57 protein-coding genes and 6 pseudogenes (2 of these 63 running past the window's edge) are annotated in these 57,671 nt (G+C 54.4%); 43 read left to right on the plus strand and 20 right to left on the minus strand.

What is annotated here, in order from left to right; genetic code table 11:
- The 5 genes and pseudogenes from rfbD to IFT84_RS11455 form a co-directional block, all read right to left on the minus strand.
- Positions 1 to 229: the start of a dTDP-4-dehydrorhamnose reductase gene (rfbD, locus tag IFT84_RS11435; protein ID WP_192119435.1), read on the minus strand. The gene continues 686 nt to the left of window position 1, outside the view; 229 of the gene's 915 nt are visible here — the first part of the coding sequence; its start codon is at positions 227 to 229; the stop codon falls past the left edge of the window.
- Complete coding sequence (gene rfbB, locus IFT84_RS11440; RefSeq protein WP_192119437.1) at positions 226 to 1,287, minus strand: dTDP-glucose 4,6-dehydratase; 1,062 nt, start codon at positions 1,285 to 1,287, stop codon at positions 226 to 228. The genes rfbD and rfbB overlap by 4 nt, the downstream gene beginning before the upstream one ends.
- 9 nt (positions 1,288 to 1,296) lie before the next feature.
- A complete protein-coding gene (gene rfbC, locus IFT84_RS11445; protein ID WP_192119439.1) occupies positions 1,297 to 1,860 on the minus strand; it encodes a dTDP-4-dehydrorhamnose 3,5-epimerase in 564 nt (187 codons plus the stop codon).
- 274 nt (positions 1,861 to 2,134) lie between these two features.
- Complete coding sequence (locus IFT84_RS11450) at positions 2,135 to 2,836, minus strand: glycosyltransferase (RefSeq protein WP_192119441.1); 702 nt, start codon at positions 2,834 to 2,836, stop codon at positions 2,135 to 2,137.
- A 284-nt stretch (positions 2,837 to 3,120) separates the two neighbouring features.
- A pseudogene (locus IFT84_RS11455) lies at positions 3,121 to 3,849 on the minus strand (IS6 family transposase); the annotation flags it as partial.
- Between the two features lie 382 nt (positions 3,850 to 4,231).
- On the opposite strand from IFT84_RS11455, the gene IFT84_RS11460 reads away from it, so the two are divergent.
- From IFT84_RS11460 to IFT84_RS11550, 19 genes are all read left to right on the plus strand, one after another.
- The gene (locus IFT84_RS11460) at positions 4,232 to 4,510 is read left to right on the plus strand and encodes an AbrB/MazE/SpoVT family DNA-binding domain-containing protein (protein ID WP_192119443.1); all 279 of its coding nucleotides are present in this window, start codon (positions 4,232 to 4,234) and stop codon (positions 4,508 to 4,510) included.
- On the plus strand, positions 4,507 to 4,899 hold the full coding sequence (locus IFT84_RS11465) for a PIN domain-containing protein (protein ID WP_192119445.1): 393 nt from the start codon (positions 4,507 to 4,509) through the stop codon (positions 4,897 to 4,899). Before IFT84_RS11460 ends, IFT84_RS11465 begins: the two co-directional genes overlap by 4 nt.
- Before the next feature lie 260 nt (positions 4,900 to 5,159).
- Positions 5,160 to 6,191, plus strand: a complete 1,032-nt coding sequence (locus tag IFT84_RS11470; protein ID WP_192119447.1) for a substrate-binding domain-containing protein — start codon at positions 5,160 to 5,162, stop codon at positions 6,189 to 6,191.
- Positions 6,192 to 6,420: 229 nt separating this feature from the next.
- On the plus strand, positions 6,421 to 7,365 hold the full coding sequence (locus tag IFT84_RS11475) for a sugar ABC transporter substrate-binding protein (RefSeq protein WP_192119449.1): 945 nt from the start codon (positions 6,421 to 6,423) through the stop codon (positions 7,363 to 7,365).
- 103 nt (positions 7,366 to 7,468) lie between these two features.
- Positions 7,469 to 9,007 carry a sugar ABC transporter ATP-binding protein gene (locus tag IFT84_RS11480; RefSeq protein ID WP_192119451.1) on the plus strand — a complete coding sequence of 513 codons (1,539 nt, stop codon included), beginning with the start codon at positions 7,469 to 7,471 and terminating at the stop codon, positions 9,005 to 9,007.
- A 23-nt stretch (positions 9,008 to 9,030) separates the two neighbouring features.
- Positions 9,031 to 10,041 (plus strand): ABC transporter permease, encoded by a 1,011-nt coding sequence (locus tag IFT84_RS11485; RefSeq protein ID WP_192119453.1) that lies wholly within the window; start codon positions 9,031 to 9,033, stop codon positions 10,039 to 10,041.
- 50 nt (positions 10,042 to 10,091) lie between these two features.
- Positions 10,092 to 11,264 (plus strand): Gfo/Idh/MocA family protein, encoded by a 1,173-nt coding sequence (locus IFT84_RS11490; protein ID WP_192119455.1) that lies wholly within the window; start codon positions 10,092 to 10,094, stop codon positions 11,262 to 11,264.
- Positions 11,265 to 11,377: 113 nt separating this feature from the next.
- Positions 11,378 to 12,304, plus strand: coding sequence for a substrate-binding domain-containing protein (locus IFT84_RS11495; protein ID WP_192119746.1), 927 nt, complete (start codon positions 11,378 to 11,380; stop codon positions 12,302 to 12,304).
- A 60-nt stretch (positions 12,305 to 12,364) separates the two neighbouring features.
- Positions 12,365 to 13,261, plus strand: a complete 897-nt coding sequence (locus IFT84_RS11500; RefSeq protein ID WP_192119457.1) for a sugar phosphate isomerase/epimerase family protein — start codon at positions 12,365 to 12,367, stop codon at positions 13,259 to 13,261.
- A gap of 9 nt (positions 13,262 to 13,270) precedes the next feature.
- A complete protein-coding gene (locus IFT84_RS11505; RefSeq protein WP_192119459.1) occupies positions 13,271 to 14,281 on the plus strand; it encodes a Gfo/Idh/MocA family protein in 1,011 nt (336 codons plus the stop codon).
- Between the two features lie 9 nt (positions 14,282 to 14,290).
- Positions 14,291 to 15,076, plus strand: coding sequence for a TIM barrel protein (locus IFT84_RS11510; RefSeq protein WP_192119461.1), 786 nt, complete (start codon positions 14,291 to 14,293; stop codon positions 15,074 to 15,076).
- Between the two features lie 108 nt (positions 15,077 to 15,184).
- The gene (locus IFT84_RS11515) at positions 15,185 to 17,107 is read left to right on the plus strand and encodes a bifunctional 5-dehydro-2-deoxygluconokinase/5-dehydro-2-deoxyphosphogluconate aldolase (RefSeq protein ID WP_192119463.1); all 1,923 of its coding nucleotides are present in this window, start codon (positions 15,185 to 15,187) and stop codon (positions 17,105 to 17,107) included.
- The gene (gene iolD / locus IFT84_RS11520; RefSeq protein WP_192119465.1) at positions 17,104 to 18,987 is read left to right on the plus strand and encodes a 3D-(3,5/4)-trihydroxycyclohexane-1,2-dione acylhydrolase (decyclizing); all 1,884 of its coding nucleotides are present in this window, start codon (positions 17,104 to 17,106) and stop codon (positions 18,985 to 18,987) included. Before IFT84_RS11515 ends, iolD begins: the two co-directional genes overlap by 4 nt.
- Before the next feature lie 19 nt (positions 18,988 to 19,006).
- On the plus strand, positions 19,007 to 19,930 hold the full coding sequence (gene iolE / locus IFT84_RS11525) for a myo-inosose-2 dehydratase (RefSeq protein ID WP_192119467.1): 924 nt from the start codon (positions 19,007 to 19,009) through the stop codon (positions 19,928 to 19,930).
- Positions 19,931 to 19,932: 2 nt separating this feature from the next.
- A complete protein-coding gene (gene iolB, locus IFT84_RS11530) occupies positions 19,933 to 20,739 on the plus strand; it encodes a 5-deoxy-glucuronate isomerase (protein WP_192119468.1) in 807 nt (268 codons plus the stop codon).
- A gap of 90 nt (positions 20,740 to 20,829) precedes the next feature.
- Positions 20,830 to 21,219 (plus strand): tautomerase family protein, encoded by a 390-nt coding sequence (locus IFT84_RS11535; RefSeq protein ID WP_192119470.1) that lies wholly within the window; start codon positions 20,830 to 20,832, stop codon positions 21,217 to 21,219.
- A 181-nt stretch (positions 21,220 to 21,400) separates the two neighbouring features.
- A complete protein-coding gene (locus tag IFT84_RS11540) occupies positions 21,401 to 21,979 on the plus strand; it encodes a recombinase family protein (RefSeq protein WP_192119472.1) in 579 nt (192 codons plus the stop codon).
- Entirely contained in the window at positions 21,963 to 22,403 is a 441-nt protein-coding gene (locus IFT84_RS11545; protein ID WP_192119474.1) for a hypothetical protein, read from the plus strand. The genes IFT84_RS11540 and IFT84_RS11545 overlap by 17 nt, the downstream gene beginning before the upstream one ends.
- Positions 22,404 to 22,817: 414 nt before the next feature.
- On the plus strand, positions 22,818 to 23,477 hold the full coding sequence (locus tag IFT84_RS11550) for a hypothetical protein (RefSeq protein WP_192119476.1): 660 nt from the start codon (positions 22,818 to 22,820) through the stop codon (positions 23,475 to 23,477).
- 319 nt (positions 23,478 to 23,796) lie between these two features.
- Here the strand turns inward: IFT84_RS11550 and IFT84_RS11555 are convergent, their stop codons facing one another.
- Together IFT84_RS11555 and IFT84_RS21785 are read right to left on the minus strand one after the other, a co-directional pair.
- Positions 23,797 to 24,567: a Fic family protein gene (locus IFT84_RS11555; protein ID WP_192119478.1), complete on the minus strand. Its 771-nt coding sequence runs from the start codon at positions 24,565 to 24,567 to the stop codon at positions 23,797 to 23,799.
- 315 nt (positions 24,568 to 24,882) lie between these two features.
- Positions 24,883 to 25,215: a plasmid mobilization protein gene (locus IFT84_RS21785; RefSeq protein WP_446737590.1), complete on the minus strand. Its 333-nt coding sequence runs from the start codon at positions 25,213 to 25,215 to the stop codon at positions 24,883 to 24,885.
- Between the two features lie 273 nt (positions 25,216 to 25,488).
- On the opposite strand from IFT84_RS21785, the gene IFT84_RS11560 reads away from it, so the two are divergent.
- Together IFT84_RS11560 and IFT84_RS11565 are read left to right on the plus strand one after the other, a co-directional pair.
- The gene (locus IFT84_RS11560; RefSeq protein WP_244651190.1) at positions 25,489 to 25,779 is read left to right on the plus strand and encodes a type II toxin-antitoxin system VapB family antitoxin; all 291 of its coding nucleotides are present in this window, start codon (positions 25,489 to 25,491) and stop codon (positions 25,777 to 25,779) included.
- Positions 25,780 to 26,203: 424 nt separating this feature from the next.
- Positions 26,204 to 26,489, plus strand: a pseudogene (locus IFT84_RS11565) (transposase); the annotation flags it as partial.
- A 647-nt stretch (positions 26,490 to 27,136) separates the two neighbouring features.
- Here the strand turns inward: IFT84_RS11565 and IFT84_RS11570 are convergent.
- Entirely contained in the window at positions 27,137 to 27,313 is a 177-nt protein-coding gene (locus IFT84_RS11570) for a hypothetical protein (RefSeq protein ID WP_192119480.1), read from the minus strand.
- 264 nt (positions 27,314 to 27,577) lie between these two features.
- Here IFT84_RS11570 and IFT84_RS11575 point away from each other — a divergent pair.
- Positions 27,578 to 28,719, plus strand: a pseudogene (locus tag IFT84_RS11575) (IS3 family transposase).
- 59 nt (positions 28,720 to 28,778) lie between these two features.
- Here the strand turns inward: IFT84_RS11575 and IFT84_RS11580 are convergent.
- The 8 genes from IFT84_RS11580 to IFT84_RS11615 all read right to left on the minus strand — a co-directional run bounded on the left by IFT84_RS11580 (position 28,779) and on the right by IFT84_RS11615 (position 35,490).
- A complete protein-coding gene (locus tag IFT84_RS11580) occupies positions 28,779 to 28,988 on the minus strand; it encodes a type II toxin-antitoxin system RelE/ParE family toxin (protein WP_192119482.1) in 210 nt (69 codons plus the stop codon).
- Positions 28,985 to 29,254 (minus strand): CopG family ribbon-helix-helix protein, encoded by a 270-nt coding sequence (locus IFT84_RS11585; protein ID WP_192119485.1) that lies wholly within the window; start codon positions 29,252 to 29,254, stop codon positions 28,985 to 28,987. The genes IFT84_RS11580 and IFT84_RS11585 overlap by 4 nt, the downstream gene beginning before the upstream one ends.
- 635 nt (positions 29,255 to 29,889) lie before the next feature.
- A complete protein-coding gene (locus IFT84_RS11590; protein WP_192119487.1) occupies positions 29,890 to 30,105 on the minus strand; it encodes a plasmid partition protein ParG in 216 nt (71 codons plus the stop codon).
- A 20-nt stretch (positions 30,106 to 30,125) separates the two neighbouring features.
- Positions 30,126 to 30,755 carry a ParA family partition ATPase gene (gene parA / locus IFT84_RS11595; RefSeq protein WP_192119489.1) on the minus strand — a complete coding sequence of 210 codons (630 nt, stop codon included), beginning with the start codon at positions 30,753 to 30,755 and terminating at the stop codon, positions 30,126 to 30,128.
- A gap of 224 nt (positions 30,756 to 30,979) precedes the next feature.
- On the minus strand, positions 30,980 to 31,747 hold the full coding sequence (locus tag IFT84_RS11600) for a helix-turn-helix domain-containing protein (protein WP_192119491.1): 768 nt from the start codon (positions 31,745 to 31,747) through the stop codon (positions 30,980 to 30,982).
- A gap of 188 nt (positions 31,748 to 31,935) precedes the next feature.
- Positions 31,936 to 32,151 carry a ribbon-helix-helix protein, CopG family gene (locus tag IFT84_RS11605; protein WP_192119493.1) on the minus strand — a complete coding sequence of 72 codons (216 nt, stop codon included), beginning with the start codon at positions 32,149 to 32,151 and terminating at the stop codon, positions 31,936 to 31,938.
- Positions 32,152 to 32,205: 54 nt separating this feature from the next.
- Positions 32,206 to 32,391 carry a hypothetical protein gene (locus IFT84_RS11610; protein ID WP_192119494.1) on the minus strand — a complete coding sequence of 62 codons (186 nt, stop codon included), beginning with the start codon at positions 32,389 to 32,391 and terminating at the stop codon, positions 32,206 to 32,208.
- Between the two features lie 201 nt (positions 32,392 to 32,592).
- Positions 32,593 to 35,490 carry a Tn3 family transposase gene (locus tag IFT84_RS11615; protein ID WP_192119495.1) on the minus strand — a complete coding sequence of 966 codons (2,898 nt, stop codon included), beginning with the start codon at positions 35,488 to 35,490 and terminating at the stop codon, positions 32,593 to 32,595.
- A 94-nt stretch (positions 35,491 to 35,584) separates the two neighbouring features.
- On the opposite strand from IFT84_RS11615, the gene IFT84_RS11620 reads away from it, so the two are divergent.
- The 7 genes from IFT84_RS11620 (at position 35,585) to IFT84_RS21460 (ending at position 39,695) form a co-directional block, all read left to right on the plus strand.
- On the plus strand, positions 35,585 to 36,226 hold the full coding sequence (locus IFT84_RS11620; protein WP_192119497.1) for a recombinase family protein: 642 nt from the start codon (positions 35,585 to 35,587) through the stop codon (positions 36,224 to 36,226).
- Positions 36,223 to 37,026 (plus strand): helix-turn-helix domain-containing protein, encoded by an 804-nt coding sequence (locus IFT84_RS11625; protein ID WP_192119498.1) that lies wholly within the window; start codon positions 36,223 to 36,225, stop codon positions 37,024 to 37,026. Before IFT84_RS11620 ends, IFT84_RS11625 begins: the two co-directional genes overlap by 4 nt.
- Before the next feature lie 69 nt (positions 37,027 to 37,095).
- Positions 37,096 to 37,497: a VOC family protein gene (locus IFT84_RS11630; RefSeq protein ID WP_192119500.1), complete on the plus strand. Its 402-nt coding sequence runs from the start codon at positions 37,096 to 37,098 to the stop codon at positions 37,495 to 37,497.
- 9 nt (positions 37,498 to 37,506) lie between these two features.
- On the plus strand, positions 37,507 to 37,911 hold the full coding sequence (locus IFT84_RS11635; protein ID WP_192119502.1) for a VOC family protein: 405 nt from the start codon (positions 37,507 to 37,509) through the stop codon (positions 37,909 to 37,911).
- Entirely contained in the window at positions 37,908 to 38,291 is a 384-nt protein-coding gene (locus tag IFT84_RS11640) for a DUF1801 domain-containing protein (RefSeq protein ID WP_192119504.1), read from the plus strand. The genes IFT84_RS11635 and IFT84_RS11640 overlap by 4 nt, the downstream gene beginning before the upstream one ends.
- Before the next feature lie 452 nt (positions 38,292 to 38,743).
- Entirely contained in the window at positions 38,744 to 39,136 is a 393-nt protein-coding gene (locus IFT84_RS21455) for a helix-turn-helix domain-containing protein (RefSeq protein WP_244651191.1), read from the plus strand.
- Positions 39,093 to 39,695, plus strand: a complete 603-nt coding sequence (locus tag IFT84_RS21460; RefSeq protein WP_244651192.1) for an IS630 family transposase — start codon at positions 39,093 to 39,095, stop codon at positions 39,693 to 39,695. The genes IFT84_RS21455 and IFT84_RS21460 overlap by 44 nt, the downstream gene beginning before the upstream one ends.
- A 178-nt stretch (positions 39,696 to 39,873) precedes the next feature.
- Here IFT84_RS21460 and IFT84_RS11650 read toward each other — a convergent pair whose 3' ends face one another.
- A complete protein-coding gene (locus tag IFT84_RS11650; RefSeq protein ID WP_192119506.1) occupies positions 39,874 to 40,572 on the minus strand; it encodes a recombinase family protein in 699 nt (232 codons plus the stop codon).
- Positions 40,573 to 40,612: 40 nt separating this feature from the next.
- Between IFT84_RS11650 and IFT84_RS11655 the strand changes: the two are divergent.
- Both IFT84_RS11655 and IFT84_RS11660 read left to right on the plus strand, forming a co-directional pair.
- Positions 40,613 to 43,586, plus strand: a pseudogene (locus IFT84_RS11655) (Tn3 family transposase).
- Positions 43,587 to 43,619: 33 nt separating this feature from the next.
- Entirely contained in the window at positions 43,620 to 44,405 is a 786-nt protein-coding gene (locus IFT84_RS11660) for a Tn3 family transposase (protein WP_446737591.1), read from the plus strand.
- 32 nt (positions 44,406 to 44,437) lie between these two features.
- On the opposite strand, the pseudogene IFT84_RS11665 reads toward IFT84_RS11660, so the two are convergent.
- The 3 genes and pseudogenes from IFT84_RS11665 to IFT84_RS21470 form a co-directional block, all read right to left on the minus strand.
- A pseudogene (locus tag IFT84_RS11665) lies at positions 44,438 to 45,066 on the minus strand (IS5 family transposase); the annotation flags it as partial.
- A 157-nt stretch (positions 45,067 to 45,223) separates the two neighbouring features.
- A complete protein-coding gene (locus IFT84_RS21465) occupies positions 45,224 to 45,718 on the minus strand; it encodes a transposase (RefSeq protein ID WP_342212864.1) in 495 nt (164 codons plus the stop codon).
- Positions 45,610 to 46,122 (minus strand): annotated as a pseudogene (locus IFT84_RS21470) (IS630 family transposase); the annotation flags it as partial. The gene IFT84_RS21465 and the pseudogene IFT84_RS21470, both read right to left, overlap by 109 nt.
- A 475-nt stretch (positions 46,123 to 46,597) precedes the next feature.
- Between IFT84_RS21470 and IFT84_RS11675 the strand changes: the two are divergent.
- The 12 genes in view from IFT84_RS11675 to IFT84_RS11730 are tightly spaced (at most 42 nt apart) and all read left to right on the plus strand, a layout consistent with a single transcriptional unit that may run on beyond the window.
- Positions 46,598 to 47,155, plus strand: coding sequence for an NUDIX hydrolase (locus IFT84_RS11675; RefSeq protein ID WP_192119508.1), 558 nt, complete (start codon positions 46,598 to 46,600; stop codon positions 47,153 to 47,155).
- Entirely contained in the window at positions 47,155 to 48,165 is a 1,011-nt protein-coding gene (locus IFT84_RS11680) for a Gfo/Idh/MocA family oxidoreductase (RefSeq protein WP_192119510.1), read from the plus strand. Before IFT84_RS11675 ends, IFT84_RS11680 begins: the two co-directional genes overlap by 1 nt.
- A 1-nt stretch (position 48,166) precedes the next feature.
- Positions 48,167 to 49,321, plus strand: coding sequence for a DegT/DnrJ/EryC1/StrS family aminotransferase (locus IFT84_RS11685; RefSeq protein ID WP_192119512.1), 1,155 nt, complete (start codon positions 48,167 to 48,169; stop codon positions 49,319 to 49,321).
- Positions 49,318 to 50,310, plus strand: a complete 993-nt coding sequence (locus IFT84_RS11690) for a DegT/DnrJ/EryC1/StrS family aminotransferase (protein ID WP_192119514.1) — start codon at positions 49,318 to 49,320, stop codon at positions 50,308 to 50,310. Before IFT84_RS11685 ends, IFT84_RS11690 begins: the two co-directional genes overlap by 4 nt.
- The gene (locus IFT84_RS11695) at positions 50,307 to 51,410 is read left to right on the plus strand and encodes a DegT/DnrJ/EryC1/StrS family aminotransferase (RefSeq protein WP_192119517.1); all 1,104 of its coding nucleotides are present in this window, start codon (positions 50,307 to 50,309) and stop codon (positions 51,408 to 51,410) included. Before IFT84_RS11690 ends, IFT84_RS11695 begins: the two co-directional genes overlap by 4 nt.
- Positions 51,410 to 52,774, plus strand: coding sequence for an FAD-dependent oxidoreductase (locus IFT84_RS11700; RefSeq protein ID WP_192119519.1), 1,365 nt, complete (start codon positions 51,410 to 51,412; stop codon positions 52,772 to 52,774). Before IFT84_RS11695 ends, IFT84_RS11700 begins: the two co-directional genes overlap by 1 nt.
- A complete protein-coding gene (locus IFT84_RS11705) occupies positions 52,771 to 53,466 on the plus strand; it encodes an HAD family hydrolase (RefSeq protein ID WP_244651194.1) in 696 nt (231 codons plus the stop codon). The genes IFT84_RS11700 and IFT84_RS11705 overlap by 4 nt, the downstream gene beginning before the upstream one ends.
- Positions 53,456 to 54,571: a fatty acid desaturase gene (locus IFT84_RS11710; RefSeq protein ID WP_192119522.1), complete on the plus strand. Its 1,116-nt coding sequence runs from the start codon at positions 53,456 to 53,458 to the stop codon at positions 54,569 to 54,571. The genes IFT84_RS11705 and IFT84_RS11710 overlap by 11 nt, the downstream gene beginning before the upstream one ends.
- 42 nt (positions 54,572 to 54,613) lie before the next feature.
- The gene (mtnP, locus tag IFT84_RS11715; RefSeq protein WP_192119525.1) at positions 54,614 to 55,510 is read left to right on the plus strand and encodes an S-methyl-5'-thioadenosine phosphorylase; all 897 of its coding nucleotides are present in this window, start codon (positions 54,614 to 54,616) and stop codon (positions 55,508 to 55,510) included.
- A gap of 40 nt (positions 55,511 to 55,550) precedes the next feature.
- Entirely contained in the window at positions 55,551 to 56,237 is a 687-nt protein-coding gene (locus IFT84_RS11720) for an HAD family hydrolase (RefSeq protein ID WP_192119527.1), read from the plus strand.
- Entirely contained in the window at positions 56,234 to 57,133 is a 900-nt protein-coding gene (locus IFT84_RS11725; protein ID WP_192119529.1) for a substrate-binding domain-containing protein, read from the plus strand. Before IFT84_RS11720 ends, IFT84_RS11725 begins: the two co-directional genes overlap by 4 nt.
- Positions 57,134 to 57,146: 13 nt before the next feature.
- Positions 57,147 to 57,671 carry the 5' portion of an NUDIX domain-containing protein gene (locus IFT84_RS11730; RefSeq protein ID WP_192119531.1) on the plus strand. 87 nt of this gene lie beyond the right edge of the window, so only the first 525 of its 612 coding nucleotides appear in the window; its start codon is at positions 57,147 to 57,149; the stop codon falls past the right edge of the window.

Raw genomic sequence — 57,671 nt, forward strand, 5'->3', positions numbered from 1 at the left:
TGCTTTCTGCTTGATCAACAGCCGTGTAGGCCGCCGCCGAGATAATCAAATCCGGCTTGATATCGTCTACTGTCGATTTGATAGTGTCAAGCTGCTCCAGATCGAGTACGGGACGCCCAACAGGGATCAGTTCTATTAGGTTATATTCAGGACGGCTGCACTGCTCGATGAGGGAGCGTACCACTTGGCCTTCGAGGCCCGTTACAAGATAACGTAATTTGGAAATCATTCGGTAGCTTCCGTCTTGATAATGCCAAGACGCTGACCGGCATAGCCCTGACGCAAGGGAGCCCACCACCATTCGTTTTCGATGTACCAGCGCACCGTTTTCTCGATCCCGGTGTCAAAATTTTCTTGCGCTTTCCAGCCTAGTTCCGTTTCCAACTTCGATGCATCAATGGCATAGCGAGCATCGTGACCGGGCCGATCTGTTACATGTTGTATCAAGGTCTCGTGGGGTTTGTCTGATGGACGCAAACTGTCCATCATTGTGCAGATACGCTTGACGACGTCAATGTTGCGCCGCTCGTTGCGTCCGCCAACATTGTACGTCTCGCCAATCCGTCCTCGCTCGACAATAATATCGAGCGCCCTAGCATGGTCTTCAACATACAGCCAGTCGCGGATATTTGCGCCACTGCCGTAGATCGGCAGGGGCTGAGTATGTAATGCGTTGAGAATAACCAACGGAATGAGCTTCTCTGGAAAATGGTAGGGCCCATAATTGTTTGAGCAATTGGAAACTACAACTGGCATCTCGTAGGTATGAGCCCAAGCCTTTGCGAGATGATCAGATGCGGCCTTTGAAGCGGAATAGGGTGAGCTGGGATCATACGGTGTCGCTTCCGTGAAGAGACCATCATCCTCCAAGGATCCATAGACTTCGTCTGTCGAAACATGAAGAAAGCGGAAGGTCTTCTGTTTATCCCCTGAAAGACCTTGCCAATAGGCTCGCCCAGCTTCTAGCATGGTGAAGGTACCAAGCACGTTGGTTTGGACGAAGTCCTTTGCGCCGGTGATCGAGCGGTCCACATGACTTTCTGCGGCTAGATGCATGACGCGATCGGGTTTAAAGCTGTTGAACGCTTCATGAATAGAGCTGATGTCGCAGATGTCGGCCTTCAGAAAGCGGTAATGGTTGCTCCCTTCGACCGAAGTGAGCGACGTCAAAGTTCCAGCATACGTCAGCTTGTCGATGTTGAGGACATCATAGCCCTTGTCTAAAATGAGATGTCGTACAAGCGCAGAACCAATAAAACCGGCGCCACCGGTAACAATAACACGCATGCGACACTCTTACTCCGCAACCACAAAAGATGAAGGCAAATCTACCAGCGTTGGATGACGTTTGTCCTTGTCGGACAATACGACTCTTTCGATAGACACTGGCCAGTCGATACCAATAGCCGGATCATTCCACAAAAGGCCACGATCATGCTCGGGACTGTAGTAATTGGTCACCTTGTAGCTGATGACCGTGTTAGGTACGAGAGTACAAAAGCCATGCGCAAAACCTGCTGGGACCCAAAGCTGCTCACCACTATCGGCGGTGAGTTCAGCTGATATATATTGACCATACGTCGGTGAACTCTGGCGAATATCCACAGCAACGTCAAAAAGCACCCCAGCTATGCAGGACACCAGTTTGCCTTGAGCTTGAGGTGGGAGTTGAAAATGAAGGCCACGTACGGTCCCAGCTTCAGCGGAAAATGACCGGTTTTCCTGAACAAAACGCACAGGCCCTGCCTGTTCTTGGAATAACTCCTCCCGAAAAGTCTCCATAAAGTAACCACGGTTATCGCCAGTTTTTTTCGGAATTATCAAAATAACATTTGAAATATCAAAATTATGAAATTGCATAAGACCTCTTGCCCGTCACGATGTTTTTGTATTTCGTAGGTCAGATTTCACTCGGATACTGCTTACGCTTTTGCACATTCAGGACGTCTATTAATTTGTGCCGCCTCTACAAAGCTCCTTAAAATCTTCAACAGGCTTAAGCCTCTACCGCATAATTCAGTCTATAAAAAGAGTCAAATTTAGCTAAAATTCAACTAAATTAAGGTGGGGAGAGTACCTCATAAAATAGTACATAATTCTTTGTCATAATAATAATTATTTTATAAATTCAAAATCAATGTAAAATTAAATATCGAAACATGCTTCTGAGGTGAATAAGTGCGTAAGTCGAACTTTTGTGGCTTTTTCTTTGGGCATAATGCGATACCTTTACATCACTACAAAGTACAACAGTTAAGTTTTTATTTCTTACCCTTTTGCAAATATCAACATCTTCATAGTATAAAAAATATTTTTCATCAAACCCGCATATTTCTTTGAATATACTTGATCTAAACATCATAAACATACCTGCGACCCAATCTGGTTCAACAATATTTTTATAAGAATTAGGAAATTTTCCTTTTGAACCAAATATAAGCTTTTTAAGTAAACGACCTATACTAGGAAAGTATCTAGCACTATCTTCTACATTACCAAGCTTCCCTACGATCAAGGGAGCTGCGATCGCCACTTGATTTATTGTTAAAGCAGATATTAGTGATTCGTACACCTCTTTTCCAAATCTGACGTCGGGATTCATCACACAAAAGTAGTTGGTGTTGCATAGCGCAAACGCTTGATTATGGTTAGATGCAAACCCACGCTTTCTTAGATTTCGAATAACTATGACTCTATTATCATCAGGTATATAAACATCTTCACTTATGTTAAACGTTAGAATAACTCTAGAAACAAGCTTGCTTGCCAGCGCATCTTTTAATGCCGCTGTGGTCATTGCTCCGTGACCATGGCTCACGATGGAAACTGTTATCACGACGAGATCCTTAAATAGGCAACTACTTCACCGTCACCAGCTGGGCAAGTTATGCGGCTGACCACGTTTGTGCCCACGGAAACGGCCGTGTAAGACACGATTAACTGGATTTTCAGCGCATATATCATTGGCAAGATTGCTTTGTCGACAGAGCAGCATGATGGTCACCATAGAAGCAGCTTGGATGTAGCAACTACCTTTTATAGGTAAAGACGATCATCTCGCTGCTGTCGGCAGAGGTAGCTTATAAATTTCGATGGCAACATCAAGGTCGTTTGCGAAGGGACCCCGAAGAGGCGCGCAATCAAATCGTTCTGATCGTTGATGATCCAGCCTCCGGAAAAGCCAAAGCCCTTCCGCAGCCAAAGCATGGCCTCGAAATCTGCGATGGTTTGCCGTGCCGTGTTGAAGGATTGGAAGCCACCGATCTTGGCATGTTCTTCTTAACCCGGAAATGGTCACTTTCGATGCCTTGCTGGAGATGCTTGGTAACATAGTGGATGGGGCCGGGTGCAGAAGCCCGTCATCAATCGACGTTTTGATCGTTGACGGCAGGGTGTTGGCCCCGTCTGTCCCGATCCTGTTCGGTGATAACAAAGGTTCGTCTTTAAGCATCTTGCGGAAGAACCGCTTGGCGGCGTCGAGATCGCACTTTGCGGTCAACAGGAAATCCACCGGATTGCCGTGTCTATCGATGGCTCGGTACAGATAGCGCCATTTGCCGCAGATTTTGACGTAGGTCTCATCGATCCGGACCGAGCCGAAATGGGATCGCCGAAACTGCCGCAGCCGTTTTTCGATCATTAGCGTATAAGCCAATACCCAGCGGTGACCGTGCTATGATCGACCTCAAACCCCCGCTCGCGGAACATCTCTTCCAGGTCACGATAGCTGAGCGGGTAGCGCAAATACCAGGCAACCACCTGTACAATCAGCCAAGCCTCGAAATGCCTACCTTTGAAGTCATCCTTCGACTGCCGCCTCAGCTTCTCGGCAATGGCATTCAGAATCATGGACTCGCGCCGCAACTTTCGAAGCGGAGAATTCCATGACTATGGTCAACATAAAGCTAAGCTTGAAAATCTGCGACAAGCCCTAGCAAGGTCCTGTTTATCTGTTGAGCAGTGAGCGTACCCAATCAATGTCATGTATCATGACGAATTGTGTAACGTGAGAGGACCGTTCACTGCAATAAATATCGTACCAATCAAATGAGACCGCCATTGTTGATAAAACGCGGGCTTACTGTTCTGTGTATTCCAGTGTCCGTTGCACGATCCTCTTACGGACAAACCAATTCGGTGGTAGCAGGCCGAACAATGATTGACGGTAGGCATACGGGCATTCGTTGGGTATGATGATGGTAGTTTTACCCTTTTGAAAAGGATTGTCTCAATGCGGTATTCGATACCATTGCAGGAAAATGGGCGGTTAATCCTGCCAGCAGACATACGACGTGCTTTGAACCTCAAAAAGGGTGACAGGGTCATCATCGATACACAAGGAGATCGTATCGAATTGACCACAGCGCAGCGCGAGCGACGCAGAGCACAAATGCTGTTTCGCAGCTTCATTCCGTCGGGAGAGCAACTGGTCGATCAATTGATCAACGATCGGCGGGCCGAGGCGCTTGAAGAGGACAACGTACCATCCACGCAGGCAAAACAACCATGAGCGCCTGTGTGATCGACACCTCTGCCATCATTGCTTATCTCAACGAGGAGCCGGGTGCTGTCATCGCTGAAGAGTGGTTGGATAAAGGAGCAGCAGTGTCGACGCTTTGCGTCCAGGAGGCGATCACTATCCTCGTTCGTCGCGGCGTTGACCGTGATGCAGCAGCCGAAGTGATGACAGCACTGGGGGTAAAAGCATATCCGCTTGATTTTGATCTTGCTGTGGACGGCGGAGCACTCATAACACAAACCCAATCCAAAGGCCTGAGCCATGGTGATCGCGCCTGTCTTGCACTTGCCCGAAAATTAAAGCTGCCGACCGTGACCACGGACCGAATTTGGTCTGAAATCGCTGATGAGGTTGGCGTGAAAGTGGTGCTAATTAGATAGTTAGCGTATTCGAGATGACTGACCGCTTAGGATAGCTTCAAAATTCCTCATCAAAACTGCAAGCGGAAAAGTCAGAAACCAAACAAATGTCAGGACTCCTGCGTTAATGAACATGAGTTCTTATAACGACCATTTCGCGTGAAAGCATTTACAATTATCCTAAAATTACTATGGACAGCAGTATAAGTTGCCTCAAAATTATTCGCCACGGACGTCAACTCTAATCTTAAAACAGTACGAGCGTCACAGGGAGTATTTGAGTGTCTCGTAAAACGATAACAGATCTTGCACAGGCCGCCGGGGTCAGTATAGCGACAGTTGACCGTGTGTTGAGTGGGCGTCTGCGGGTCAGGGAAGAGACCGCACGCAAGGTGTATGATGCGGCAGAAAAAATAGGGTTTTACGGGTCCAACTTAATCCGACAGCGTGTATTTGCGGATATACCCCAATATAGGCTAGGCGTCATTTTGCGAAAAGAACGCCACGCATTCTATCAGGTGCTTGCGTCTGAACTGGAGCTCGCAGCGTCCAACACCCGCGATTGCAAAATCAATCTGGACATCCAGTTTGCCAGTTCTTCCGACCCAAAAGAATTGGTTGAGCTGTTGCAGCGCTTCAAAGGCCGCGTGCATGCGGTTGCCGCAACCGGTCCCGATCACCATACGGTGACAGAAGCCGTCAGGGATCTTAAACAGGGTGGCATCCCGACGTTCTCACTTCTGTCGGATTTTGCGCAAGGCATACGGGAAAACTACATTGGCCTGAACAACCTGAAGGTTGGCCGCACTGCAGCATGGCTTATTTCCAAGCTTTCCTCCCGCGCCGGGAAAGTCGTTCTGTTTTTAGGCGGTCACAAATTTCATGGACATGCGCTTCGCGAAGCCGGGTTTCGCAGCTACATCCGTGAATATGCGGAGCAGTTCGAGGTTCTTGATCCCTTGGTCAACCTCGAGACACGTGGCCTTACCTATGAAGCGCTCTCAGGATTGCTGGCGCGTTACTCCGATCTGGTGGGGGTCTATTGCGCAGGCGGCGGCATGGAGGGTGCCATCGAAGCTATGCGGGAAGCCGCCTCAGACCGTGATGTCGTTTGTATCGTCAATGAACTGACCGACGAGTCACGCGCAGCGCTTCTGGACCGGACCATCTCCTGTGTCTTGGCGACTCCGGTGCAGGGACTGTGTGCAGATTTGATGGCCGCAACGATTACGGCAGTCGAAAGTGGTATGGCGAAAACCCCGGGCCAACGATTTTTGGCACCGCAGATATGGGTACCCGATAGCCTTCTATAATCTGATAGAGTCTATCATTTCTTGCAAATTTCCTTGCAGGATTGATGGTCTTATTAGGGAACTCTGTATTGACCCACGCAGCTGACACGGGCAATGGTGGATGTGCAGGGCGACTGGGACGAGGACTTAAGTCGGACCTGCAGCACAAACAATAGCTGATTGAATGAACGCACCTATCGAGTTCGAGCGAAGAGTCGTGCCATTTTTATCAGCAATCTGGGAGGGTGATATGAAAAAGCAAATACTGGCAGCACTTGCAGGTTACAGTATGATGGCATCAGTGGCATCAGCTGAAACAATCGGCGTATCGATGGCGTTGTTCGATGATAACTTCTTGACGGTCTTGCGCAACGGCATGATCAAGCATTCGGAAGATCAAAAAGACGTGTTGGTTCAGGTGGAGGATGCCCAGAACGACGTCGGCAAGCAACTCAGTCAAATTCAGAATTTCATTGCGTCGGGTGTTGATGCCATTGTCGTAAATGCCGTCGATACGGACGCGACCGTTGCCATGTCCAAGGCCGCCGAAGAAGCCGGAATCCCTCTGGTCTATGTCAACAGACAGCCGGTGAATGTGGAAGAGCTGCCGAAAGATCAGGCCTTCGTTGCCTCGGACGAAAAAGAGTCCGGAACATTGCAAACGCAGGAAGTCTGCCGCCTGCTCAAGGCGCAGGGACTGAAAGAAGCACGTGTTCTGGTGATGATCGGAGAATTGTCCAATCAAGCCGCCCGCGTTCGCACACAGGATATCAAGGACGTTATTGCAACACCGGAATGCAGCTTCATGAACATTGTTGAAGAGCAAACCGCAAATTTCATTCGCACCCAGGGTGCTGACCTGATGACGAACTGGCTATCGGCTGGTGTGCAGTTTGATGCGGTTATTGCCAACAATGACGAAATGGCAATTGGTGCCATTCAATCTCTGAAAGCGGCCGGGCGCGCAATGGACACCGTTGTTGTGGCCGGCATTGACGGAACGCAGGATGCCATGGCCGCCATGGCCGCAGGGGAACTGGATGCAACCGTTTTCCAGAATGCCGATGGTCAAGGCCGTGGTGCCATTGATACAGCTCTGAAGCTTGCCAGAAAAGAAGCTGTCGAACAGCGCGTTTACGTGCCGTTCGAATTGGTTACACCCGCTAACCTTACGCAGTATCAGGCGAAAAACTAGGCGGATTGTTCAGCACCCTGCTGCTTTGGACGCCGGGTGACTGAAGCTCGCCGTGAGTTGAGACCCGCTCTTTCAATATAGTGTTCACAGGAAACAGTCTGTTATGATCAGCACGACGACTGAGGCAGCTATACGCACATACAAAGACAGGCTCGAAACCTACGGCCTGCTGAGTATCAAGGGTATTCGCAAGGCGTTCCCCGGCGTTCTGGCACTGGATAACGTAGAGCTTCGGGTTCGGCCCGGAACTGTTCACGCGCTGATGGGCGAAAACGGGGCGGGTAAATCCACTCTGATGAAAATCATTGCGGGCGTATACCAGCCCGACGCCGGAGAGATACGTCTGCGTGGCGAGGAGGTTTCCCTAAAGTCTCCCTTGCATGCGCTTAAAATGGGAATTTCCATGATTCATCAGGAGCTTGCCCTGATGAACGACATGACGGTGGCAGAAAACATCTGGATCCGGCGTGAACCGCACAATCGTATCGGCCTGATAGATCATGGCAAAATGGCGGATATGACGAGCGAATTGTTCACACGGTTGAATATCGATGTCGAGCCGGGCGCAAGTGTGCGCGATCTGACAGTTGCACAAAAGCAGATGGTGGAGATTGCGCGCGCGGTCAGCCACGACTCCGATGTTCTGATCATGGACGAGCCCACGTCTGCTTTGACCGATCGTGAAGTGGACCGTCTCTTTACCATCATCCGCGATCTGAAATCGCGCGGTCTCGGCATTGTTTACATCACGCACAAGATGAACGAGCTGTTCGAAATCGCCGACGAATTCACCGTTTTCCGGGATGGAAAATATGTCGCCACTCATTTGAGTACTGATGTGAACCGTGACGACATCATTCGCATGATGGTGGGTCGCGACATCACGGACATGTTCCCCAAGGTTGATTGTGATATTGGCGAGACCATTCTGGAGGTTGAAAACCTCACCTTGCCGGGTGTGTTTCACGATATTTCCTTTAAGCTGCGACGCGGCGAAATTCTGGGCATTGCCGGACTGGTCGGCTCCAAGCGGTCGAATGTCGCCGAAGCACTTTTCGGGATCACGCCAGCAGCCTCCGGCGACATCAGAATTGATGGTCAATCCGTATCCATTCGCAGTCCCCAAGAAGCCATGGCGCATGGCATGGCATTTTTGACGGAAGACCGCAAAGAAAGCGGTTGCTTTCTGACGCTGGATTGCTTGGCCAACATTCAGTCAGCGCTGATTACGCAGAGCCATGTTCACGCGGGTTTTGTTGATGAAAAGGAAGTCACACGTCTTTGCTCCGAGATGGCGCAGCGCTTGCGCGTCAAAACGCCTGACCTCTACCAGACGGTCGAAAATCTGTCTGGTGGCAATCAGCAGAAGCTGTTGATTGCGCGATGGCTGCTGACGGAGCCGCGCATTCTCATACTGGACGAGCCGACCCGAGGCATCGATGTTGGCGCAAAGTCTGAAATTCATCGGTTGATTTCGGAGCTGGCGGGAACCGGCGTTGCGGTCCTGATGATCTCATCCGAACTGCCTGAGGTTCTGGGCATGAGTGACCGCATCCTGGTGATGCACGAAGGGCATGTGTCCGGGATACTGGAGCGCTCTGAAGCCGATCAAGTGAAAATCATGGACCTGGCTGCGCGATAAGCGAGGACGGGGAGGAGTACATTATGGAAAACAGCATAGGCTTATCGTCGCCCAAAAGGGCACGCCGCTTACCGGCGGAATTCAACATCTTTCTGGTTCTCATTGCGATCTCACTGACATTCGAAGCGCTGGGCTGGATTTTTCAGGGGCAGAGCTTTCTGGCCAATACGCAGCGTTTGTCCATTGTCATTCTACAGGTTTCCGTGATTGGCATTCTGGCAATTGGCGTCACCCAGGTCATCATCTCAGGCGGTATTGATCTCAGCTCCGGTTCCGTCGTTGGTGCAACGGCCATGATCTCCATGAGCCTTGCGCAGGTTGCAACCGCCCGGGCAGTTTATCCAGGGTTAACGGATCTACCTGTTATCGTTCCTGTTCTGGCCGGTTTGGCAGTGGGTCTGGTCTGCGGCGTGATCAACGGCGCGTTGGTCGCTTATGCCCGGATTCCCTCGTTCATTGCGACACTGGGCATGATGGTGACAGCGCGTGGTTTTGCCAAGTGGTACACCAAGGGCCAGCCGATCAGCTTTCCGACTGATAGCTTCGCATGGCTTGGCGCTGGCCTTGCACCAGTGTGGATTTTCCTGGTGGTTGCCTTCATCATGCACATTCTGCTCAGATACACCCGCTACGGAAAGTTCACCTACGCCATTGGCGCCAATGCCCATGCTGCGCGGGTTACCGGGATCAATGTCGAGCGCCATCTGGTCAAAGTGTATGCCGTTGCCGGCGTTCTGTCGGCCCTGGCTGGTATCGTTGTTGCGGCGCGTGGCCTGACGGCGCAGGCAGGCATGGGGATGTCCTACGAGCTTGATGCGATTGCTATGGCAGTCATCGGTGGCGTTTCCCTTTCCGGAGGCCGCGGTTCGGTCGCCGGCACGATGATCGGAATGGTGATCTTCGGCATCATCATCTCAGGCTTCACCTTCCTGCGACTGGACGCCTATTATCAGGAAATGATCAAAGGGCTCATCATCGTGGCCGCCGTGATGGCGGATGTCTACCGTCAACAAAAGCGTAAAGCGCACCGGTAAAGGGTGGACGACGCACCAATGCCTTTCCCCTGCTGATCGAGGATACAGACATGTATAATGGAGAAAGACTGATAGAGCGGCCTCTGCGCTGGGGCATGGTCGGCGGTGGTCGCACGGGTCAGGTGGGCTACAAGCACCGCACTGGCGCACAGCGCGATGGCACTTACAAGCTGGTCTGCGGTGCCTTTGATCTGGATATTAATCGCGGGCGTGAATTCGGCATCAATATCGGCGTCGATAGCGACCGTTGCTACGACGATTACAAAGCGCTGATTGCAGGCGAGGCAGCGCGCGATGATGGCGTGGAAGTCGTCTCCATCGCGACCCCGAATTTCAGCCATTATGAAATCACCAAGGCATGCCTTGAAGCCGGACTGCATGTGATCTGCGAAAAGCCGCTGTTTTTCACGGTTGCCGAATGCGAGGAGATCGAAGCGCTTGCAAACAGGCAAGGCCTGATTGTTGGTGTGACCTACGGCTTCACAGGGCATCCTCTGGTGCGCCAGATGGCTGCCATGGTTGAACGTGGACTGCTGGGTGACATCCGCATCGTCGACATGCAGTACACCCACGGCTTTAACGCCGGTGACGATACCAACGCGCCAGATGCTGTCAGATGGCGCACGAACCCCAAAACTGCGGGCCCTACCTTTGTCCTTGGCGATATCGGCACGCATCTCTATTATTTGTCGGAAGTCGTTCTTCCACACTTGAAGATTGAAAAGCTGCTTTGCGACCGCAAGGCTTTCATCCCAAGCCGCGCCCCGCTTGAAGATCACGCCACCGTGCTGATGCACTATGACAACGGCGCCCGTGGACGCCTGTGGGTATCCTCGGTCAACGCGGGAAACATGGGGTCGCAACGCTATCGCTTTGTCGGCTCCAAAGCTTCGGTTGAGTGGTCCGATAGTCATCCCGACCAGCTTTCATACGATGTTCAGGGGGAGCCGAACCGCATCCTGCACCATGGTATGCCGTACCTGGAACCGGAGAGCCTTGCCGTAGACCGCATGGGCGGCCTGCACACGGAGGGGCTGGGGGACAGCTGGGCCAATATCTATCTCTGGATCGCCCAGGCAATTGACGCCAAACGGCGCGGTGATGAGGCGTTCCTCAAGACCCATCGTTACCCGGATATCAAAGCCGGAACCGAAGGCGTGCGCTGGCTGGAAAATTGCGTCCGCTCCGCCGATGCCGGTTCTGCGTGGATCGACTTCCAGTAATTGTATCGGTTTTGCCGACGGGAGCACCGTCATCGCTGGATACCGAAACTGCGAATGAGCCCAAAAGTAAGGCATGCACTTCAATGATCAACGATCTGGGAGGATATATCATGTTGAAATTGCTACTCCTATCGACTGCCATGGCCGCATTCGCGTTGCCGTCAATGGCCGAAACCCGCATCGGCGTGACGATGACGTCGTTTGATAATCCGCATCTGACGATCCTGCTGAATGGTATCAAGGCGCAGGCCGAGGCAGACAAGGACGTGACGCTGGTGCTGGAGGATGCGCAGCTCGATGTTGCGCGTCAGCTCAACCAGGTCCAGAATTTCGTGGCGAACGGCGTGAACGCCATCATCGTCAACGCGGTTGATGGCGACGCCACGGCAGCGATGACGGCTGCTGCCTCCAGTGCGGGTATTCCGCTGATTTACGTCAACCATCCGCCCGCTGAGCTGGATGGCGGAGATATGCCGGCGGGCACGGCCTATGTTGGCTCTGCCGAGCGCGATGCCGGTCTGTTTCAGGCCAAGGCAGTGTGCGGGCTGCTTGGCGGCAAGGGCAAGGCAGTTGTGCTCATCGGCCCGCTGGAAAACCACGCAGCACTGGTGCGCACGAAGACTGTTGAGGAAGTGTTTGGCTCCCCGGACTGCAAGATCGACGTGATCGAGAAGCAGACGGCCAACTGGAACCGCGTTCAGGCTCAGGATCTGGTGACTTCGTGGCTGACGGCTGGACTGGAGTTTGATGCGGTTGTCGCCAACAACGATGAAATGGCCATTGGTGCCGCACAGGCTATCAAGTCGGCTTCCGGCGCAATGGACAAGGTGGTTATCGCCGGAATTGATGCCACGCCGGACGGGCTGGCGGCCATGGAAAACGGCGACCTCGATGTCACCGTCATCCAGAACACCACCCAACAGGGACGCATTGCCGTGCAGACGGCTTTGGCCGCCGCCAAGGGCGAGACATTCAGCGCGCAGTCCTGGGTTCCCTTCGAACCTGTCACCCGCAGCAACATGGCCAACTACAAACGTTAAAGGCCTTGGACCAGCAGCGCCCCTCTGAACGCTATTCAATCTATCTCGAAAGACAAGACCATGAAACACACGCTTGATCCGCACATGTTCCGCCACCTGTCGCTTGAGGAGACGTGCCGCAAGGTTGCCGATCTCGGTTACGACCATGTGGAACTGTCGCCGCGTCCTGATTTTCTGTCGTGGTGGACGCGCCCGAAGGTTTATCCCGAACGCGTCGCACGCTTCAAGAAAGCGTTGAAGGACCACGGCCTGAGCCTTGCGACGCTGCAGCCGATGTATCGTTGGTCCAGTCCCTATGCGGATGAATGGGACGTGGCGATCGAGAACTGGAAACGCGCCATCGAGATTGCGGTTGAGATGGAATGCCCGATGTTCGTGTCCGAATTCGGCCGTGGCGGCTCGCCCGATCGCAGCCTGAACGACCGTTCCGGACTGCACCGGCCTGAAACCTGCGAGGCGCAGTTCTTTCGCGCCATGGATGTGCTGGTGCCAATTCTCGAGCGCGAAGGCCTGATCCTGTCGCTGGAAGCCCACCCCGAAGACTGGCTCGAGGAGATCGCCCCGGCCATCGATATTATCAAGACCATCAACTCGACATCGGTCAAGGCGTCGTTCATCGCACCGCATACCTTCTTCTACGGTCCCGACATGGTGGCCAACCTGCGCGCAACGGAAGGGCTCTTGGTGCATGTGCGTTTGGCCGATACCTACGACCACAACAAGTCGTCCGGGCTTCGCTACATCGTCAATCCGCCGGGCTCGAAGGTGCGCGTGCATCAGCACACTGACTTCGGTCAGGGCGAAATCGACTGGGATACCTTCTTTGCCACACTGGCCGACATGAAGTTTGACGGCGTGCTGTCCAACTGCGTGTTTGCCTGGGAAGACCGGGTGGATGAAAGCGCACGCTTCATGCTCTCGCAAACAAAGCGTTACGTCAAAACATACTGGAAATAGGACATTGGCATGACATTAAGAATTGGAGTTATTGGCACGGGTATGATTGGCAGCGACCACGCGCGCCGTATTCAGACTGTGTTAGCGGGGGCTTCTATCGTTGCACTCAGTGATGTCAATATCGACGGCGCCAGAGCCGTTCAGTCCGAGATTGCGCCGGACGCTGTGCTTTACAGCACCGGCGAGGAGTTGATTGCATCGCCTGATGTGGACGCCGTACTCATAACCTCATGGGGCGGAACGCACGCCCAATATGTGCTGGCTGCCATTGCTGCAGGCAAGCCCTGCTTTTGCGAAAAGCCGCTGGCGACGACAGCAGACGACGCCCGTCGCATTGTGGATGCGGAAGTGGCCTACGGCAAGCGCCTGGTGCAAGTGGGCTTTATGCGCCGGTATGATGCCGGGTATCGCCTGCTGAAAAAGGTGGTGGACTCCGAGATCGGTACGCCCTTGATGGTCCATACCGCCCACAGAAACCCGACTGTGCCCGAGCAGTATGTAACGCCGATGGCCATTCACGACACGCTCATTCACGAAATCGACGTGTTCCGGTGGTTGCTGGATGACGACTATGTATCGGCTCAGGTTGTCTTCCCGCGCGCATCACGCCACAGCCACGCCAAACTTGCCGATCCGCAGATCGTTCTCTTTGAAACCAAAAAGGGTGTGCGCATCGATGTCGAGATTTTCGTGAATTGCCGCTACGGCTATGACATTCAATGCCAGGTTGTTGGCGAGGAGGGGCTGGCCAATTTGCCCGAACCGATGGCGATTGTCACACGCAAGGATGCGAAAGTTCAAAACGCCATTTTGACCGACTGGAAAGACCGTTTTGTCGATAGCTATGACGTAGAGCTGGCGGATTTCATCCAAGCGGCGTCGCGCGGCACGGCTGCGGGCCCATCAAGCTGGGACGGGTATGTTGCCAGCATTACCTCTGACGCCTGCGTGGAAGCACAGGAGAAAGCCGGTCAGATCATCGATATCGCGCTGCCAGAGCGGCCATCTTTGTACAACTGAGGTTTTATCATGCAATTTGCGATCAACCATATTTCCGCGCCCAGGCTGTCGCTTGCCGAATTCTTTGCCATGGCAGGCAGGCTTGGCACCAAACATGTCGAAATCCGCAATGATTTGCCCGATGTCGTCAACAGCCTGAACCCATCGGACGTGCGGGCGGAGGCTGACAGACAAGGCGTCACCATTCTGTCGATCAACGCGCTGTATCCGTTCAATGTCTGGACGGACGGGCTGGCGCAACGCGCCACCGCAATGGCTGACTACGCGCAGGCCGCTGGTGCGAAAGCTCTGGTGATGTGCCCCCTGAACGATGGAACGCAGGTCTCTTTCGATGACCTCGTCAAGGCTTTGAAAGCCATGAAACCTATTTTGAGCGAGCGTGGCTTGATCGGGCTGGTGGAGCCTCTTGGCTTCCCGATCTCATCGCTCCGCAAGAAATCGGTGGCGATCGAGGCAATCAAAGCCGCCAGTGGCGAAGGTGTGTACAAGCTGATGCACGACACGTTCCACCATCATTTGGCTGGAGAAACGGAATTTTTCCCCGAATGGACGGCACTGGTCCACATATCCGGCGTAACCGATCCTGATATCGGCGTTGACGAGATGCTGGATGCGCATCGCGTTCTGGTCGATAGCAACGACCGTCTGGAAAACATTGCCCAGATCAAGACGCTGCTGGCCGCCGGGTATGACGGCCCGCTCTCGTTCGAGCCATTTGCGAAAGGGGTGCATGAAGCCGCTGACCCTGAAGCCGCCTTGCAGCACAGCATCAGGTACATTCGCACTGCCGTTTAGGCAGTCCAAAGCAGACCTGCGCGGGTTTATCCCGGCAAAGTAACAGCAACAGAGAAACGAAACAGATTGGGTACACGCGGGTGTGTTCCCGATCTGCGGGGGAAGATCATGAAGACGCTGGATGTCATCACGCTTGGCCGATCTGGGGTTGACCTTTACGGTTCACAGATTGGCGGTCGGTTGGAGGATATGGGCAGTTTCCGCAAGTATATTGGCGGTAGCCCGACGAACATTGCCTGTGGCGCTTCGCGGCTGGGTCTGAAGGCGGGGCTGATCAGCCGGGTGGGTGATGAGCATATGGGGCGCTTCATCCGCGAACAGCTGGTGCGCGAAGGGGTGGATGTGCGCGGCGTTGCAACCGACCCGGAGCGACTGACGGCGCTGGTGATCCTCGGTATTCGTGACGATGAGCGCTTTCCGCTGATATTCTACCGTGAGAATTGTGCCGATATGGCGCTGAGCGAAAGCGATATCGACGAAGCGCTGATTGCCGATACGCGCAGTCTGGTCATCACCGGCACGCACCTGTCGCATGCGCGTACCCGGGCGGCCGTGATCAAGGCGCTTGAGCTTGCCCGCACGCACGGTGTGCGCACCGCTCTTGATATTGATTACCGGCCCAATCTGTGGGGCGTTGCTGGACATGGCGATGGCGAACGCCGGTTTGTGGAAAGTGCAGCGGTCACGCAGCGCCTGCTCGATACGCTGCACCATTTCGATCTGATTGTGGGGACGGAAGAAGAGTTCCACATTGCCGGTGGCTCCACCGATACGGTGGCAGCGCTTCGTGCGGTGCGCGCCGTATCGGCTGCGGCGCTGGTGTGCAAACGCGGTGCCAAAGGTGCGGTGGTGTTTGAGGGTGATATTCCCGATACGCTGGACGAGGGCCGCTCCGGCCCGGGCTTTGCCATTGAGGTGTTCAATGTGCTGGGAGCCGGGGATGGCTTCTTTGCCGGGTTGCTGAAAGGCTGGCTGGACGGCGAGGCTTGGGAGCGCACGCTGGAATATGCCAATGCCTGCGGGGCGTTTGCCGTTTCCCGCCATGGATGCACGCCGGCCTATCCCTCGCTTGACGAACTCACCCTGTTCCTCAAGCGCGGGGTCGTGCGGCCTGATCTGCGCAATGACCGCGCGCTGGAACAGGTTCACTGGTCCAGCAACCGTCACACGCGGGTGGCGGGGGATGGATCAACCATGCGGGTGTTTGCCTTTGATCATCGCATGCAGCTGGAACAGATGGAGGGCTACACGCTGGAAAAGGGTGGCGCGTTCAAGGAACTGTGCCTGAAGGCTGCGCTCAACGTGCAGAACGGGCGTTCGGGCTACGGCATATTGTGTGACAACCGCATTGGTCGCCATGCGCTGCATCAGGCGTCGGGCACAGGCCTGTGGATCGGTCGCCCGTGCGAACTGCCGGGATCGCGTCCGCTGGAATTCGAGCCGGAGCTTGGCAGCGATTGCGGCCAGCTTGAGGAATGGGCGCGCGAGAACGTGGTCAAGGTGCTGTGCTTTTGCCATCCCGATGACGATGCACCGACGCGTGCGCGTCAGGAGGCTGACGTCAAGCGGTTGTTTGAGGCGTCACGGCGTAATGGACTGGAGTTCCTGCTGGAAATCATCCCGTCCAAGGTTGGCCCGGTGGACGCACAGACGAATGCAATCCTGATCCGCCAGTTTTATGCAGCGGGCATCCATCCCGACTGGTGGAAGCTGGAGCCTTTGACGACGCGAGAGGCCTGGGCCAACGCCATTGACGCCATCGAGGCAAATGACCGGTCCACACGCGGTATCGTGGTGCTGGGTCTGGATGCGCCGGAAGCAGAGCTTGCGGCAAGCTTTGACGTGGCGGCGGGGTTTAATCTGGTCAAGGGCTTTGCCATTGGCCGCACGATCTTCGGATCGGTTGCACGCGACTGGCTGGCCGGGCGCATAAGCGATGATGCAGCGGTGGACGAAATGGCGCACAGATTTACCCGGCTGTGCACCGTCTGGGATGCAGCGCGCGCGGTTGCGCAGGAGAAAGCGGCATGAGCGGGACACTGCGTACACGCCATGAGGGCCGCAGGGACGATACAGTGCGGTTGACTGCGGCACAGGCCATGATGCGCTATCTCTCGGTGCAGATGACGAAGGACAATGAGCGCTTTATCGAAGGCGTATGGGCGATCTTCGGCCATGGCAATGTTGCCGGTATTGGCGAGGCGCTTCATGGCATCGGCGCAGCGCTGCCGACCTGGCGCGGCCAGAACGAGCAGACCATGGCACACGCGGCCATCGCCTATGCCAAGGGCAAAGCCCGACAACGGGCGCATGCGGTGACCAGTTCCATCGGCCCCGGCTCAACCAATCTGGTGACGGCAGCAGCGCTTGCCCATGTCAACCGGCTGCCGCTGCTGATCATCGCGGGCGATGTCTTTGCCAGCCGAAGGCCCGATCCGGTGTTGCAGCAGGTGGAGGATTTTGACGATGGCACGGTCTCTGCCAATGATGCGCTGCGCCCTGTCAGCCGCTACTTCGACCGCATCACACGGCCCGAACATCTGCTGACGGCGTTGCCGAGGGCCATGCGGGTCATGACCGACCCTGCCCATTGCGGCCCGGTCACGCTGGCGTTTTGTCAGGATGTACAGGCACAGGCCTATGACTGGCCGGCGGCGTTCTTTGCGCCGCGGGTGTGGCGCATACGCCGTCCCGAGCCCGATGCACAGGACCTGCGCGATGTTGCCGACGTTATCGCCAGGGCCAAAAGCCCGGTGATCGTGTGTGGTGGCGGCGTGATCTATGCGCAGGCCGAAACTGCGCTTGGGCAATTTGCCAGTGCCCATAACATTCCCGTGGTCGAAACGCAGGCGGGCAAGTCCGCCCTGTCGCAGGCGCACCCGATGAACTTCGGTGCTTCCGGCGTCGATGGGTCGGCTGCCGCCAATGCGGCCTCGGCTGCGGCTGACGTGGTGATTGCCATCGGCACGCGGCTGCAGGACTTCACCACCGGCTCGCGCACATTGTTCAAGCCGGACGCAACGTTGATCAGCATCAACGTGCAGGGTTATGACGCGGCCAAGCATGGCGCGCTGGCGCTGGTGGCGGATGCCCGGGTGGCGCTGGAAAAGCTGACACTTCTGCTGGGTGACTACAAGGCGACCTCTGCCAATGCGCAGGCACGCCTGTCATGGCTGCAAGCGGTTGAGGCCCATTGCGATCCTGATCGGGCACAGGCCAGCGCACTGCCCACGGATGCGCAGGTCATTGGCGCGGTTCAGCGGGCAGCAACGCAGGACAGTATTGCCATGTGTGCGGCTGGCACCATGCCCGGAGCCCTGAAGCTGTTGTGGCGTCCCGGCCAGGGGGGCTATCATATGGAGTATGGCTATAGCTGCATGGGCTATGAGGTGGCCGGTGCCATGGGCCTGAAACTGGCCCGGCCGGAGCGCGAGGTGCTGTGCTTCGTCGGCGACGGCTCCTATATGATGGCAAACGCCGAGCTTGCCACGGCTGTGATGCGCCGCATCCCGTTTACCGTCATCCTCACCGACAATCGCGGCTATGGCTGCATCAATCGTTTGCAGATCAACTGCGGCGGGGCAGAGTTCAACAACATGTATGTCGATTGCGCCATCGAGGCGCAGCCGCAGATTGACTATGTTGCCAATGCCGCTTCGCTCGGCGCTCACGCGATCAAGGCGGCAACGCTTGCCGATCTGGAACGCGAGATCGTCAATGCGCGCACCCGCGCCATTCCAACCGTGATCGTCATCGAAACCGATGCCCGCCCCGGACCGGGACCGGTCACAAACGCCGGCGGCGGACACTGGTGGGACGTGGCCGTACCTGAGGTCGGCGGGCCGGAGCGGTTGCGCAAAGCCTACGACACATATCTTGCCAACGCTGCAACGCAGGTCATCCTCAACTAACCGCATGCTGGAGAGCACAATGATCCTTTACGGTACCAACCCGATCGCCTGGTCAAACGATGACGACTATTCGATCGGCGCGCATCTCACGCTCGAAGATTGCCTGTCCGATTGCCGCGACATCGGTTTTGACGGTATCGAAAAAGGCCACAAGATGCCATCCGATGGCACGGCCCTGAAACAATGCCTTGGTGCCTATGGGCTGAGGTTTGCTGCCGGGTGGTTTTCCACTAATTTGCTCGTCAACGATATCGATACAGAAAAGGCTGCCCTGAAGGCATGGATCGATTTTACCAAGGCCGCCGGAGGCGATCATATCAACGCCTGCGAGTGCTCCAATACCGTGCATGGAAACGATGCCATACCGGTCAATGACCGGCCAATAATGAGCGATGGCGATTGGCAGCGTTTCTCCACCGGCTATGAGGAACTGTCGCGCTTTGCCCACGAGCACAGTGTGAAGATGGGCTATCACCATCATATGGGAACCATCATCGAAAGCGGCACAGACATCGACCGCTTCATGCAGATGGCCGGACCCTACACGCGCCTTCTGCTCGACACGGGCCATTGCACGTTTGCAGGCGCAAATCCTGCCGAGGTGGCTGCCAGATACATGGATCGCGTCACCCACATTCATGCGAAAAACGTGCGTCCTGATATTGCGCGCCAGGTGCGCGAGCACAACCTGTCCTTTCTGGAAGGGGTTCGACGCGGTGCGTTCACCGTTCCCGGAGATCCGGAAGGCAGTATCGACTTTGCGCCGGTCCTGAAAATAGCAGCCGAGCACGGCTATAACGGCTGGTTGGTGATTGAGGCCGAACAGGACAGCCTCGTGCGTGACCCCAAACATTACCAGCGCATGGGGCTCGATACACTACGCAGGCTTGCACGGGAAAGCGGCCTCGACAAAGGTGGTGATAACAAGCCAGGTGAGGGTTGATCATGACACCTCTTCTGCGCAAACCCTTTGGCAGCCATGGCAAAGTGCATGAGATCACGGCGGTGTCTGCTGGCTGGCGCTATGTCGGCTTTGCGCTGTACCGGTTGCGCGACGGCGAAACGGTCAGCGAGGCCACCGGTGGCAATGAAGTGATGATCGTCCTGGTTGAGGGCAAGGCCGCTATTAACGCTGCCGGTCAAGACTGGGGGATATTGGGCGAGCGGATGGACGTCTTTGAAAAGACGCCACCGCACTGCCTCTACGTCCCGAACGGCGAGCACTGGACGGCACAGGCGCGCACCGACTGCACCATTGCGGTTTGTTCAGCACCGGGTAAGGGCGGACATCCGGCACGCCGTATCGGTCCCGATGGCATCAGCCTGACGGAGCGTGGCAAAGGTACCAACACCCGCTACATCAACACCATCGCCATGGAAAACGAAGACTATTGCGACAGCCTGCTGGTGACGGAGGTCTTCACACCGGCCGGGCACTGGTCCAGCTACCCTTCGCACCGCCACGACGAAGACGATTTCCCCCGCATTACCTATCTGGAAGAGACCTATTACCACCGCCTTCATCCGGCCGATGGTTTTGGCATCCAGCGGGTCTATACCGACGATGGAACGCTGGATGAGACCATGGCCGTGAGCAACCATGATGTCGTTCTGGTACCGCGTGGCCATCACCCCTGCGGCGCACCACATGGATTTGAGATGTACTATCTCAACGTTATGGCCGGACCTCTGCGCAAATGGCGTTTTGTGCCTGATCCGGCGGTTGAGTGGATCATCCAACGCGACGCCTGACGTTAATCCAAACCAATGTGTTGGCCACACCAATGTTTAGGCCACCAATGTGCAAGCCACCGTCGTGGCTTTCCAACAGGAGTTCAGACCATGCCACTCATGAAAATCCATGTCCGCAAAGGCCGCTCGCCCGAGCAGATCGCCACACTGATGGACAGCATTCACGTCGCCATGGTGCGCTCGTTTGACGTGCCGGAGCGCGACCGCTACCAGATCCTGTTCGAACATGAGCATTCCCACTTCTGCGCTCAGGATACAGGCCTGTCCATTGAGCGAACCGACAACGTCCTGCTTCTGGAGGTCGTATCACGCCCTCGCAGCAAAGAGCAGAAAACCGCCTTCTACGCCAATCTGTGCGACGACCTCACCCGCAACTGTTCCATCGCACCAACCGATGTCATGATCTCCTTCGTTGAAAACACCGATGCCGACTGGTCATTCGGACACGGACGCCCGCAGTTCCTGACAGGGGAGTTGTGAGATTGGGTTTGTCCAGATCAAGCCTTCTTCACAAACTCTTTCAACGACCTCTACCTTCCGTATGCATACCCAAAAGAGCCATGGTGATGTTACAGTCCCGAATGTAACTTTTGACTTGTGTTCCTGGTTTTGTTACGACTGTTCAATCGAAGCCACCCTAATGCTACAGTTGGATGTGTGAATGGCATGTATCGGCTACGCCCGCGTCAGTTCCGGCGATCAGGATCTGACCATCCAGCAGGAACGACTGACCGCGGCGGGATGCACCATTGTCAGATCAGAAAAAGTGTCTGGCAAATCCGTGAATGGTCGCGACGAGTTGCAAACGGTGATGCAGTTCCTGCGCGATGGTGACGAGCTCTGTGTCGTTCGTCTGGATCGCCTCGGCCGATCCACAAGAGACGTGTTAAATATTGTCCATGAGCTCGACGAGCGCGGCGCAAGCCTGCGGGTTCTGGAACCGGAGATTACCACCGGCGGCGATGTTGGCCGGATTGTCATCACTGTGCTTGGCATGGTGGCGGAGATGGAGCGTAAGTTCATCCTCGACCGGCAGCGCGCCGGCATCGATGCAGCGAAAGCCGCTGGCATCTACAAGGGACGCAAGCCCACCCTGCCCTATGACGACATCCGTCGGCGCAAGGCGACCGGAGAGAAGATCTCCGATATTGCCCGAACGCTTGGCATTGCCCGCATCAGTGTCTACCGGGCATTGGCCGACAAGCCACTGGATGAGGGTGGTCATGCCGATCAAGCCTGAGCTACGCGGTTTCTATCCGATCGACTGGGCGGAGCTATCGATCTCCATCCGGTTTCGCCGGGCAAAGGGGCGCTGCGAGCATTGTGAACGCCCACACGGCAGACAGATCTGCGCACTGCCCGACGGGCGATGGTTTGACGATGACATTTCCAGATGGAGAGACAACCGAGGCAGACGGGTTCGCACCAACCTGCCCTCGCCGCCTGCCCTACCACCTGAGTTTCAGGCGAAATGGACAACGGTGTTTCTGGCCTGCGCTCATCTTGATCACAACCTTGCCAACAATCAGGCTGACAATCTCGCGGCCCTCTGCCAGCGCTGCCATCTAACTCACGACCGCACAGAGCATCTGGCGAGACGCAGGATCACCTACCGGAAACGATGGGCGCTCGGTGATTTGTTTACGGGCACGTATTCGGCCTGATCACTATATTTCCGCGACGTGTAGCGATACGGGTTCATATGTTCGGCTGATGGGCACAGCCTAATCTATATAGCAAGAGCGCCGTGTGGCCATGGGGATTTGTGTTTCCGGCGACCTTCGCTTTACATCTACCTGAAACGAGAAAAGACGCCCGCGAAGAGCGCCTTTTCCTATTTGGGAAGTCGAGGATTCGTAATGCTCAAGGGCAAACTGCCAATCTGATCTCGACTTTTCGAAGTGGAATGTAGTTCAAAATGACGGAGCGTCAAGAAGTTGACGATTGGGGATACTGATCTCGCTGAGATCACTAAGCTGCTATCGCCTGAACGCCTAAGCAAGCTTCATCAGCTTACGGGCAACTCCAGGGCCGCAATTGAATTTCACCAAAAAACACTGCGTCTAGGAGCAGACCTGATGAATATCACGGCTGTTATTGAGATAGCGATGCGCAACTCGATTTGTGAAAATCTAAGCCAGTTCTTCGGCCAGGCCAACTGGCTCTTGAACCCGCCCGTGCCCTTCAAATGGAAGGACACTGAAGCAAATAAGATTAACATGGCTTTGGGCAGTGCCCGTCGCGCGGAATATTCGAAGCTTGCCCAAGATGACAAACATGCTCTCGACGCCTTAGCATTCCCACTTGGGAAACCCACCAACCTTGCGCATACCCAGCGATCTAAACAACGTCGAGCGCACATCCAAGTGACCGACGGCAAGATCGTAGCTGAACTGACGTTCTACATCTGGAAACGCCTTTTCGGCCCAGATTACGAACATTCACTTTGGAAGCCGACGTTGAAAAAGGTGTTTCCGAATAAGCGGGTAAAACGCTCGGACGTGGCGGACAACCTTGAGATTGTCTACCAGTCGCGCAACCGTCTCGCGCACCATGAACCTGTCCTACACAGCCGGTTTACTGACACAATTGCCGCAATCAAGTATCTCGCAGAGCACCTAGAGGCTAGCACACCAAGTGACCGCACACCACTGTACCGTCTCATTGCTGACGATCTTGTTGCCGTCGAAGCTTCCGCTGTTATCCTGCATGCAGAGCTAGACGCCTACCGGACCTAACGAGGCGACCTGCAAATTTCTGCCATGCGTCAATAACGTTGTTCCATGTTAGCGAGGATGTCAATTTATGCGTTCCAGATGTGTTGCCATTCTGGGCATCTACGACAACACCAAGCGCTTTGGCATATAGCACCCAGTGAGTTTCGAAAGCATCACACGAAAATGCTGCGACCACCTTGTGTTTTAACCGTCCGGTGGCTGCGCCTGCCGTGGGCGGTGAGTTTCATCTGTCTCAATGGCTTCTCCGTCAGGACTAATATTAGTTGCAGTCCAGACTTGCGGTCTTTTGGTGTTTGAGCTCAAACGCTAGCGATGCGGGCTACTCAAATGTCGCAGGCTGTCTAAGACTCTCGCTTGCTGCATTGATGTATGTATCAAGAGCCTGGTTCAGGCGCTTATACATCAAGCCCCTGAACCGATCGTCAGGTTTGCCTGCTTGCCCGTCTTCCAGGGCTGATATGTACAATGGCCTGTCTTCGGGTCGAATGGCAATCGGTGGATACCCTCCGCGGATTAAAATCAGGTTCATAAGAAGGCGTGCCGTTCTGCCGTTGCCATCGTTGAATGGGTGGATTGCAACAAGGCGTCTGTGCGCCTCGAACCCAACGTCTGGATCGTTGCCTACAGTGTTCAGCCATTTGATCAACGCAGCCATCATTGCTGGTACGTCGCCAAAGGACGGAAATCTGTGAATTCCCATTGCAGTGTTCACATAGCGCGCTGTGTCTGTATAGCGTCCGGCAATGTCCGGCATTGATCTTGCAACCACGAACTGATGCACTGCGCGGATATCGATTTCTCTCACAGGGGTTAAAGGAGGCGAGCCAGCTTCTGTTACCCAGTCCAGGGCATGGGCATGATCGACAGCCTCAAGATGGTCTTTCAAGGGCTTTCCACTGACTGTAATACCCCTCTCAATGACGAGTGCAGTTTCCTCGCCTGTGAGCGTGTTACCTTCCAGTGCATTCGACGTATAGGTAATATCGATGCGATGTACGGTGTCGAGCATGTCCAGTGCGCCGGGCCTGATCCTTGCCCTCAGTGCGTCCAACTTTGCTTTTTTCTCACGAACTGTATCAGCAAAAACCATCAGCGCTACTCAATTGAACCAATCACCCATCATCCACGGCATAGGCAAGGACTAAAAAGACAGGCATTCCTGCTAAAGAACCATGTACCTGCGATGCCGTAAGAATTCAAAGAGCAGTTCTACTTTATGCAACACACCTACGTTCTCGATATTTCTATGTGTAACCAACGTCTCAGATCAGGGTGCCTTTTTGCATGAACACCCTGCCACGTGGGATGCGTTTGACACAACAGGCTCTTGCGAGCGGGAACGCGGTTGGCGATCCGCAAAACGCTTCCTATCACGTCCAGAACCTTTGATTGCAAGTCACGGAAGTCATGTATCATGGCCTCCACCTCTGAAAAACGAGCGCCCTGACCAGGTCTCGGCCAGCCACAATTTTCGCAATCCTGCCATACGGCCAAGGTCGCCGTTGAGTTTGACAAGATCAGCAACTGCTTTGAGATCAAGAACAGAACATACTGGCTTGTTCAACCCCACACCGCGCAAGTAAGTGAACAAGGACAAGCCCGTCAGTTCGGCTCGCTCAGTCATGAAAGACCTTTCCTCTGCAGTCACCCAAACCTTGGATTGGTGGAAGGTCTCTGCGTTCCCCTGGTTTTGGTTCTGGCTCCAGTATGTTCCGTTTCTTTGCTCGCGGCAGCGCATGTCAGCCTCGCGGAGCAAGAGAGTTCGTTGAGCCGAAGGCGAATAAGAACAGGAAATGGAGGCATAGATGCGAAGCAGCGTAGGCCTACAATACACATCTTGCCTTCTCTCTTTATGCAATTCTATGCAACTTTATGCAATTTCGATATGGATAACAGAAATCTTGGTGAACTCGTCTCCGCAATTGCATTGATTTGCACCAAATTGCATTAGATTGCATTAGATTGCATTAGATTGCATTAGATTGCATTATGCTGAGCATTGGTAGTCGACTTGGCGAGCCAAATCTTCAACGATGTATTGAATGGTCGCGCTGGCTGGTCTTCAGAAACCGCCGACAGGTTAACCCGCGAGTTCGCAACACTGGCGAATGTGAGCATGACGGAAGCTGTTGTTATCGCAATGCGCGAGGCGATCGAACGTCGCATAACAGTCGAGACCCCTATCCAAACAGCGGCTCGTATACGCGAAAAATATAACCTCAAACTGACGGAGAAGGCGAAAATCCCTCTTCCGAAAGAAGTCTTCGACGACATGTGGGCACACGACAATCATCGTGTCTGATCAGTTGACCAATGGATGCAAGGTTATGGATCCTGCTACTTGTTGATCATCGCACGAGGCCCCGTCACCACATCGAAGACGTTCCTACAAAATGTAATACATCTTTGCGTATCCTGCCATGCCATAACTACCAAATTTTGGCCTTGAATTTGCGCCCGATCAACTGTCTGACAGTTGCACTTTCCTGCCTACTTTATATTGTTGATCATTCTGATAATATTTATAAAACTGATAAAACTGATAAAACTGATAAAATCGATAAATTGATTTCCGTCGTATGGCTAACGTCGATCACGTCACCGCTCAGGCGGTTCCAGTATTGTGTTGATCAGCAATTCGTCCGACTCCAGTCTGTGGTAATCCCCTCGCCAAATAAGGGGTTTTAAAAGTCGAATTCTCTCGGGCTTGAAGATTGAGGGGATTGATGAAAACGAGCAGATTTAACGAACCACAAATCCTTGCAGTCCTTCGCCAAGTGAAAGGCTGCGTCCCCTGTCCCCGAGTTATGCCGGAGCATGGGATGAGCACAGCGTCATTTTACAAATGGCGATCGAAATACGGTGGCATGGACGCGTCGATGATCAGCCAGATGAAGGCTCTGGAAGACGAGAACCGTCGGCTGAAGAAGATGTATGCCGAGATGAGCAGGCAGGCAGAACTGCTGAAGGAGGCTCTTGGAAAAAATGACGCAACCATCTCAACGCCGAGATAGAGATCGTTATTGATCAACCTGCCGAGCGTTCCGATCACTATGCAAGGTCAGGAGGTTCGGGAAGGATCATGATGCAACCAGCACGTTTGGCAAGTCGGAGCTCGCTTGGAAACCGCTTCGGCAATGAACTACTTTCGCATCAACTCAAGGAACCGTTGGGCATCAAACCACTGTTTGCCACCTTTTTCGCCAAGGCGTGGATTTCCAAATTGTCGTATTGAAGGAGGATCAATGGTCGCCAAATCGATACTGCGCATCGCTGCACGTTCGCGGCGATGGGCGCGCTGCTTGAAAGCTTGTTGCTTTCTGCCTCGGTCCAACCGCAACCGGGATTGTTTCGTCTGGAACGAGCCATCTAATCACACACCAATCAGCGTCAACTGCGCAATCCAACCGACCGTCGGCTGTGCGACGGATACTGCACAATCGTAATAAAGTTCTAGTACGTCCATCTGGTGACACTTTCCTTTACACGAGCAAGCAGTCGTCTTTGGCACTGTCATTGTACTAAGCAGCTCTTAGCAGGGGCTGAGCAACCTCATTGTGTCACCTGCGCAGCAGTGCAAACTCAACTACTCCTTGAGAAACAATGACTCATCGGATCGAAATCTTTATAGGTGTACGTAAGTACGAAAGACGTCCAAATCAGGTTTTAGAGGGTTTGAGCTTAGCTGTTTTAAAGCTTTCGACGCTAACATTCGCCCAGAAATACGCACTCAATGATTCATCCGCTGGAGCATTGGGATCATGGTACAGTTCACCGTTCTCCTTCATCTTCAGGATTTGCGCCAAGGTTATGCGCTTTATATTTTGATCCGTCATTGCGACCATCTTTCTATCACGTGATCAATCAAGTGGTACCAATTGCTTTGTGTAAAAAGCATAAACCGTTACAGGTCCAGTTGTTAAGGTACTATGGCCAATCCTGCGCGGGCCAGTCACGCGCTGTGTGGATCACGCGTAAGATAACGATACTTTCTTGATCGAGGATCGAGCGCAATTAGAGGTGGCTCGGGAAATCTGCACAGCTAGGATAAGTGGAATTTCTGCCTGACTTCGGCTTAGATGCCGGGAACAGGAGATACCATGACGAGACGACCGCGCCGGAACCACAGCCCGGCCTTCAAGGCAAAGGTGGCGCTTGCCGCGATCAGAGGCGAGCAGACGCTGGTGGAATTATCCCAGCAGTTCGACGTGCATGCCAACCAGATCAAACAGTGGAAAGACCAGCTCCTTGAGGGGGCGACAGGCATTTTTGGCGATGAAGCGAAGACGGAACCGGCGGGTCCAACCGTCGATGTCAAAACGCTGCATGCCAAAATCGGCGAACCGACACTGGAGAACGATTTTTTGTCCGGTGCGCTCGGCAAGGCGGGATTGCCGGACGGAAAGAAATGATCGACCGCGAGCATAAGCTATCCGTCGTGCGCCAGGCGAAGGTTCTCGGCTTCAGCCGTGGCAGCATTTACTATTCTTCACGTCCAGTCTCAGGCCGCGATCTGGCTTTGATGCGGCGGATCGACGAACTGCTGCATCTCGACTACCCGTTCGCCTGAAGTCGGATGTTGGGAGGGCTTTTGAGAGGAGAAGGACTGGAAACTGGCCGGCTGCACGTCGCCACGCTGATGAAGAAGATGGGCATCGAGGCAATCTACCGTCGCCCGAATACCTTTAAACCAGCGCCTGGGCACAAGGTCTATCCATACCTCCTGCGTAAGCTGGCGGTCGCCCGGCACAACCAGGTCTGGGCAATGGACATAACCTACGTTCCGATGGCTCGCGGTTTTGTCTATCTCTGCGCCGTCGTGGACTGGTTCAGCCGGAGGGTTCTGTCGTGGCGGCTGTCGATCACGATGGCAGCAGCCTTCTGCATCGAAGCGGTGGAGGAAGCACTTGCCCGCTATGGCAAGCCGGAAATCTTCAATACGGCCCAGGGATCGCAGTTCACCTCCGTCGAATTCACGGCGGTGCTGAAGAAAGCCGAAATCGCCATCTCGATGGATGGCAAAGGTGCGTGGCGGGACAATGTCTTCGTCGAACGGCTCTGGCGCTCGGTCAAATACGAGGAGGTTTACCTTCACGCCTACAAGACCGTGTCCGAGGCCCGCGCTGGCATCGGCCGATATCTGACCTTCTACAACGGCCGACGCCCACATTCATCCCTTGACCGGCAGACGCCGGATCAGGCCTACTTCAACGCGCTGGCACCAATGATGGTGGCGGCATAATCGAGGCGGAAATCCACTTAACAAAACGCCCGAAACTGTTCAGACAAACCGAGCCAGCTCTATTCGTATGAAATAATATAGGGCAGGCGCGTTATAGATTTCTCATAGGTGCCTGTTACACGACCTGATCGGCCTGTCGCCATCTCGCCTGTGCTGCGGAGTCGATCTACTATCGATCGTGCTGCTTCTGGATTGTTCTGCGCAATAAACCCGATTTGCTCACGCATATCGTCCAGCGCTGCGCGCGCCCAGGTAACAGGACGCCTCACGCCTTACTCGCTTGCTTTGCTTCAACTGCGTCGATCACGCCATAGAGTTCGGCCATTGCCTCGTCATGCGACACGACCCGACCATCTGCCCCGTCCGCTATACCGCGCTTGATGCCATCAATGATCTCAAGCTCACGCTCGACGTAGGCTGCAACGGCCTCACCGGCTAGAAACGACTTGCTACGCCGGGTGTCGGTCGCGATCCGATCAAGCTTTTGTTTGACATCGGGACTAATCCGAATTGTCATCGTAGGGCTAGCTGTCACAGCAGGACCCCCTGTGTTGAATTGTGTACAACTTAACACAAGGCAGATTAGTCTGTCAGCCGTTTCATGATGCAGGTACGTAAAACAGTCTTGCATATGAACACGATTCAAGGTTCGCCGCGCTCGCAAGTCCTACAGGGTCTCCACGGACGCATGACAGTCTGTGGCTTGTGTTATATCACGGTCGTCTGGCCAACAGTTGAGATACGGACATAAGCAAAGGTGCGAGGCATGGCCAAAGCTGTCCGAAACGGGTGCCCTCAGGTGGTTACCTGTCCTAACCGAAACAACCTATCTTCTGAACAGACAAAATCAGACCTGTTCAAAGTGCTCGGTTTCGGACAGGCAACCCTGCCCTACTTGTCCTTCGACGCATCGCGACCCTTTGGTCGCGTCCTGCGTGACCGACCGTCAATACCTATCCTCATCCGTTTCAGGCACTCATTCACTCATTATTTCATTTGAGTATATGATGATTTGAGAGAAAACTCAGATCGTCAAATGAGCGTATCGGATTGGTAGAGCGTCTGGATGTCGCAGGTCAAAATCAACATAAGGCATAACATATAACTTAAGTGAGTGAATGAGCGTATGAACAACACATCATTCACTCTGTTAAGTAATCACACATTTCATCATTTGAGTGATTGAGAAACCAACTCGCGCAAGATTTCTGCTACAGTGCGGCCTTGCTCTACAGCCATCATTTTAAGTCGCTTATGTTCGTCACGTTCAAGATCGAAATTAACGCGTACCGTTGGGCCTTTGTCCGACAAGCTGGCCAATGTTGCCGACTTACGAACATTGCTTGGGCGACCAGCGCTCAACATGCCTTTCTTATCTTCACTCATTTGAACTTCCCCTTATCTACTCAATTGAGTATTTCTTTAATTTCGTTTGCGAGATTGGTAATCTCACGTGCAGCATCACTGGTTGGTTCGAGATCGAGGATTGTCGAACCAACGGCAGCAGAGCCGGGGTAACCAACGCGCTGGGTAATCCTGCTATTCAGGACAGGAAGGCCATATCCATGAAGTGCATCGGTAATTTCGCTTCCGATCTTGGTCCCTTTAATCGCGCGTGACACGACGAAGGCGGCGCGCAGCTTCCCGTCCGTGACCTCGATGCGCTGCTTAACGAGATCAACCAGATCCGCAGTCGCCCATATGTCATACGGGGATGGCTGCACGGGGATAAGAATAAAGTTCGCAGCCTTAATCGCTGAAACAGCAAGGTCAGCTGCCTGCGGCGCTCCGTCGATCACAACAAAATCTTTCCGGGCGATGTTTTTCAAGTCCCGCTCAATTGTCGGCCGGTCGATGCCCACCACGGTAACGGGCTGCTCCTCGCGCACGGCAGCCCAATCGCGGGCGCTACCCTGCGGATCGGAATCAATCAGCAGCACGTCTGCGCCGCCGATCTGTAACGCTCTTGCGAGGTGGGTCGCTATCGTGGTTTTCCCCGCGCCACCCTTTTGGTTCAAAACGGCGATTACGTGCATGGTCAATCCTTGTGTATTTGATGTAATGTGCTTTTACTCAAGTGAGTTTAGTACATTAAACGCATGAGTAAATGGTTAAAAGAGTAACAACTCAAAGCCTCATATACATAAATGAGTAATTTGGCGCTGCTCTAGCCGCAGGCTTTCCTTCGAAAGCCCATACGAGTTTCCCTCATGTTCTGTTGGGGCTGTTTTTGTGATAATTCCTGCAACACCGACCCGCTTTAGCGCGGGTCGGAACCGCCGCAGGGTCGCGTAAGCGGCCCGAACAGCGGCGTCCGCTTTTCTTCCTCTATTATATTAAATCTAGATTTGGTTTCTGTCCGCTTGGCGGACTCGCGCTGTTTGATGAAACCACCGAGCCTCGCCAAGGCCCGACCTATCGGATTATCGCCGACTTCAAAGAGCGCCAGCTGATTGGCCTCCAATGTCTTGCGGTATTCGTCAAACATGGCCTCACGGGTAGCGACAGCGACCTCTGCATCGTCTGACGGGGGAGGGGCATTGCCGTAGCGGCCGAGGCTAGCCTCTGCGCGGGCGGGCAGCATCAGGCGGTAGGCATTACTGGTCTGTTGAAGCTGGGGGCCAGCGCCGTCGTTGTGCGTGGGAATAAACCGGCGCAGCCAATCGACAAAGCCATGGGTGCGCAGCGCCTTCAGCGCCCGAACAATCGCATCGCGTGACCGGCGTAGCTTTCCCATCATCGTCTCGATAGACGGCTCCAGTCGGCCACTGCGGTAGTCCACCATATTGGCCAGAAGATCCAGCACCTCGATGGCGACCGCGCCCAGCGGGCCGTTGCGCTTGCCGCGCTCCTTATTGGCTACCTCGAAGCGGCGGGCTGCTAGAACGATGCGGCGCATGTCCTGTCGGTTTGTCCGTCGCCAAAACGTGCCTTCGCACTTTCCGGCCTCGCGTGAGTTGCGCCGGATCGGCATACGGCTTCGCCGTGACGGCGCTTTGGCAAGCGCCACCCTATAGATATTCGACATGGTTTGTCCCCGACTCCATTGGGAAGGCAGGACGGCAGGCAAAGAAATAGCGTTCCCGGAAGACTCACATCTTGCAGGTTCTTAAAATCTCACCTATGTTGGGAATGAAGATCGAGACCGTAGTCTTTTCCCAACTTAGATTGCTGTCATCCAAAAACCCCTGCCGCGACCAACGGCGGGGTTTTTATTTATGCCCTCATGTTTTCAATATAAAACCTCACGGCTTCCTCGATCAGCGGTGCGCGCGATGACGCTCCACGTTCTTCCTTAATGCGATCCAGTTGTTGAACTGTCTCGGCCGAAAGAAAAGTACTAACAGCCACCCGACCGGCAGCCCTCTGACGCGCCTTATGGGCGGCTGCACGTCTACGAACGTCTTCTGCGGCGGATATGCTGTTTTTCATAGTGACCAGTCACAACATGTTATGGGCGATTCTGCAACCGACGAATTTGATAGATCACTCTTCACCCGGAAAATAGGATAATTGCAAGGGCGGGGAGGGCAGGGCAAGTTGGTCAGGCTTCGCTTTGCCTTTCGCCGGCCGAGGTTTACGCGCGGCGGCTTTCTGTTCGGCCTTGATCTCGTCCAGCTGCCGCAACAAATAACGGGTTTTCGTCTCTAACGATTGAAAGGTAGATTGCATAATTCGTCACCATCGGTTGAAACTCCCTTGCTCCAACGCTAGTCAGACCGATCCGTGTAGCGGAGCCAATACTCGGAGCGGATCAGTCTGACGGGCTACTTTGCACCCTCTTCGGCTTTAGCTTCCGCGAATAGTTTGGCTTCAAGCACCACAGTTTTTGCGATGTCTGGGGTCGGTTCCGGCTGGGGGCGGAATGACACTCTAAGCCGTTGAGGCCTTGGGCCAGAGATATTCGCCGGTCAGTAATATGTGTGCCCAACCCAGCGGAGAGATATGCGCCAGAAGTTCGGGCGGCACATCAAGTCCTTCATTCCGGCGCTCTGCGACTGCATGGCCGAGATGGAGGGTGTTCCAGTAGATGATGATTGCGGTGAGCAGGTTCAGCCCTGCGATCCGGTAATGCTGCCCCTCAGTGGTGCGATCACGGATTTCACCCTGGCGACCGATGCGCAGCGCATTCTTGAGAGCGTGGTGGGCCTCGCCCTTGTTGAGGCCGATCTGGGTACGCCGCTGCATGTCGGTGTCGAGGATCCACTCTATAATAAAGAGTGTCCGCTCCACGCGGCCGACCTCCCGCAGCGCAACCGCCAGATCGTTCTGGCGTGGATAGGAGGCAAGCTTGCGGAGCAACTGGCTCGGCTTGATCTTGCCGGAAGCCATGGTAGCGGCGCAGCGGAAGAGGTCGGGCCAGTTCGCAACGATCAATTCTTCGCGGATTTTGCCGCCGACCAGTTTGCGCAAATCTTTAGGCGTGCCTACGGGATTGAACACGTAAAGGCGCTTCGAGGGCAAATCGCGGATACGCAGGACAAGTCGGTATCCGAGCATGGCACTGGTCCCGAACAGGTGATCGGTGAACCCGGCTGTATCGGCATATTGCTCTCCGACCTGCCGACCTGCCTCGTTCATCAGCAGACCGTCAAGAATGTAAGGGGCCTCACTGACTGTCGCGGGAATAGTCTGTGACGCGAACGGTGCGAACTGATCGTTGACGTGAGTGTAAGCCTTGAGGCCGGGTTCATTTCCATATTTGGCGTTGACCATGTTCATAGCCTCTCCCTGCCGGGCTGAAGGGAAGAACTGGCCATCGCTCGATGCGGTCGTGCCCATGCCCCAGAAGCGGGACATCGGCAGTTTTCGCTGGGCAGCGACCACCATCGCCAGCGCCTGGTCCATCGCCTCGCTCTCGACGTGCCAGCGAGCCAAGCGCGAAAGCTGCCAGTAATCATGCGTGTTCGTGGCTTCCGCCATCTTACGTAGCCCCAGATTCAGCCCTTCCGCCAGCAGGACGTTGAGCAGACCGATCTGGTCGCCGCACGGAACCCCGGTTCGCAGATGGGTGAAAGCCTCGGAGAATCCGAGCGCAGCATCGACTTCAAGCAAGATGTCGGTGACCCGCACGGGCGGCATCCGGCGATAAAGATCGAGGATCAGCTCCTCGGCACTGTCCGGAACGTCAGCCGTCAGCCGGTCGATCCGCAACGTTCCATCCTTGATGCTGCCGTGAGGGATGGTTCCGTCGCGCGCTGCGCGAGCCAGCCGCTTCAGACCATCGGCGAGCCGAGCCCTGCGATCTGTCAGCCAAAGCTGCGGATCAAGGGGAACAGCCAGTCTGGAGTTCGTCTGAGCTGTGGTCATTGGCACCAGGACCTGCTTGAGATCGCCATAGCGGCGCGAATGGTCGAGCCAGATATCACCGGATCGGAAAGCATCGCGCAGGTGAAACAGGACCGCCACCTCCCGGAGGCGGTTATCGCCCTGGTCTTGCGCTCGCAGATGGCGGTGCCATTTCGAATTCGGCCGCAAAAAGCTGTCGGTTGCCGATGGTGATGCTTGCATTTCGCCGATGGCTTTTGCCGCCGCAATCAGGGGCTGGGCTACCGATGCTGCCTTGAGTTTCAGGCATCGCAACATGCGGGGGGCGTATCGGCGGAAGCGATGATATCCTTGTCCGACATGAGCCAATGGGTCGTCCGCCAGCCTATTGCTGAGCTGGGCGCCGGTCGCGACCAATTGTTCGAGCCGGTCCCATTCCGCCGATTTGGCGACCGCCATTTCCAGCGGCACACCATCATTGCGGGCTTCGAGTAGGGAAGCTCCCAGTGCGGTGAAGGCGCGTAGCGTATCGGTGACAGTTGCCTTGGAATCGGCAATCCGTTCTTCATGCAGCCGTTTCGCCTCGCGCCAGGTCTTTCCGACGATCCGGTCATGGGTCTCGACCACCGTATCGGCGATCGCCGCCTCCCATTCCACGGCGCAGACGGCAAGGATCGCCCAACGGCGATCGGAGCTGATGTCGCGCAGACCATCGGTGAAGTAGCGCTCCCCCTGCCGACGCAGGCGTGCGACACGGTGCGGTGGACTGCTGGTGAGGATCTGATGATCAATATCCAGGCCACGCAGGAACTCCAGCCGATCGAGCAGTCGGTTCGCCGCTGCGGAGTTGTTGCCAACCTCGAACTGGCGAAGCCAGATGAACCGGCTGACATTGGCCTCGAGCAGTTCGGTCAGCAACCCATCAAGCCGTTCGCGGGCGTTATTATCGAGCTTTTTCGCGATCCGCGTCTCGATCCGCCGTTCGGCGGCGACCAGCGCGTCCGCACATAGTCGCTCGATTGTCGATACCGCTGGCAAGATCGTCTGAGTTTCACGACAACGTGCGACCAGACGCTGAGCGAGATCCTCGTTCGAACGGGCCTCTTCCGCCTGATCGAAAAGCCAGTCCCGTAGATCACGGGCACCACGACCCGCGAAGGCCTTGTAGCCGTAGATCTCACGCAAAGCCTCCATATGCTCCTGGCGGGTCTGCCGCCGGGCGGCATAGGTGAGAAGCGCATCGGCAGGGACGCCGAGCTGAGCCCCGATGAACGACAGGAGTTCATGCGGGATCACCTCGCCGGGAGCCAGCGCGCGCCCTGGATATCGCAACGCGCAAAGCTGCAGGGCGAACCCCAGCCTGTTCTCCGGCCTGCGGCGTTCCTGGATATGTCCAAGATCGTCGTCGCCCAGTGTGTAATGACGGAGCAGTGACAATTCATCGGTTGGCAAATCGAACAGTGCTGAACGCTGTCGCTCAGTGAGAATATGTCGCCTTGGCATGCCGCAATGTCCCTATTGAAGTATAGTCTGTTTTGGACAACAATGAGCCCATACAAATCAAGGCCTTCCGGCATCAAAATCCACGAGGGTTCAATTGGGACAGCGCGCCGCTCTTTACTGCCGGGTTTCGACTGCCGATCAGTCGTGCGAGCGGCAGGAACGCGATCTGACCGCATTTGCCGGGCGCGCCGGTTACGGCGTCACCGGAATCTTCAAAGAAACGGGTTCCGGCGCGAAGCTAGATCGAGCCGAACGCCGCAAGATCATGGCCCTAGCCCAGTCCCGACAGATCGATGTCATCCTCGTGACCGAACTTTCGCGATGGGGGCGCTCGACGATCGACCTCCTCAACACGCTGCGCGAGCTGGAAAGCTGGAAGGTCTCTGTGATCGCCATGAACGGCATGGCCTTCGACCTGTCGTCTCCACATGGCCGGATGCTGGCGACCTTTCTCTCGGGCATTGCTGAGTTCGAGCGTGATCTCATCAGTGAGCGGGTCAAGTCCGGTCTGGCCGCTGCGAAGGCGCGGGGCAAGAGGCTCGGCCGCCAGACCGGAGAGCGCCCCAAATCTGATAGACTAGCGCCGAAGGTCATGGCGCTGACTGCTCAAGGCCGCAGCTATCGCTGGATTGCACGCGATCTCGGCATCAGCAAAAATACGGTCGCTGACATCATTCATCGACACAAATCAAATGACAGGATTCTCATTTCGACGCCATCCGGAACCGAGCCTTGACGCAACCCCAGACACCATACAGCCCGCACCCCTCACGCTATACCGAGCTTTCGGGTGGAGCCGATCCTGGTCGTGGGATCGAAGCAGTCTGGGTGTCCGTAGCTGACAAGGCCAGCGCCCATCGGGTTCTGCCGGACGGGCGTTGTGATATCATTTTACGGTTCTGCGCCAAGGTAAGTCCGATCAATAGCATCACCGTTGTGGTGACAGGCCCGACGACCCGGCATTATGATGTTGTGGTGGAACCGGGCATGGGCTTTGCTGGTATCCGCCTGCGTCCGGGCTTCTTTCATGCCATTCTGGGGCTGAGCCCCGTGGTTTTGCGGGACGGGAACCTTGTAGGTGAAGCCGCGATCGGGGCCTGCCCACCGCTTGCCGATCTATGTGCAGAGGCAACTTCACCGGACGATCTGCCGGGCCGGCTGGTTGCTTTCGTGCACCACCACATTGCGCTTGGGCACGCCCTTCCGCCCATACAGACCCTGAGCATACTAAGCGCGCTCCATGCTTCCGGTGGCCGACTTCCGGTTCAGGATATCGCGCGCATGCAGGACATCAGCACCCGCACGGTTCAGCGGATCGTGCGGGATGCGACGGGCCTGCCGCCCAAATCCTATGCCCGGATATTGCAGTTTCACCGCGCGCTGCGCCTGCTTCGCGACCATCACATGCGCCCATCCGAAGCGGCGTCTGAGGCGGGATATGCTGATCAGGCCCATATGACCCACGCTTTACGCGATTTCGGTGCACTTTCGCCTGCCCGGCTGGCGGATGTGACACTGGTAACGCTTGGAGACTGATGTCCGATTTTTACAAGACCGGCAGCGCCGCTGCTGGCATGGTCGGGCGAAATGAACAAGGACATCCCTATGACAGTCAGATTCGGCTACACCATTCTCTATGTCCCGGATGTTCGGGCAACTATCGCCTTTTACGAGGCGGCCTTCGGCCTGACGGCTCGGTTTCTGCATGAAAGTAATCTCTATGCCGAAATGGAAACCGGTGCCACCACCCTGGCCTTCGCGGGCGAAGAGATGGCCGAGATGAACGGGCTGGCCATTCGGCCCCTGCGTGCCGGTGATCTGGCCCAGGCGGTGGAAATCGCGCTGATCTGCGACGATCCGCAATCATCATGGGACAGAGCGGTCGCGGCCGGGGCCAGCCCGCTGTCGCCGCCAACGGCCAAACCGTGGGGCCAGATCGTCGGCTATGTCCGCGACCTGAACGGCGGCATGGTCGAGCTTTGCTCCGACATGACAGCAATCGCCTGAGGGGCCATAATGCAACCAACAACAGCCTCTCCCGCCAATACCACACCGCATGTCGCCGCCTCACGCGCGTTCTACATCAAACATTTCGGCGCCCGCCTCGTGTTCGATTGCGGCTGGTTTATCAGCCTCGAATTCGGCCCTGGACTGTCGCTGCAATTCGTGGAACCACAGCCCGAGCAGCCAGCCTGCAACCCCACGGGCCTGACCTATAATTTCCGCGTCGCCGATGTGGATGAAACCTGCAACGAATTTCTGGCCGCTGGCCTCACCCCCGACACCCCGCCCGAGGATCACCCTTGGGGCGACTGCGGCTTTGCGCTGCGCGATCCGAACAGGGTCATGCTCTACATCTATTCCGACCGGGAACCAGCGCCGGAGTTTCGCACCGCCCTTCTCGGCGGAACTGATGCATGAACAGGGTCGAGAACCTGCTTGAAGACCTGCGCCTGCATCGCGGCGCGCTTTTTCCCATTGTCACACGCCTGCGCGCAATGGCGCTGACTTCTGGCCCGGCAATTACCGAAGAGGTCAAATATGGCGGCATCCTCTTTGCATCGAGCACGGGTTTTTGTGGCGTCTTTGCCTACACCAGCCACGTGACGCTGGAGTTCGGCGACGGCAGCGCGCTGCACGACCCGCATGGCGTTCTGGCGGGCAAAGGAAAACTCCGTCGACATATCCGCATCGACAGTGAACACGACCTCGAGGCCAAAAAGGTAGGCGACTACATCAACGCGGCGCGCGCGAGAAGCGATGCTGTCTCGGCGACTGGTCCCAGAACGGCTTTTGTATAAAGGCTTGCAAACGGAGCGGCTTGTCCACGCAAAACAAACGATCTCTTGCTCAGACCTACCGACGCTGGTTAGCGGAAACGCTTAGAGTGTCTTTTCGCCCCCAGCCGGAACCGACCCCTGTCTCGGGTACGCCAGCGGAAGCCTGGGGAGATTTCCTCCCCCGTAACTAAATGCCGCGCGATCCAGCCCCAACCACGTTCATATTGGCGTCACGACACGAAAGTGATCGATCTGTCCGACATTTAAGAACGAACAAAGAACTGGAAGCGACCGACGGCATTCAGCCTGAAGCCGCAAGGCGATTTCCCAATCCCAAATGTTAATGGTGTTTAGCCGTCAGAGAAACGGAAAGACGCCCGCTTCACGTCTTAAAGCGTGTCGCGTCTTTTCGGATTCGAGGATTTCTTTGAGGCTTGAATTATGATTCACTTCTTTGGTGGATGAGAAGTGTCATGGGCAAGCCGCATCCGATTGAATTGCGTGTGCGTGTGGTGGCGTTTGTGAAGGATGGCAACAGTCATCGCGAAGCGTCTCGGCATTTCCGGGTATCGCCGCGTTTCGTCAACAACATGATCATTCTGGAGCGATCGTCCGGCTCGCTGACGCCTTCCAAACAGGGCCATCCGCCCGGCAGCAAGCTAACCGCGTACAGCGCATGGATTGCAGAGCGCCTGGCACAGAACGGCGATCTCACGCTCGATGAACTCTGTGTCGAACGGGCCGAAAGAGGAGTGATGGTTCACCGCGCCACGGTCGGCCGGTTTCTCCATCAGCTTGGACTGAGCAATAAAAAAAAGCCTCATGACCCGCGAGCGGCTACGGCCCGAAATCGCCAAAGCACGTGATCTCTGGATCGACCGCCGCATGCCTTTCTTGCGCAAGGCATTGTCACATCTGATCTTTATCGATGAAACATCGACCAACACCAAACTGACCAAACGCACCGGCTGGTCTGCGAAAGGCCAGCGCTACCATGCCTACGCGCCATTTGGCCACTGGAAGACGCAAACCTTCATCGCAGGGCTCAGATGTCATGGTCTGGTTGCTCCATGGATCGTCAACGCACCGATGAACCAACGGAGCTTCGAGACCTGGATAGAAACGCAGCTCGTGCCGACCCTGTCGAAAGGCGATGTCGTCATCCTCGACAATGTCGGTTTCCACAAGAGCGAGCGCGTGGAACAGTTGGTCCGAACCAAAGGCGCATGGCTGCTGTTTCTCCCCGCCTATTCACCCGATCTCAATCCGATCGAGATGGCCTTTTCCAAACTCAAAGCCCTGTTGCGGAAATACGCAGCCCGCAGCTTCGATGCCATCTCTGATGCGCTGGGCAAAATCGTCGATCTCTTCTCCATCACTGAATGCAGAAACTTCTTTAAGGCTGCAGGATATGAGGCAGAATAGATGCGACACGCTTTAGTGAGGCTGGGCAGGAACACGTCGAACAACAGCGCGGCAGGTGCCATCCACTGATCCGGGGGAATTGTAATTACCGGTGGTGATGGCGAGGACAAAGTCAAAACCGGGGAAGACGAACAGCCGTTGCCCACCATGGGGCAGATTGAAAGTACGTGTAAAAAGTTCACCCAACAAATGTTTTTGGCGCTCGGACGCGTTTGACGATCTCACCGACGCGTCCGCGACTGGCTTTCCCGTCGATTTTCTCTTGTATCTTTCGGATACTGAGGTCGGTTGATGCAGCAAGCACCTCGATCTCGTCAACCAGCGGCATGGGGAGACGTGGCCTTCCGAGATGCTTGCCGCGGGATCGTGCCGCTTGCATTCCAGCGGTAACGCGCTCGCTAATCAAAGAGGACTCCAATTCTGCCATGGCTGCGATGATGGTGAACATAGCGCGGCCCATGGGGCTTGCGGTGTCGATTTGATCCTGAACGCTGATAAAGCGCACGCCGAGGTGATCGAATTCCTCGAGGGCGATCAAGAGGTGACGTGTGGAGCGGGCGAAACGGTCGAATTTCCAGACCAGGACACAATCAACCTGGCGGTTGCGAACACTGGCCATCAGGGCGTTGAGCCGGGGGCGTCCCTCGCGTCGGCCTGACACCGCAATGTCGCAATAATCTCCGACGATCTCCAGTTCGGCACGCTCGGCATAAGCGTGCAGACCGTCATATTGCAGATCTGGCTTTTGGTCCGGCGTGGAAACGCGCAAGTAAAGTGCCGTGCGGTTTTTGGACCGAATGTGACGGTGGACTTGTCCCAGAATGTCTTCCTTTCCGGACGGCGAATCGCTATGTCCTAACGCCTTCAATTCATACACTTTCCGTCGCCCCTTCGGCGGACCCTTTTCTGGACAGATTATGACCTCGATTGACCGCACCGCCTACCCGTGTCCGGGCGACCCTCTGACGGCTGAGGAGCTGAACGTCCGCTACCTCCTAAACGAAGCCGATCTTTTCTTCATTCGTGACAAGACACCTAACGATACCGGTCGCCTGACACTGGCAACTTTGCTGAAGGTACGGCAGGATCTCGGCTACTTTCCCTCGGCAAGCGACGTCCATGTCAGCACGCTCGCCTTTCTGGCGGCACAACTTGATCTGGTCACCATATCTCCGCTGCTCGACGAGACCCGCCAAAAGACGACGCTCCATCGCTATCGAACAGCGGTACGCGTTTATCTCGGCGTGTCGCCTTATTCTGATACCGCCGAGCAGTTGGTTTCGACCACCGTGCTTGCGGCCGCCGAAACTATGAGTGATCCGGCGGACCTGATCAATCGAGCCATTGAAGTTCTGGGCAAGGCATCGATTGACTTGCCGGCCTTCAGCACCCTGGACCGGCTGGTCAACCATTTGCGAACCCGGGTCCACACGCGAATGTACGACTTGGTTACGGCTCGACTGACAGCGGATATTGTCGCGGCTCTGGATGGATTACTGACGGTCACGCCCGGAGTGGCGACAACTCCTTTTAACCGGTTGAAGCAGACGCCTGGACCAGCGCGCCCAGAGACAATCAGGCTGTGGACCGAGCGCCTCCACTGGCTGACCAATCTGGTTGATCCTGATCCGCTGCTGGCAAACATCACCCACACCAAGCTCCGGCAGTTAGCCGCCGAAGCCCGGGCTTTGGAGGTGAGCGAACTTCTTGCCATTGCCCGGCCAGGACGGCGCTACCTCCTGGTCCTGAGCCTTCTGCGGCAGGTCCGCGCGCAATGCCGTGACGAACTCATCGAGATGTTGTTGCGTCGTGTCCGAAAGACGCAGTCCGCCGCCAAGGAAAAGCTCAAAGCGTTCCAGGAGCAGCACGGTGACGTCGAGGAGAAACTGATCGCTGTTCTGGGACAGGTGCTGGAAACGGCTAAGGAAGGCGAGAGCGACACCGATACTGGACGTCGCATCCGCGCCTTCTTTGCCGAGCAGGGCGGCGTCGAGGCGTTGTCGCAGCAATGTGAAACGGTCAGCGCCTGGCATCGCAGCAACGATCTGCCGCTGCTGTGGCCAATCCACGCCAAAACCCGCAGCCTCTTGTTCCAGCTGCTGGACTTGATGGAGATTCGCTCGGCGACACAGGATCGCAGCCTGCTTGACGCATTGTCGATCGTGATTGAACATCGTCACGCCCGCCGTGACGAATTGGCCGGACCTCTTGACCTGAGTTTTGCCTCGCAGCGATGGCAAAGCTTCGTGTGGAAGCGCCGTGGTGGCAGTACAGTGGTCGATCGTCGCGCGCTCGAAGTCTGCGTCTTCATCCATCTGGCGGACGCGCTGCAAGCAACGGATCTGTTCGTTGTCGGCACCGAAACCTTCGATGATTACCGGACTCAGCTCCTGCCTTGGCCGGATTGCGAAGCGCGGCTGACAGAATATTGCGATGCGCTTGGCCTTCCCAGGAGCGGTGAACACCTTGTCGACCAATTGCGTCGAGAACTGACGGCCACAGCAGCGGCGGTCGATGCAAACTTCCCCACCAACGCGGAACTGACCATTGACGCTGATGGCGTGCCGCACCTCAAACAGCTCAAGGCCGCATCGCTGCCCGAGGGATTGCAGGTCTTCGAGACGGAAGTCCATACTCGCATGCGTGAACGCCACCTGCTCGATATTCTCAAGGACGGGACTTTCTGGACCAACTTCACGCGCCACTTCGGGCCTCCATCCGGAGCTGATCCGAAGCTCACAGGAGCCGAGCAGCGCTATGTCTTCACGACTTTTGTCTATGGCTGTAATCTCGGCCCGGTTCAGGCCGCCCGCCATGCTCCAGCTATTGCCAGCGCCGATACGTTGCGCAGACTCAATGCCCAGCATATCAACACGTCCAAGCTCGAAGCCGCGATGACGGACCTGATCGACGCCTATAATCGCTTCCCCTTGCCGAAAATCTGGGGCGCCGGCCGAGCGGCCATCGCTGATGGCACGCATATCCCGCTTCGCGAAAACAACCTCCTGGGTGCCCAGCATATCCGTTATGGTGCCTATGGTGGCATCGCCTATCACCACATCGCCGACAACTATATCGCGCTGTTCACCACCTTCATCCCCTGCGGCGTCTGGGAGGCGGTCCATATCTTGGACGGCCTCATGAAGAACCGATCCACGAATCCAGCCGGACATCCTCCATGCCGACACCCAGGGTCAAAGCGAGCCTGTCTTTGGTCTTTCCCGCTTTCTCGGCATCATGCTGATGCCGCGTATGCGCAACTGGGGTGATGCCACCTTCTATCGTCCTGACAAATCGGTGCGCTACCAGCATATTGACAAGCTCTTCACCCGCGAAATCGACTGGAGCTTGATCTCGACGCATTGGCAGGACATGATGCAGGTGGTCCTCTCCATTCAGGCTGGCATGGTCTTACCCTCCATGTTGCTGCGCAAACTCGGGTCGCACAACCGGAAAAGTCGCCTGTACCAGGCCTTTCGTGAACTCGGTCGGGTCGAGCGTACGCTGTTCCTGCTGCGTTATATCGCCAATCCCGAGATCCGGCGCACCATCCGCGCCGAAACCACCAAAATCGAATCCTTCAACGATTTCCTCGATTGGATCACATTCGGCGGTCCAATCATCAAGAGCGGGGATCCGGTCGAGCAGGAAAAGCAGGTCAAATATGCCAGCCTGGTCGCGAACGCTATCATGCTTTCAAATGTCGCCGATTTGACCGAGACTCTTGCTTCCATGGCCGATGACGGCCTGAACGTCACGCCGAAGCTTGCTGCGGCCCTCAGTCCCTACACCCGTCGGCACATTCGCCGATTTGAAAAGTACGAACTCGATATGGACGACCGGCCTCCGCCTCTCGTGCCGAAACAATTGCCCTTCGACATGCCCATGTGAACTTTTTATACGTACTTTCAATCCACCCCTTACGTGCTCGACGGCCTCCTTCACAACGAAAGCTCCGTCGAAATCCATGAGCACGCGACCGATACAGCCGGTGCCACCGAAACGACTTTCTCGATGTTCCATGCCTTCGGCTACAGACTCATTCCCCGTATCCGCAATCTCGGCAATCGCAGGCTCTTCGTCATCGATCGCCATCCGACGTACGAACCGCTTGATGCGCTGATCGCGGGAACCGTCAACATGGCTGTCGTCGAGCAGCTCTGGGATGAGGTCTTGCGGCTGAAGGCTTCGATTGCTGCAGGACTGGTGCCGCCCTCCGTGATCCTCAAGAAGCTGGCAGCGTCGCCGCGACAAAACCGGCTGAACCAAGCCCTGCGCGAAATGGGCCGGATCGAGCGCTCGATCTTTATCTGCGATTGGCTGCTCGATACGAAATTGCGCCGCAGATCGCATGCGATCCTCAATAAGGGCGAAAGCCGTCACGCTCTTGCACGCGCTATCTTTCTACACCAGCTCGGCGAACTCCGCAACCGCGTCGCCGAAACCATGGCCTACAGGGCGTCCGGCCTCAACCTCGTCGTCAACGCGATCATCCTATGGAACACGGTCTATCTCAGCCGCGCCGTCGATTATACACGCAGCCAGGGCATTATCATTCCGGACGAACTGCTCTCCCAGGTGGCACCCTTACCCTGGGCGCATATCGCGCTCACCGGCGACTACCTCTGGAACGAAATTGATCGCCCCCTCGAACGCTTCAGGCCACTCCGCACTAACCGCTTCAATCCAAACAACTTCAAATTCCCTTAGCGTGTATTAATGTAGAAATGCCCACGGAGCCCCTTGTAGAGTTCAGTGTCATAGGCACGTTGGATTTCGCGATTCCGTTTTGGCGGAATGACGACACCAATTCCTATTTCTGCGATCCTTTCGACGAGATGATCCGCGTCGTAACCTTTGTCGGCTAACATTGCATCGGCCTCGATACCCTCGACAAGGTCGTGGGCCAAGGCGATGTCGTTGCGCTACCCGGGAGTGCCGATCAGGCGTATCGGCAGGCCGAGCGCTTCGGTCGCTGCATGGATTTTCGTGCTCAATCCGCCGCGCGACCGACCCAGGCCTTGGGCATCCGCCCCCCTTTTTCCTTGCGGGCTCCGGCTGCATGCTGATGGGCGCGCACGATGGTGCTGTCGATCATCAGCCATTCGAGGTCTGCTTCGCGCACCAGAACGGCGAGCATGTCATCAAGAACGCCCATCTCTATCCAGCGATAATAGCGCCGCTTGACCGAGCGATAGTCGCCAAGTCGCTCTGGCAGGTCGCGCCAGCGTCCTCCCGAACGGGCCATCCACAACAGTGCATCCAGAAATGTTCGATTATCCGTGCGAGGACTACGTTTGCCTTTGGTGCCACCTGGCACAAAGCCCTTGATCCGTTCCCATTGATCATCCCGAAGGGCATCGCAATCCATCACCGACCTCCAAAAAGTCAGTGTGAATCTCATTTGCACACCTTTGGGAATCCCAAACCTTAAATCGTCACCACGACCTAGTCACCTGAATCTGAAGTTCGGCTCTTTGTTTTTTGGCAAAATCGTTTGACGGAGGCAAGGATTTGGTCCGCGGATTTTACCATCTGTAAGGCTTCGGGTTCTCGTTATGTGTGTTGATAAAGGCTTCGATGTCGGCCTCAAGCTCAGCGGTGGAACGATGAACGCCGCGTTGCAACTGCTTGCATGTCAGCTCAGCAAACCATCGCTCGACCTGATTGATCCAGGACGCGGAAGTTGGTGTGAAGTGAATATGCCAATGCGGACGGCGTGCTAACCAGGCTTTGATCCTCGGCGTCTTGTGGGTCGCGTCATTGTCCATGACCAGGTGCACATCCGGTCCCTTGGGTATCTTGGCATCAATCCGCTTCAGGAAGTCGAGGAATTCGCTGGCTCGGTAACGTTTGTAACACTGCCAATCACAGCGCCAGTGGCAACGTCGAGCGCAGCAAACAGCGACGTCGTGCCATTGCGCACGTAGGTGTGGGTTCGCCGCTCTGCTACGCCCGGCGCCATGGGCAGAACTGGCTGTTCGCGATCCAGCGCCTGGATTTGCGATTTTTCGTCGACGCACAGCACGATCGCCCGGTTCGGTGGTGACATGTAGAGCCCGACGATGTCCTGCACCTTGTCGACAAACAACGGATCGGAGGACAGTTTGAATGTCTCCGAGCGATGCGGCTGCAGACCAAATGCACTCCAGATCCGACGGATGGTGGTGTGCGACAGCCCGCGATCTGCTGCCATAGAGCGGATGGACCAATGTGTGGCATCCTTCGGAGTGGTGTTCAGTGTCCGTTCAACGACTTCTGCAACCTGCACATCGGAGACGGTCCGCGGCCGACCCGCCCGGTATTCATCAGTCAATCCATCAATGCCATCCTTGGCAAAACGGCGGCGCCACTTGCCAACCGTGTGCTCATGGACACCGAGCCGGTCGGCAACATCCTTGCTGGAAAGGCCCGCTGCACGAAACAAGACTATCCAGCATCGATCTGAAAGCGAGCGAGGTGCTTTGTATCAACGAACCTGGGATTCAAGAAAATCCCTATCTCCCTCACTCAGCGTCAAAATGTCCGCTCGCCTGCTCATGATCACTCGACCTCCTACTGTTGCTGCAGAAGAAAACAAAATGATGATTATTTTAGTTCCAAGAGACTAGACATTTAGAAGAGGATTGCTCAAATTTTCCTCTCTTAATATTAGAGATATTATATGTTAATCATTTTATGGTTGCTATCTCACTCACCAATTGCAGGTATTGATTGCGTTTTTGTAATTGACAGCTCTACACAATTAACCTACCGTACAGGCTATAGGGGAACAATAAATCGAATGCAACCGAATTTTTCTCGCCATAAGTGCTTTCCAAATTGTGTTCGACATTCGCTTAAGATATTGATTTGTATGTTATATATTATTTTTTAGCTTTCATTAGGCGGGACGAACACATATGAACACTCTATGCATAGGAGAGCGCATTGAGTTCGGCTGCGGGTCAATTTACTCTTATAGAGTGCAATCTTCTAGGGATATCGAAAATACTCGGCGCGTGCGAGATATTATCAATATTGGCGCAATTGCGTTCGGTCGGTCAACGAAGTACGGGCACATTACATCGACAGCGTTCATAGTTGACGGTAGCCGAACCCATGCACTGATGATGCACCACCGGAAGCTCGATTTCTGGCTGCCGCCAGGCGGGCATTGTGATGGCGACAACGATGTCCTTCGCGTAGCAAGGCGAGAGGCCAAGGAAGAAACCGGCCTCAGTCACCTAGAGCTAACGAGCGGGGAAATCTTCGACATCGACATTCACACGATCCCAGCCAATGCCAGCGAAGAAGAGCACCTTCATTTTGATATACGTTTCATGTTTGAGGCCGATCGTTCACTTCCAACACTTGGAAATGCAGAGTCAACGTCTGTTGCGTGGATTGACATTGCCAGCTTGCCGAGCGTCACAGCGATGCAGTCGGTTCTCATCCTCAAGGACAAATTGGAGCTGTAATGAAAATCGGTTTCATCGGATTTGGCGCTCATATGCGGGAATACCTCCTCCCAACCTGGAGGACATTTTTCGGCGTCGAAATTGCAGGCATTTGCGACATTGATCCTCGTAAGAGACAAGAAGCAGTTGCGCTTTGCGGTATCCGAAATGACATTGTGTTTGACGATTATCGAGCGATGATGGACACTACTAAGCCCGATGCCATTGTCGCAGCTTGCTACCCAAACGAACACTTTCGAATTGCAAGGGAATCGATTGAAAGATCCATTCCGGTCTTCATAGAGAAGCCGCTAGCCTCGACTATGGCTCAGGTCGAAGACTTAATCGAACAAGCTGCGCGAAAAAATATTGTTACAGCAGTTGGCATGAATTTTCGTTTTGCAGAAGTGACAAAACGGTTATCGGAGATTGCTGGCGGCCATTTTAACACGATATCGCTGCGTCAGTTAGCAAACAAGCCAGCTGGGTGCCTGTGGGATTACACAAGTCCGCTCAAGTCATTTCTCCATGCACAAACCATTCACGGCCTCGACATGCTAATTTACCTGTGTGGACCAGTGGATAAATTAGACGTTGTTCACGACAACCATGGCGATTGCATTATTTTTACCACGGTGATGCGCTTCTCAAGTGGCGCTCATGGTAGCCTGATTACTAGTAATACCTCCCCACACTTCGTGTTTGATTTCGATGCAATCTGTCGCGACACGGTCCATGTGACTGCTCGTTCGATGTGGGACATCACGGTGTCCGAAATCGGAAAAACCTATGTCAACGGCGAGCAGAAGAAGTGGCGTGACTCATGGACGCCCAGCCCACTTGCTTCAGGCTTTGATCGTTCAGGTTTCCGCGGTGAGATCGAAGATTTTATCGCTACCATCCGGGCGAACAGGGGCGCATCAGGATCGTCTACCGCCTTTGCAACGCTGCATGAAACGTTCCGCTGCCTGGAAGAAATTGAAGCCCAATGCCAAAGTAATCCGACCATCGTAAAAGAACTGGCCTCGTAAAATGAACCACCAGCAAGCCCCGAACAAAACATTTCAGAACCTGCACATAAATTTTGTTCAATCGGACCTTGACGCTGTTCTAGGGTCATTCAACACAGTCAGTTTCTCAGGGAAGTCCCCGATTATAAAAGACTATGAAAAAGTAATTGCCAAATGGTTTGGAACAGACTTAGCGCTGGCTTGTGCAAATGGCACAATCGCAATTGAGCTTGCCCTACGTAGTCTTGAAGTCGGTCCAGGCGACTACGTTGCGCTTCCGCCTACTGCGCCAATCATGACGATATTACCAATTATTACGATCGGCGCGACACCAGTCTTTTGTGACGTCGCAACAGGGTCGTTCTCTGCAGACCTCGACCACCTATCAGATCTACGCTCAAGATATCCGATTAAAGCGCTGATTGTGGTTCCGATGTGGGGCTATCCATTGTCGATGGAGAAAACCGCTCAATACTGCAAAAAACATAACATTGCACTTATCGAAGATTGCGCCCATGCGATCGGTACAAAAGCCGATGGCAAATATCTTGGTTTATTTGGCGATGTAGCAACCTTTTCCACGCATGAGCGAAAACTAGTAAGTACCGGAGAGGGCGGATTTTGCCTTGTCCGAGACGAAATTGTGTACGAGAAAATGTTGTCATGGCAGCATCACGGGCTGGTAGCGTCGAACCGCGATAGACAGTACCGGCTCGGAGAGGCTGTTGGTACGAACTTCAAACTTTCGCCGCTATGTGCTGCCCTCGGAATCAACCAATTTAACCGCCTCGCACAAAAAATCGCAGAAAGGCGAGAACGTGTAACGGCGATGCGGGAGCAACTCGCTGATTTATCCGATATTAAAGAGTTCGATCGGTTCCAATCTGCCGAGGTCAACGGATACTCGATGGTGTTTCGTTATCTCGGCGGATCATGCCGCTCCAAGGCCGCTCAACTCGCAGCGCGTGGCGTTATCTCCGACACAACACGCTACGGCTACAAACCGCTTTATAAAGAGCCAGCATTTGTCGAATATGCTGAACCCTGTCCGAACGCTGAACAACTTATCGAAACCATTTTCACGGTCCCGTGCCACGAGGGACTATCGACCGACGACATGTCGATCATTTCCACCGCTGTGCACGACATATTCGGGCGCAAGGACGGGGCAGAATGACTGTGGTTCTCGACCAAATCGGATTGCAAGCCGTTGTTGAAATGTCGGCCTTTTATGGGGAAATCGAAGGCGAGCAGATTGATGTATTCGAAGGAGTACTTGCATCGCTTACCGGTTTTGAGCGGTGCGTGGCCACATCTTCCGAGAGTGGTGCCATCAGCGTAATGATCGGAGCGTTAGGTTTGCAGCCGGGCGATCGAGTCATTGTCTCGCCCGCGCTGTGCTATCGGAATATCTTCGCCTTACTCCATGCGGGCATCGAACTTATTTACACCGACTTCTCTCCGACAAGCTTCCTTCCAAATCTGGAAGAGATCGCAGAGCGTTTGCTTTCGAGTGTAAAGGCCGTGATCGTTTCCTTACCTTGGGGGTACCCGGAGAGTCTTGCGGGCCTTCGGTCGCTTACAAGCGCTAATTTGGTACCATTGGTCCTCGACATTACCAACTTTCTTGGACCTTTGATGGCTACACCGCGCTTAGCAGCGGATTGTGATGTCGCGGTTCTTTCCATGGCAGAGGGACGGTCCGACTTATCTCTTGGCGAAGGTGGCGCCATATTCTTTCGAGATGTGACGCTAGCGGCGAAAGCGAAAAGCTATACGCGGTTTTCTGACTTGGATGGTGTTCACCTTGGCATCAATCAAAAGCTCAGCCCAGTTCAGGCAACTTTCGGGCTGGAGCGGCTCAAAGCCTTGCCAAAGGAACTTTCGATTCATCAACAAGATCTCTGTGCGCTGTCAGAGAACATAAGTACGAAGGGTATTGCTGTGCTGTGTCCTTCAAGCTCGCTCAACGGGATAGTCGGCGGAGCAGTGGTCGCATGTCGAGCCGCCGTAGCGAATTGGAGTGGTGAATGCCAATTTGCATATCTTGAGCTCAGCAACAGGTTACCGACGTTGAGACAGTTTGCGCGCGATTGCCCGAATGCTCACGCGACAGCAGCACGGTGGTGCGGTGTCAGCAGCACCTTTGTAGGGAGGACACGGTGAACTCACTGTCGTTAACTGATCGGTTCGACCCAGTTGGACCAAATGAAACCGCCTTCCTTGGCAAAGCGATCGAAACCAGCATATCAGGTCAGTCCTCAATAGTGAGCTACTATGAGGATCAACTGCGGGAGCATTTTGGTGTTCGTGAAGCGATCGCTGTCTCCTCAGGTTTTGGAGCACTTGTGGTTGCATTGAGTGCGATGGGCCTTGAACCAGGCGATAAGGTTCTGCTGACGCCAACCTGCCCGCTGTGCACCGCTTATGCGCTGACATTTATGCGACTGGAGCCCGTCTTTTGCGATATTTGCCGGGACGACTTTTCGATGAGTGTGGACCATGCGGCGTTTCGCTTGGATTCGATGACACGTGCAATAATCGACATACCGATGTGGGGCTACCCGATCGCCGCGGACGCCACCGAAAAGTTTGCAAAAGAACATAAACTTCAATTTCTTGTCGATGTCGCACTTGCGCACCAAACCAAACTACATGGCCAATTCCTCTGCAAATACGCAGGCGCGGCAACGTTCTCGACGCACTCGAGCAAGAACATAGTTACTGGAGAAGGTGGCGTTGTATTAACGGATGATCCTAACCTCGCGTCCAAGGCTCGTAAGTTTTGCCATCCAAACAATCCGCAATCCGCAAATCCCGGTCTAAACTACGCGCTTGGCGGGCTGCAGGCCGCTCTCGGAGTTTCCCGGCTGCCTCGACTGGAATCTGATGTGGTCCACCGACAAGCAATTATGCGGCACATTACTAACGGTTTAGACAATCCGCATTTGGAGGTACTGCCAATAACAACAGGCGGAACCCCTGGTGGAACGAAGTTGATCGTACGCGAAGTGTCAGGCAACAACCGACAGCTTCTTCGCCACCAGCTAGATCATGGCGTACCGTCAGACATAGCGAACTACAACTGCAAGCCACTGTATGAGTATCCCGTTTTTTATGATCGTTCGGTCTCGTGCCCGAACGCGGAGAAGATGTTGCAGTCGATAACGACGATCCCCGTTCACCCAGAGGTTGATTTCGAAACAGCAAACGAGATCATTGAAATTCTCAATTCCTACCGACCGGCAGTAAAGGAAGGATTGTGATGAACTCCTCCAATCCTTCGCAGTTCCGGCGAGCAATTGTGATCGGTGCCAGTATCGCCGGCAGTCTTGTCGCGAAGACGCTGGCGAGCCGGTTTGAGGAAGTTGTAATACTGGATCGGGACAGGCTTCCAGAAGGCCCTACTCCTCGATCAACTGTCCCGCAAGAACATCACGTGCATCTGCTTCTGCAGCGTGGGCGTGAGATCATGGAATCATTCTATCCTGGTTTTCTTACAAATATTGAGGAAGGCGGCGCAGAAATCGTCGACCTTTCGCACGGTGTCATGTGGCACTTAGCGGGGCGGTGGAAACACCGTTGGCCGACTGGATTCACCGCCCACTATTGTTCCAGAACGCTTATTGAGCATACACTAAGAAAGCGCGCTGCGGAGCTACCTAATGTTAGCATACGCCAGAACACTACCGTTAGCGAAATCGTTCACGACGACGAATCCAAGCGAGTAACGGGGGTTTCGCTTATCGGATCTGATGGTGTCACAGAAGAGCTCTCGGCAGACCTCGTCATAGACGCTAGCGGCCGCGGAACCCGGTCACCGGCGTGGGTCAAAGAGCTCGGGTATGGGGTGGTCAAAGAAGAACAAGTCATCTCGCGCCTTGGATATGTTTCTCGTATTTACAAGCGCGGTGCATCAGATGCAAGAAATTGGACAGTCTTACTTTGTACACCCAAATTGCCGGACCAGCGTAAAATGGCGGTGATAAGTCCAATCGAGGGCGACCGCTTTATGGTTACAACAGGTGGCTGGTTGGGTGCTTTTCCGGAACTTAACGAAGAGAGTTTCCTAGAACACCTCAAGTCACTCTCGGTACCAGACCTTCATGACGCTGTTCGTAAGCTGGAGCCAATTAGTGAATTTAAGCGCTTTCGCCTGCCTGGAAGCTTGAGACGCCACTATGAGAAAATGTCAAACTGGCCCGGAAATTACTTGGTTGTTGGTGACGCACTCTGCTCTATCAACCCGATATACAGTCAAGGTATGAGCGTTTCTGCGATGCAGATTGAAACATTAGAGGCGTGCATTGACTCATATCTAGCGGACAAAATTGAAGCGAAAACGCTATTTGAACGTCTGTTCGCGGTGACTGAGCGATCGTGGCAACAAGCAAAAGATGGCGATGAAAGGTTGCCTGAGCTCGGAATAAGGCCCAAGTGGTCCGGCAAGCTTTTGAATATATATTTTGACGCATTGATTGCTGCGTCGGCACACAGTCGCACGATCACGATTGCGCTTCTCAAATCTAATAATCTCGTCGCTGGTGAGCACACCGTTTTTCACCCTAGGGTCCTGATTTCGGTCGCGACCGAATCTCTGGCCCGGCTTTTTAACTTGCGTGCAAGATGATCCCAGTGAGCAGAGACACTAAAATTTCTCATATTATATTCGATTGGAACGGGACCTTAGTGGACGACATTGCTTTAGCTGTGAAGAGCGTCAACACGGTCTTGGATGAGCAGTGGCTTCCGCACATTGATGCTTCGATGTACCGCCAGCAGTTCGGGTTCCCTGTAAAGACATTTTATGAGGGTCTTGGGATTGATTTTAATAAGATGTCCTTTGTGCGGTTAATTGAGGTATATTTGGGCATCTTTAATCGGGGCCTTAACGCCTGCAAGCTGCATCAAGACGCTGAAGCATGCTTTTTGTGGGCGGCCAATTCTGCGATTCCTACCTCCGTGCTTTCAGCAAGCCAACAACATACGCTCAATGCCAACCTCGAGCATTATCACCTAGACGGGTTCATCTCACACTGCTTCGGCCTTGATGGAACGGAGGCTGACGGGAAGTTTGATCTTGCCCGGCGCCTCGACACGGTTCTCGGCCATCCCGGAGAAGCCGCCCTCATGGTGGGCGATACTGACCACGATATCGAGGTTGCACGGATTTGCGGATGGCGTGTCGCTACTGTTTCGCACGGTCATCAGTCCCGTGAGCGACTCCTTCAGTATCACGGTGCGGTGTTTCCAAGCCTAGTCGCGCTCTTTGAACACCACTTTCCAGGAACCGACATGAGGAGGTTTGCGAATGTTGCCTGAAAATTTTTTGCAACCCGTATTGCTTTGCGCTCTTGCGTTGAGTTTTCTATTTCGTGGAATCGTTTGGTTCTACTATCGAGACGGTAAACGAATACTGCCTTTATTGAAGCTTGCATCAAATACAGGCATCACAGAGCGATATTACAAGCCCCTCGATAATTGGCTGTCTCCGTTGCCTTTCTTGTATTGTTGGCTGGAAATATTTTCTGCGGTCCTGTTCTTCCGCTGGACTAGTTACAATTTATTTTCTGGTGCCCTTCTCGCGGTCGTGGCGAGCGGTCGAATGCGGGCTTTGCAAGAGATCGGACATAACGCTTTGCATGCTGCGTTGTGCCCATCAAAATCGCTCCAATGGGTGTTGGGGAACATCTTTTTCCAATTCCCGACAGTAAAACGAGATATGGATTCGCGATTTCAGACGCATGTCAAAGACCACCATCCGAACGCTGATATTCCGGGTAAGGATCCGAATTTGAAGCGCGTTATTCGGGCTGGTATGGTGCCGGGAATAACGACATTCGGTTTTGTGATGGCCCTGTTCTATCCGATCAGCCCCAAAGGTGTTCTTGCGACAGTGAAAGGGAATCTATCGGACGCTATGTTTGAGAACTCTTCTTCCTACATTGTTTTTCTGAGAGTCCTAGTTACTGTTTCCGTGATCGGTCTATACTTGTCTATTGGTGGACCGTCGGCACTCGTGGTCGGATGGATTATTCCGGTTTTCTTAATCTATCCGTTGTTTGCTTGGTGGTCCCTACTTTCGAAGCATCGCTGGCATACTACATACATTCCAACAGCCGACAAAAGGGCACATGACTACGAACATGGTCGCGCAACTGATTTTCCGGGACTTTTCGGAATCATCCATCGATATCTCATTTTCCCGATGTCGGACGCATATCATCTTGCCCATCACATCTATCCATTTGTGCGGTCGGAATACTTGCCCGAGGTCGATCGTGCTTTGAAAGTCCGGGAGCCGCGGTACACACAGTATATTTCCAGCGGCATGCTCTTCGGTTTCGATGGTCAACCAGCCGCGCTATCGGAACTCTACCATCGATTAGTTCGGCCGGCGACTGCCAGTGAAGTGACCATAAATTGACGCGGCGGATAGCCGTCTTGCCTGTCATGGAGAGGAACAAAGATGAGCGGTCACCATACTATCGGGATAATTAGCGGCAGTGGCATGCAATCGATGGCAATCTTGAAAGATGTTGCCGAGGTAGCTGTGGAGACCCCGTTTGGGCAGCCGTCCGCGCCATTGATCACGGGTAACATCCACGACGTCCCAGTGGTGGTAATGCGTCGCCACGGTTTAGGCCACACGACGCTTCCTTCAGAAATAAATGCACGGGCAAACATCACCGCATTGAAACTACTTGGTGTCCGGCAAGTCGTTTCATTATCGGCAGTCGGCGGTCTGGCCGAACACGCACCTCCAGGAACGTTCGTTCTGGTTGACCAGTTCATCGATCGGACGTACCTCCGGAAGAAGACATTCTTTGGGGATGGAATCGTTGCCCATGTCAGCTTTGCTGAACCGGTCTGCTCCGATACTTCCAAGGTCATCGTTTCCTCTCTACGAGATCAGTCAATACCCCATCACGTTGGAGGTACGTATGTGGTGATGGAGGGGCCACAGTTCTCTACTAAGGCAGAATCCGAATTCCACCGAAGCCTCGGCGCAACAGTGATTGGTATGACCGCAATGCCGGAACCAAAGCTCTGCCGCGAGGCTGAGATGTGCTACAATATGATTGCCATGGTCACGGACTTTGATTGTTGGCATCCCGATCATGGTGCCGTGACAGCCGATCTCGTGAGTAAGCGAATGGCCCAAAATGCGATGAACGCGGAAAAGCTTCTTGCGGACTTGGTTCCGCGGCTTTCTGCACGAACATCACAATGCGTTAGCCATTGCCACTACGCACTTGATGGCGCGATCATGACAGATACTTCACAAATTCCCTCGGAAAGTAAAAAGAAGCTGAACTTTCTCTTAAAAAGAGTTCTGGGTGAGGACAATGAAAGCATAATCTGAGCTTTTCTCGCTCAAGATAAAATATTTAGATAGGACAAAGATGCCCATAACCGCTGGCCTACTTTTCGATCTTGATGGAACGATGCTGGACACTGACACGCTACATTTAGAAGCATTTCAAATCCTGCTTTCTGGCTACGGTCGCTCCGTTACGGAGCACTATTATCGAACTAAGATAATGGGCGCACCGATCGAACAAATTATGGAAGGACTATTCCCTGAGCTAAGCGCCGCCAAGCAATGGAAATTGGGGGAAGAAAAGGAGAGACTGTTCCGGGGTCTTCTGACAGGGCCTCTGCAAGCCAAAGCCGGTCTGTTTGATGTCTTTGATTGGGCTGATGTTAACAGGATAGGTATCTGTGTCGTTACAAATGCTCCGCGTGACAATGCCGAAATGATGCTTTCCGGCTTGGGACTAATTAATCGCATTCGCTTTCTCCTAATTGGCGCTGAACTGTTAAAATCGAAACCGGATCCATTTCCCTATCAAGAAGGGATGAGGCTCTTGAACGTAGACCCATCGACCGCAGTAGCTTTTGAGGATTCCGGGCCTGGGGTTCAATCAGCTTCGTCGGCGGGCCTGCACACATTTGGTATGTTAGGCGGGCTTGAAGAGCGCGAACTTCGTGACAAAGGGGCGTCGTGCGTTATCGCTGATTTTCGGGCCCCGGAACTGTGGCGGAAACTGACCGATCTCGCTCAACCTGTCCCGGAGAGCCCCCGATGAGTTCAGTTACGATTAATACTAGAACAGGCACGGGAGAAACAGCAACGTTGAAGGCTTATAGCTCATTTGAGCCCTATGAGCTCACCGACTATCTCGACGCAATGGCGAATGTATTACCCGGCATCGCGATTTTAGTCGAGCGTATGCCTACTTCGGTGTTAACGGATCGACTCATCCAAGAACGCGATCACCCTGTCGCTGACCTAATACTAGGTTGGTCGGACACGGCATCTAAAACCAAGGGATTGGCTTCGATCGTATCGAACCGACTTGGGAGAGGCGACGGCTACGTCAGGCCTACAGGATTTTCTACCGCCTTTGTCTTGGACGCCAAAGTGCTTTCGTCGATCGGGAAAGACGTTTCCACATGGGAAGATCTCGCAGATCCATCGCTAAAGAATCGGGTTTATTTCCCAAACCCAGCGATCTCTGGTGCTGGGTTTCTCGCACTAAACACAATTTTGCAGGCTTACGGCGACCAAGAGTCCACTTGGAGCCTGCTCCGCTCGATTTGCAACAACGTCGCCGAGTTCCCTGGCTCAGCTTGGCGTGCCGCCGAAGCAGTAGGCGACGGCCAAGTTGCCGTTGGTGTCACCGTAAAGATTGCGGTTACCAAACGTTTGTCCCAGATGAACAGTTTGCAGCTATTGGAACCTTGCGATGTCGTGGGGTGCGAATCTGAAGTCTATGGTGAACTATCTAACTCGAAACAAGCTGTTGCAGTCAGTCACGTTTTACGGTGGCTTGAATCTCAAAGTGCGATGGACCTCTTCTTAAAGCACAATAAAACTGTCCTCGCTGAAGCGGCCGATAATCTTTTTATGATCGATGCAGCTCGCGCCGCTTCGGAACGAGACCGCAATGTTCTTCGATTTCAGTCAATGATGAAAGCATAAATGGAAAAATGGAATGAATATAGAAACGCCAATTCAAAAAAAACGCACCGTCGAAATCCAGAATACGAAAGTCCTGGCGGACGACTGGGGCAAGCTGACGAAGTATGATGTCCGATTTACGCGATCAGACGGCAGTATTCAGGACTTCACACGGGAGACTTATGATCGCGGACACGGAGCGACAATTCTGCTTTACAACTCGGAACATAATACAGTGATCCTGACGAGTCAGTGGCGATTGCCTGCTTTTGTTACAGGACATAACGACGATCTAATCGAGACCTGCGCAGGGCTTCTCGATGAACGTGATGCCATTTCAGCAATCCGCGAAGAGGCCGAAGAAGAGACAGGTGTGACTCTCTCAAACGTCACGAAAATCGGCGAGATTTATATGAGCCCTGGATCTGTTACCGAACGCCTGCATTTTTTCATCGCGCCATATACTCAATCGATGAGGACCAGCGAAGGAGGCGGTGTTCTCAATGAGGGTGAGGACATCAAGGTAATGGAGTTGCGTTTTCGGGAGGCGCTGGCAATG

The organism is Rhizobium sp. CFBP 8762, assembly GCF_014841565.1.
Lineage (GTDB): Bacteria > Pseudomonadota > Alphaproteobacteria > Rhizobiales > Rhizobiaceae > CFBP-8762.

Coding starts and splice junctions, on each gene's coding strand:
- rfbB (WP_192119437.1), bottom strand. CDS start 1,287: ATGCGTGTTATTGTTACCGGTGGCGCCGGTTTTATTGGTTCTGCGCTT.
- rfbC (WP_192119439.1), bottom strand. CDS start 1,860: ATGCAATTTCATAATTTTGATATTTCAAATGTTATTTTGATAATTCCG.
- IFT84_RS11460 (WP_192119443.1), top strand. CDS start 4,232: ATGCGGTATTCGATACCATTGCAGGAAAATGGGCGGTTAATCCTGCCA.
- IFT84_RS11465 (WP_192119445.1), top strand. CDS start 4,507: ATGAGCGCCTGTGTGATCGACACCTCTGCCATCATTGCTTATCTCAAC.
- IFT84_RS11475 (WP_192119449.1), top strand. CDS start 6,421: ATGAAAAAGCAAATACTGGCAGCACTTGCAGGTTACAGTATGATGGCA.
- IFT84_RS11480 (WP_192119451.1), top strand. CDS start 7,469: ATGATCAGCACGACGACTGAGGCAGCTATACGCACATACAAAGACAGG.
- IFT84_RS11485 (WP_192119453.1), top strand. CDS start 9,031: ATGGAAAACAGCATAGGCTTATCGTCGCCCAAAAGGGCACGCCGCTTA.
- IFT84_RS11490 (WP_192119455.1), top strand. CDS start 10,092: ATGTATAATGGAGAAAGACTGATAGAGCGGCCTCTGCGCTGGGGCATG.
- IFT84_RS11500 (WP_192119457.1), top strand. CDS start 12,365: ATGAAACACACGCTTGATCCGCACATGTTCCGCCACCTGTCGCTTGAG.
- IFT84_RS11505 (WP_192119459.1), top strand. CDS start 13,271: ATGACATTAAGAATTGGAGTTATTGGCACGGGTATGATTGGCAGCGAC.
- IFT84_RS11510 (WP_192119461.1), top strand. CDS start 14,291: ATGCAATTTGCGATCAACCATATTTCCGCGCCCAGGCTGTCGCTTGCC.
- IFT84_RS11515 (WP_192119463.1), top strand. CDS start 15,185: ATGAAGACGCTGGATGTCATCACGCTTGGCCGATCTGGGGTTGACCTT.
- iolD (WP_192119465.1), top strand. CDS start 17,104: ATGAGCGGGACACTGCGTACACGCCATGAGGGCCGCAGGGACGATACA.
- iolE (WP_192119467.1), top strand. CDS start 19,007: ATGATCCTTTACGGTACCAACCCGATCGCCTGGTCAAACGATGACGAC.
- iolB (WP_192119468.1), top strand. CDS start 19,933: ATGACACCTCTTCTGCGCAAACCCTTTGGCAGCCATGGCAAAGTGCAT.
- IFT84_RS11535 (WP_192119470.1), top strand. CDS start 20,830: ATGCCACTCATGAAAATCCATGTCCGCAAAGGCCGCTCGCCCGAGCAG.
- IFT84_RS11540 (WP_192119472.1), top strand. CDS start 21,401: ATGGCATGTATCGGCTACGCCCGCGTCAGTTCCGGCGATCAGGATCTG.
- IFT84_RS11545 (WP_192119474.1), top strand. CDS start 21,963: ATGCCGATCAAGCCTGAGCTACGCGGTTTCTATCCGATCGACTGGGCG.
- IFT84_RS11550 (WP_192119476.1), top strand. CDS start 22,818: ATGAATATCACGGCTGTTATTGAGATAGCGATGCGCAACTCGATTTGT.
- IFT84_RS11555 (WP_192119478.1), bottom strand. CDS start 24,567: ATGGTTTTTGCTGATACAGTTCGTGAGAAAAAAGCAAAGTTGGACGCA.
- IFT84_RS21785 (WP_446737590.1), bottom strand. CDS start 25,215: ATGCGCTGCCGCGAGCAAAGAAACGGAACATACTGGAGCCAGAACCAA.
- IFT84_RS11570 (WP_192119480.1), bottom strand. CDS start 27,313: ATGACGGATCAAAATATAAAGCGCATAACCTTGGCGCAAATCCTGAAG.
- IFT84_RS11590 (WP_192119487.1), bottom strand. CDS start 30,105: ATGAGTGAAGATAAGAAAGGCATGTTGAGCGCTGGTCGCCCAAGCAAT.
- parA (WP_192119489.1), bottom strand. CDS start 30,755: ATGCACGTAATCGCCGTTTTGAACCAAAAGGGTGGCGCGGGGAAAACC.
- IFT84_RS11600 (WP_192119491.1), bottom strand. CDS start 31,747: ATGTCGAATATCTATAGGGTGGCGCTTGCCAAAGCGCCGTCACGGCGA.
- IFT84_RS11605 (WP_192119493.1), bottom strand. CDS start 32,151: ATGAAAAACAGCATATCCGCCGCAGAAGACGTTCGTAGACGTGCAGCC.
- IFT84_RS11610 (WP_192119494.1), bottom strand. CDS start 32,391: ATGCAATCTACCTTTCAATCGTTAGAGACGAAAACCCGTTATTTGTTG.
- IFT84_RS11615 (WP_192119495.1), bottom strand. CDS start 35,490: ATGCCAAGGCGACATATTCTCACTGAGCGACAGCGTTCAGCACTGTTC.
- IFT84_RS11630 (WP_192119500.1), top strand. CDS start 37,096: ATGACAGTCAGATTCGGCTACACCATTCTCTATGTCCCGGATGTTCGG.
- IFT84_RS11635 (WP_192119502.1), top strand. CDS start 37,507: ATGCAACCAACAACAGCCTCTCCCGCCAATACCACACCGCATGTCGCC.
- IFT84_RS11640 (WP_192119504.1), top strand. CDS start 37,908: ATGAACAGGGTCGAGAACCTGCTTGAAGACCTGCGCCTGCATCGCGGC.
- IFT84_RS21455 (WP_244651191.1), top strand. CDS start 38,744: ATGGGCAAGCCGCATCCGATTGAATTGCGTGTGCGTGTGGTGGCGTTT.
- IFT84_RS21460 (WP_244651192.1), top strand. CDS start 39,093: ATGACCCGCGAGCGGCTACGGCCCGAAATCGCCAAAGCACGTGATCTC.
- IFT84_RS11675 (WP_192119508.1), top strand. CDS start 46,598: ATGAACACTCTATGCATAGGAGAGCGCATTGAGTTCGGCTGCGGGTCA.
- IFT84_RS11680 (WP_192119510.1), top strand. CDS start 47,155: ATGAAAATCGGTTTCATCGGATTTGGCGCTCATATGCGGGAATACCTC.
- IFT84_RS11685 (WP_192119512.1), top strand. CDS start 48,167: ATGAACCACCAGCAAGCCCCGAACAAAACATTTCAGAACCTGCACATA.
- IFT84_RS11690 (WP_192119514.1), top strand. CDS start 49,318: ATGACTGTGGTTCTCGACCAAATCGGATTGCAAGCCGTTGTTGAAATG.
- IFT84_RS11700 (WP_192119519.1), top strand. CDS start 51,410: ATGAACTCCTCCAATCCTTCGCAGTTCCGGCGAGCAATTGTGATCGGT.
- IFT84_RS11705 (WP_244651194.1), top strand. CDS start 52,771: ATGATCCCAGTGAGCAGAGACACTAAAATTTCTCATATTATATTCGAT.
- IFT84_RS11710 (WP_192119522.1), top strand. CDS start 53,456: ATGTTGCCTGAAAATTTTTTGCAACCCGTATTGCTTTGCGCTCTTGCG.
- mtnP (WP_192119525.1), top strand. CDS start 54,614: ATGAGCGGTCACCATACTATCGGGATAATTAGCGGCAGTGGCATGCAA.
- IFT84_RS11720 (WP_192119527.1), top strand. CDS start 55,551: ATGCCCATAACCGCTGGCCTACTTTTCGATCTTGATGGAACGATGCTG.
- IFT84_RS11725 (WP_192119529.1), top strand. CDS start 56,234: ATGAGTTCAGTTACGATTAATACTAGAACAGGCACGGGAGAAACAGCA.